We start from the raw sequence: 57,671 nt of genomic DNA on the forward strand, positions 1-57,671 counted from the left end.
AGTAGGGAACTGCCAGGCATCAAACAAGTGAAGAGCCCATCCTGACGGATGGGCTTTTTGCGTTTTTGTCGCCTGAAACTATCAGCAGATGCCTTCAGAAGGCGCGATCATGGCTATATCTCTGCAATAACTATCGGTCCTCGTTAAACCCCGTTAACCACTGCATAATAAAAGCGGCTATTTGCGGGACATCATTTAAATCTAACAATGGAAGCGACGTCTCGACCGGCGTATCGCTGGCTATGGCAATCACATCATCGTCATAAGCTAATTCTTCAATACTATGTCCGCTGTTTTGCCGAAAAAGCAGGATTTTGGGCACAGCTTCATGCTTAAAACCCTCAACCAGGACTAAATCTAACGTTGATGCATCCATTCGGCTAACCAACCATTCCAGATCCAGCGGAGGCTCTTCGGGTGTTTCCGTCATTAATGCCCAACGCTGGGAGCTGGCGACAATCGTCTGAGCCGCTCCGGCTTTACGCAGTTCATAGCTGTCTTTACCGGGCTTATCCACGTCCATATCGTGATGAGTATGTTTAATTAGCCCTGGCCGTAAGCCTTCCGCGCGCAGTGCCGGAATCAGCGACTTCAGTAGGGTGGTTTTACCTGTACCGCTCCAGGCTGCGATGGCTAAAAGCGGGATCATGATGGCACCTGCATACGTTGCAAATCGTCGAGAGTATTGACGTTAATAAATGCTGATTTTACATCGCTAAAATCGACGCTATGACCGCCAATTTTGCGCAGAAATACCATTACCCGTCTTTCTCCTGCCGCCAGATACGTTTCCAGTTCGCCGATCGCCTCGCGATTCACCAGAGCAATGGCCGGATGGTCACGTTCACCATCGTGTACCCAAACGGCTGGAGAGGATTTTCTCTGCTGTGTTAAGCGCGTCGCCAGAAATGATGGGATAAATGGCGTATCACAGGGACAAAACAGAAACCACTCGCCCTCAACCTGATGCATTACGGAAAGCATGCCGGCCAACGGCCCGGGAAAGTCGTTCAGAGAGTCGGTAATAATCGGGTAGCCGCTGCTTCGCCAGCAATCAAGATTGCGGTTAGCGCTAATTACCAGCTTTGTAACCTGCGGCTGCAGCGCATCGGCGACATGACGCCACAGGGCTTTACCTTTCAGCAGCTGTAATCCTTTATCTATTCCTCCCATGCGCGAGCCTCTTCCTCCCGCCAGCACGACGCCGGTTATGACCTTGCCCTGCATATTAATATCGCCTCTTTCATTGTGGGATTGTCCCTGCTAACGTATTCCTATCAAGAGTAAGGAGCATTGCTATGAAATGTAAACGTCTGAATGAAGTCATTGAACTCCTCCAGCCAGCCTGGCAGAAAGAACCCGAGCTGAATTTAATGCAATTTTTGCAAAAACTGGCAAAAGAGGCCGGATACACCGGTGAGTTGAGCGATCTCTCTGACGATATTCTGATTTATCATCTGAAGATGCGCGACTCGGCAAAAGAAGCCGTTATTCCCGGGATTCAGAAAGATTATGAAGAAGATTTTAAAACCGCGCTGCTACGCGCTCGCGGCGTGATTAAAGAGTAAAAGGTTGTAAGCGCTGCCGCGGAATCGGCAATGAGATGATATCCTGTATCATTCGTACGATTATCGGATGTCAGGATGCACGATAAGGCTTTCACTTTTCAGACGCTTCACCCGGATACCATCATTGATGGCTTATTTGATCTGGGAATGCGGGTGGACTCCGGTCTCACTCCGCTTAATAGCTATGAGAACCGGGTTTACCAGTTTCAGGACGAAGATCTTCGCCGCTATGTGGTGAAGTTCTATCGTCCTGAGCGCTGGTCCGCCCAGCAGATCCTCGAAGAACATCAGTTTTCCCTCCAGCTCGTGCAGGACGAAGTCCCTGTAGCGGCGCCGTTGTCGTTTAACAACAGTACCCTTCATCAGCATCAGGGATTCTTTTTCGCCGTATTCCCAAGCCTGGGTGGACGTCAGTTTGAGGCGGATAACCTCGATCAGATGGAATGGGTTGGGCGCTACCTTGGCCGTCTGCATCAAACTGGACGCAAACAGCGTTTTGTCGCGCGTCCGGAGATAGGGACGAATGAGTATCTTCTTGAGCCACGCCAGGTCTTTGAGCTTTCCCCGCTGATACCTGCAGGTCTGAAAGAGGCTTTTCTCAGCGCTACCGATAAGCTGATTGATGCGGTAATGGCGCAATGGCACGGACGCGCCAATATTTTACGGTTACACGGTGATTGCCATGCGGGAAACATCCTCTGGCGCGATGGGCCACTGTTTGTTGATTTAGATGATTCACGTAATGGACCTGCTATCCAGGATCTGTGGATGTTGTTGAACGGCGATAAAGCCGAACAACGGATGCAGCTTGAGATGATCATTGAAGCGTATGAAGAGTTCAGCGCTTTCAATACCGATGAAATTGCCCTCATCGAACCTTTACGTGCAATGCGGTTAGTTTATTATCTGGCGTGGTTATTAAGGCGCTGGGAAGATCCCGCTTTTCCTAAAAACTTCCCGTGGTTAACCGGGGAAGATTACTGGCGCGGGCAGACAACAACTTTTCTTGAGCAGGTAAAGGTTCTGCAGGAACCGCCTCTTCAGTTAACGCCAATGTATTAATGTGATATATCCAGGAGAGAATTAATCATGAAAAAAATTTGGCTGGCGCTGGCTGGTATGATTCTGGCTTTCAGTGCATCCGCTGCCCAGATCACCGACGGTAAGCAGTATATTACCCTCGATAAGCCCGTTGCCGGTGAGCCGCAGGTGCTCGAGTTTTTCTCGTTCTACTGCCCGCATTGCTATCAGTTTGAGGAAGTTCTTCATGTATCAGATAACGTGAAGAAAAAGCTGCCTGAAGGCGTCAAAATGACGAAATACCACGTTGAGTTCCTGGGTCCGTTAGGCAAGGATCTGACTCAGGCGTGGGCCGTTGCGATGGCGCTGGGTGTGGAAGATAAAATTACCGTGCCGATGTTTGAAGCGGTACAGAAAAACCAGACCGTCCAGACCGTGGCCGATATCCGTAAGGTCTTCGTTGACGCCGGCGTTAAAGGTGAAGATTACGATGCAGCCTGGAACAGCTTCGTGGTGAAATCCCTGGTGGCTCAGCAAGAGAAAGCCGCCGCTGATTTCCAGCTGCAGGGCGTGCCGGCTATGTACGTTAACGGTAAATACCAGCTTAACCCGCAGGGTATGGATACCAGCAACATGGACGCATTTGTTGCCCAGTATGCCGATACCGTTAAGCAGCTCGTTGAGAAGAAATAAAAAATAAACGCCGGTTACTGACCGGCGTTTTTCTTTTCTGCGCCCACAATTATTTCTCTGCCTGCTGCATTATTTCCGTTAACTGCCGATCTTTCTCTTCCCAAAGCCTGTTTAGCCAGCGCTGAAAGCGTCGCTTAAAGTTTTTGTCATTTACATAATCGCCGTGCAGCTCTTCCGTCACAGGTTCAAGACTGACTCTCACCACAATCCGCGTCAATCGGCCGCTCAGCATGTCATAAAACGGCTTTTGGTTGTTTTCCGGATAGCATAACGTGACGTTCAAAAGCTTATCAAACTGCGAGCCGAGCACGCTTAATGCCATGGCAATACCCGCAGCCTTTGGCGATAACAGATTCTGGTAAGGCGAACGGGTCTGCTGTTGCTTTTCTTCCGTGAAACGAGAGCCTTCGACAAAGTTAACAATCGTTGTTGGATGCGCGCGGAATTTCTCGCAGGAGCGGCGAGTGGTTTCAACATCTTTGCCCCGGCGTTCTGGATGACGGAGTAAGTAGCCTCGGGAATAGCGGCGCATAAAAGGCATATCCAGCGCCCAGCAGGCCAGCCCAATAAACGGCACCCAGGCGAGCTGTTGCTTGAGGAAATATTTATTCATCGGGATATGTTTGCGAAACAGCACGCAAAGCACCACGATATCTGCCCAGCTATGGTGGTTGCTGATGAGCAGATACCAGTTTTTCTTATTCAGGCCATCCAGGCCCTGTACATCCCATTTAAGCCAGGGATTCAGACGCAGCAGCAGGGCCAGCCCTTCACACCAGCAGTACATCATGAAATTGCAAAAAACGGATATCGAGCGCCAGACCGCAGGAATAGGCACAAGAAGTTTAATCAGCCCGGCGACGATGATTGGCACCGAGCAGATTATGGTGACTATGATAGTCAGGGCGATACTCAGCGGGAGCGTTATCGCGGCGAGTAATCTCGACATAGTTAATTTATTCAGAAAGTTAGGCTGACAAAGAACGCGTTTAAACGGCGCAAGAGGCTGATTTTACCAGAAAATAGCGTAAATAACGGGTCTTACCAGAACAGAAAAATTTTCGGATCTTATATCCACATGGAACATTGAGTCGCCATGGTGTTATTAAAGCAAATTATGCGTGTATAACTTAATGATAAATATGAAATAATTTGTTTATGGATGATTTAATTAACGATTGTTTGGCTGTCGTTATAAAAATATTCACAAAGTTATCCACAGGATAGCCCATAACGCGATCGAAAGGATCGCAGAATCTTTTCGACGAAATGCGGGAAAAATTCAGGATTTAATGCCCGTCTGTGGCATCCTTTACCGATAATCTGATAAACAGGCACGGAAATTATGGTTCAGATCCCAGAAAACCCTCTCATCCTCGTTGACGGCTCCTCTTACCTTTATCGGGCATATCACGCGTTCCCCCCGCTGACGAATAGCGCTGGTGAACCGACAGGCGCAATGTATGGCGTGCTGAATATGCTGCGAAGCCTGATCCTGCAGTATCAACCGACCCACGCTGTCGTCGTGTTTGATGCCAAGGGGAAGACTTTCCGTGATGAACTGTTTGAGCACTATAAATCTCATCGCCCGCCGATGCCGGACGATCTGCGTGCGCAGATCGAGCCGCTGCATGCCATGGTAAAAGCGATGGGCCTGCCGCTAATGGCTGTTCCTGGCGTAGAAGCCGATGATGTCATCGGTACCCTGGCGCGTGAAGCTGAAAAGGTCGGGCGTCCGGTACTGATTAGCACCGGCGATAAAGATATGGCCCAGCTGGTTACGCCGGGTATTACGCTGATTAACACCATGACCAACACTATCCTTGGCCCCGATGAAGTGGTGACGAAATACGGCGTACCACCGGAGCTGATCATCGATTTTCTGGCCCTGATGGGAGATTCATCGGACAATATTCCCGGCGTACCTGGCGTGGGAGAAAAGACTGCGCAGGCGTTACTGCAGGGGCTGGGGGGTCTTGATACGTTATACGCTGAGCCTGAAAAAATCGCCGGGCTGACCTTCCGCGGCGCAAAAACGATGGCCGCAAAGCTGGAACAGAATAAAGAGGTGGCATACCTCTCTTATCAGCTGGCGACGATCAAAACGGACGTTGAGCTGGAGCTGGGCTGCGAAGATTTGCTGGTTGCGCAACCCGTCGCTGATGAACTGCTCACGCTGTTTAAAAAATATGAATTCAAACGCTGGATCACCGATGTAGAGTCCGGCAAGTGGATGCAGGCAAAAGGCGCTAAGCCTGCGGCGAAGGCGGTTGTAGCGGTGGCTGACGTGGCCGATGCGGAGGAGGAAACCGCGACGGCGCTCTCTTCTGAAAATTATGTCACGATCCTTGATGAAGAAACGTTGTTGACCTGGGTTGAGAGCCTGAAGAAAGCGCCGCTTTTTGCCTTTGATACCGAAACTGACAGCCTCGATAACGTATCCGCCAATATGGTTGGCTTATCCTTCGCCATTGAGCCTGGCGTTGCGGCCTATGTACCGGTTGCCCATGATTATCTGGATGCACCGGATCAGATCCCGCGCGACCGTGTCCTTGAGCTGCTGAAACCGCTACTGGAAGATGACAAGGTTCTGAAGGTTGGGCAAAACCTCAAATATGACCGCGGTATCCTGGCTAACTACGGCATTGAACTGCGCGGTATTGCCTTTGATACCATGCTGGAATCCTACATTCTTGACAGCGTGGCGGGCCGCCATGATATGGATAGCCTCTCCGATCGCTGGCTGAAGCACAAAACCATTACCTTTGAAGAGATAGCGGGTAAAGGTAAAAACCAGCTCACCTTCAATCAGATCGCGCTGGAAGAAGCGGGCCGCTACGCGGCGGAAGATGCCGATGTCACGCTGCAGCTGCACCTCAAAATGTGGCCTGAACTTCAGCAAAATGAAGGCCCGCTGAACGTCTTTAAAAATATTGAAATGCCGCTGGTGCCGGTGCTATCCCGCGTGGAGCGTAACGGGGTGAAGATTGATCCGGCCGTGCTGCATGCGCATTCTCAGGAGATAGCCAAACGCCTGATTGAGCTGGAGAAGAAGGCGTATGATATCGCGGGTGAGGAGTTTAACCTCTCTTCGCCGAAGCAGCTGCAAACCATCCTGTTTGAAAAACAAGGTATTAAGCCGCTGAAGAAAACCCCGGGCGGCGCGCCGTCTACCTCGGAAGAGGTGCTGGAAGAGCTGGCGCTGGACTATCCGCTGCCGAAAGTCATCCTCGAGTATCGTGGTCTGGCAAAACTCAAATCCACCTATACCGATAAGCTGCCGCTGATGATCAGCCCGAAAACGGGCCGGGTTCACACCTCTTATCACCAGGCGGTTACGGCAACGGGACGTTTGTCGTCTACAGACCCGAACCTGCAGAACATTCCGGTGCGCAACGAAGAAGGGCGGCGTATCCGTCAGGCGTTTATTGCTCCGGAAGATTATCTCATTGTCTCTGCCGACTACTCGCAAATTGAACTGCGCATCATGGCGCATCTTTCCCGCGACAAGGGCCTGCTGACCGCGTTTGCGGAAGGGAAGGATATCCACCGCGCGACGGCGGCAGAGGTCTTTGGTTTGCCGCTGGAGAGCGTCAGCAGCGAACAGCGCCGCAGCGCGAAGGCGATCAACTTCGGCCTGATTTACGGCATGAGCGCATTCGGCCTTGCGCGCCAGCTCAATATTCCACGCAAAGAAGCGCAAAAGTATATGGATCTCTACTTTGAGCGCTATCCGGGCGTGCTGGAGTATATGGAGCGCACCCGCACCCAGGCCAAAGAGCAGGGGTATGTTGAAACGCTTGATGGCCGTCGTCTCTACCTGCCGGACATCAAATCCAGCAACGGCGCGCGCCGCGCCGGTGCCGAGCGTGCGGCGATCAATGCGCCGATGCAGGGAACCGCTGCCGACATTATTAAGCGCGCGATGATCGCCGTAGATAGCTGGTTATTAAGCGAAAAACCGCGCGTGCGGATGATTATGCAGGTACACGATGAACTGGTCTTTGAAGTGCATAAAGACGACCTTGAGGCGGTTGCGAAAAAGATCCACGAACTGATGGAAAGCAGCACGACGCTGGCGGTTCCGCTGCTGGTGGAAGTGGGTAGTGGAGAAAACTGGGATCAAGCGCACTAAGTATTCGGTAAGGAAGGTCATTTCTTGTAAGTGAGTAACATAACTTATCGCATTTTGTGATGATCATTTGAATTTGCTATGTAAAGAGTGAAAAAAAACTACAAAAAATGCTTTATCCGTAACCGAAAGAAGAGTAGAGTTAAAGACGTAGGGTACAGAGGTAAGATGTTCTATCTTTCAGACCTTTTACTTCACGTAATCGGATTTGGCTGAATATTTTAGCCGCCCCGGTCATTTATGACCGGGGCGTTTTTTATTGCGCGAAAGAAAATTTTTTGCGTATCGATGCTGATGAGGCGGGCTACCCGGATAGAGCCACACGCGCCGCTATCCGGAGAAGTTAGCGAGATTATTCGCCTTCTTCAGAGGCTTCCTGAGGAGGGATATCGTTATACCAGCTATCCAGCTTCTGCCGTAGTTTATCCACGCCCTGCTTCTTCAGGGAAGAAAACGCTTCGACCTGCACATCTCCGTTAAAGGCGGTGACCGCTTCACGAACCATGGCGATCTGCGCTTTTCGCGCGCCGCTGGCCAGCTTATCGGCTTTGGTTAGCAGCACCAGTACCGGGATATCGCTTTCCACCGCCCATTGGATCATCTGCTGATCGAGATCTTTAAGCGGATGACGAATATCCATCAACACAACCAGTCCTTTCAGACAGAGGCGTTTCTCCAGATATTCACCCAGCGCGCGCTGCCACTTGATTTTCATCTCTTCCGGAACCTGGGCATATCCATAGCCCGGCAGGTCGACCAGGCGCTTGCCTTCAGCGACTTCAAACAGGTTAATAAGCTGCGTACGGCCTGGCGTCTTCGAAGTACGCGCGAGGCTTTTCTGGTTAGTCAGCGTGTTCAGCGCGCTGGATTTCCCGGCGTTAGAGCGGCCAGCAAAGGCCACTTCAATACCGGTATCGGCAGGAAGATGGCGGATATCTGGCGCGCTAGTGACAAAATGCGTCAGTTGATAATTCCAGTTGGTCAAGACGGTCGTCTCCGTTAAATCAGGCTTTGACGGGGATTATACCTGAACAACAGAAAAAGGCTGTTTTTACCGCACCTCATCGCTGTAAGTTAAAACCACAGTCTTTGTGAGACATTGGCTATTGGTTATATGAGAAATTCATGAGAAAAATCTGATTAAAAATAATACAAAGTTATATAAATCATTGCGTTAAAATGAAAGAAAATTCTGAAACTCGTTTTTTTTCTGTACAGTCGGTTGTAGGTTTCCCGCAAACCAGTAAAGTAGCGGTCAAGGGCGAGGATGCTAACAGGATTATGACTCAGGATGAGGAGTCAGGAAGCGCCAGGAGGCGAGGACTACGGATTGTCAGGATGACAAACGTCTGGAGACGTTTTAAAAGGAAATGGATGTAACAGGGATCGTTGGTAGCTAAAGGAAAGACAGGGTGTGTCGTTAGCTAACATGGAAAGTAGAAGCCCATTAAGGGTTGTCAGTGCGGAAAAAGGCGACAGAGTAATCTGTCGCCTTTTTTCTTTGCTTGCTTTCTGCTAGATTCCGCCTCAATTCTATACTGAAGAAAACGGCCTGAAGATTACACAACATGAAAAAACCGACATCCGTACCTCGCGGCAAAAAAAATCGCAAAACGCGTGAAGAATTGAACCAGGAAGCCCGCGAGCGCAAGCATCAGAAGAAGCATCGCGGCCACGCGGCAGGAAGTCGTGCGACCGGCGGCGACACCGCTTCAGCAGGTAAAAAACAAGGTCAGCAGCAAGATCCCCGAATTGGCAGTAAAAAACCAATCCCGCTGGGCGTAACTGAGAATGCTCCGGCGATTAAGCAGCATAAACCAAAGAGCGAGAAACCTATGCTTTCACCGCAGGCTGAGCTGGATTTGCTGGAGAACGATGAGCGCCTGGACGCGCTGCTGGAACGTCTGGAAGAGGGCGGTACCCTGAATGCTGAAGAGCAAGCCTGGGTTGACGCTAAGCTGGATCGTATTGATGAGCTGATGCAGCAGTTGGGCCTCTCATACGATGATGACGAAGATGAAGAAGAGGAAGAGCGCAAAGAAGATATGATGCGCCTGCTGAAGGGTGGAAACTAACGTTTGCACCCCATCGGATTCCCGGTCCTGCTTATAACCCTTCTGGTTATATGTTATCTGCTGTGGTTATTCGTTAAACTACGACGGTTGTCGCGGCGTCAGAAATGGCTGCGCAACCGGCTCATTACCCGAGGTGCGGTTGGGCCGGGGCGGCGTACCCGCCGACGGTACCATCGGAAGGAGTGAGCATGTCTGTGCAGTTAATCGACTGGGATCTGGCCCTGATCCAGAAATATAACTATTCCGGGCCGCGTTATACTTCGTATCCCACCGCGCTGGAGTTTTCTCCAGAATTTGGAGCCGCTGAATTTGATGCGGCGGTAGCCCGCTATCCGCAGCGTCCCCTCTCGCTGTACGTGCATATCCCGTTTTGCCATAAACTCTGCTATTTCTGCGGCTGCAACAAAATCGTCACCCGTCAGCAGCATAAGGCCGACCAGTATCTGGATGTGCTTGAGCAGGAGATTATTCATCGCGCGCCGCTTTTTGCTGGCCGCAAAGTTAGTCAGCTGCACTGGGGGGGCGGTACGCCAACCTATTTAAACAAGGCGCAAATTAGTCGTCTGATGGGGCTGCTGCGTACCCATTTTAATTTTAACGCGGATGCAGAGATCTCCATTGAGGTTGATCCGCGCGAAATCGAACTCGATGTCCTGGATCATTTACGCCTCGAAGGCTTTAATCGCCTGAGTATGGGCGTGCAGGACTTCAACAAAGAAGTGCAGCGCCTGGTGAACCGCGAGCAGGATGAAGCGTTTATCTTCGCGCTACTCAACCACGCGCGCGATATCGGCTTTACCTCTACCAATATCGACCTGATTTACGGTCTGCCGAAGCAAACGCCGCAGAGCTTCGCGTATACGCTACAAAAAGTGGCGGAGCTCAACCCCGATCGTCTGAGCGTATTCAACTATGCGCATCTGCCAACGCTCTTTGCTGCGCAGCGCAAAATCAAAGACGCCGATCTGCCTTCTGCAGAACAGAAGCTGGACATTCTTCAGGAGACGATTGTTTCGCTGACGGCCGCGGGATATCAGTTTATCGGCATGGACCACTTTGCCCGTCCGGATGATGAGCTGGCGATAGCCCAGCGTGAAGGTATCCTGCATCGCAACTTCCAGGGGTATACCACCCAGGGAGACACCGATCTGCTGGGGATGGGCGTCTCGGCGATCAGCATGATTGGCGATTGCTATGCGCAGAACCAGAAAGAGCTGAAGCAGTATTATCAGCAGGTTGATGAAACCGGAACGGCGCTCTGGCGCGGTATTGCGTTGACGCGCGATGACTGCATTCGTCGCGACGTGATTAAGGCGCTAATTTGTCACTTCCGTCTCGACTTCGCTGCGGTAGAAGCGCAGTGGGATCTTACCTTCGATAGCTACTTTGCCGACGATATGAAATTGCTGGCACCGCTGGCCAAAGATGGGCTGGTGGAGGTGGATGAGAAGGGCATTCAGGTGACGCCGAAAGGCCGGCTGCTGATACGCAATATCTGCATGTGTTTTGATACGTATCTGCGCCAGAAAGCGCGGATGCAGCAGTTTTCCCGCGTGATATAAAGCATACCCCCACTCCAGGAAGGAGCGGGGGTATTATCAGCTAAACAGCCCAACCATCGCCGCGCACAGAACGGCAGCTACCGCCGTCTGCGGCGTATGACCCGCTGCAACACCGCTCGATATAATATTAATAAATGATTCAAGCATGATTTCTCCCCCGTCTTTCCGGGCAAGATCATACTCAACGCATGGCAACAGTAAAGTACAAAATAGCAGCAGTTTGCGCTGGGTGACTATTTTTTACTCGCCGCCGCGCTGCTACTCCATTCCCAGCTCTTTTAGCTTACGCGTCAGGGTATTACGACCCCAGCCCAGCAGGCGAGCCGCCTCTTGTTTATGCCCCTGAGTATGGCGTAACGCGGTGGTCAGCAGCGTGCGCTCCATCTCCGGCTGCGCTTCCGAGAGCAGGTTTTGATGACCGGAACGCAAAGCGCGATCGGCCCATTGCCCCAGCAGCGTGGCCCAGCTATCCGGCAGCATTTGCGTTGGGTTATCCGGTATCGCCGTTTCAAACAGCTCGCTGGGAAGATCCTGCGTCAGAACCTCCTGACCTGCGGCCATTACCGTCAGCCAGCGGCAGGTGTTTTCCAGCTGACGTACGTTGCCCGGCCATGCCAGCCGGGTTAACGCCATCTCCGTCTCCGGATGCAGCTGTTTGGCCTCCACGCCCAGCTCACGGGCGGCAATTTGCAGGAAATGTCTCGCCAGTCGCGGGATATCTTCACGACGCTCGCGCAGCGGCGGCAGATGGACGCGAATCACGTTCAGGCGGTGGAATAAATCCTCACGGAATTTTCCTTCCTGGACGCGCAGTTCAAGGTTCTGGTGGGTGGCGGCAATAATGCGTACATCCACCTTCACCGGCGCATAGCCCCCCACGCGATAAAACTGGCCATCGGCCAGTACGCGTAGCAGACGAGTCTGTACGTCCAGCGGCATATCGCCGATCTCGTCGAGGAACAGCGTGCCGCCGTCTGCCTGCTCGAATCGCCCCTGGCGCACGGTATTGGCGCCGGTAAAGGCCCCTTTCTCGTGGCCAAACAGCTCTGACTCAATCAGATCTTTCGGAATGGCCGCCATATTTAGCGCGATAAACGGCGCCTTGGCGCGCGGGCTGTGGCGGTGGAGAGCGTGGGCAACCAGCTCTTTACCGGTACCGGACTCGCCGTTGATCAGTACGCTGATTGATGAACGCGACAGGCGGCCGATAATGCGGAAGACGTCCTGCATGGCCGGCGCTTCGCCGATGATATCGGCCGTTGGGCTATTAATCGGCGCATTACGCGGCTGCTGCTGTTCCTGGTAATGGCTAATGGCACGATCAACCAGCGCCACCGCTTCATCGATATCAAACGGTTTCGGCAGATAATCGAAGGCGCCCTGCTGATAGGCGCTGACCGCCGCGTCAAGATCCGAATGCGCCGTCATTATGATGACCGGGAGCATCGGATGGCGCTGTTTAATTTGCTTTAGCAGCGCCAGTCCATCCATTCCCGGCATGCGGATATCAGACAACAGCACATCCGGGGTTTTGGTCGTGAGGGCATCAAGCACCTCGTTGCCGCTTTCAAACGTCGTACAACTTAAGCCTGCCCCGGTGAGCGCGCGTTCAAGCACCCAACGGATGGAGCTATCGTCGTCAACGATCCATGCTATCCCTCGTTGCATAAACACCTCTACTTCCGAATAGGCAGGTACACCGAGAATTCGGTATGCCCTGGCCAACTGGTAAATTCAATTTTGCCGGAGTGCTGATCGATAAGGCTGCGGGCGATAGACAGCCCGAGCCCGGTGCCGCCTTCGCGCCCGCTCACCATCGGATAAAACAGCGTATCCTGTAAGTGAGACGGTATTCCCGGACCGTTATCTTCAACGTCGATACGCGCAGCGAGGCGGTAGCGCACGCCGTGCAGGGTTAACTGAAAGGCCGTACGGGTGCGCAGAGTGATTTCGCCGCCCTCCGGTCCCAGAGCCTGCAGCGCATTACGGACGATATTCAGCAGCACCTGTTCAATTTGGTCCGGGTCGTGCGGCAGTTCTGGCAGGCTGGGGTCATAGTCGCGAACCAGCTTGACGTTATCCGGCAGCTCCATCGACACAAGCTTTACCACCCGCTCAGCGACCTTGTGGATGCTTTCTGTTACGTGCATTCCGGGATGCTGTGGTCCCAGCAGACGGTCAACCAGATTTCTTAACCGATCGGCCTGTTCAATAATGACTTTGGTATATTCCATTAGCGCAGGATCGGGCAGCGCTTTGCTCAGCAGCTGTGCCGCGCCGCGCAGACCGCCCAGCGGATTTTTAATCTCGTGGGCCAGGCCACGCACTAAGTCGCGAGCGGCAATCTGCTGTGCGTGCTGTAGCTGCTCCTGGCTCAGACGGCGCTGATTATCCATCGGCGCCATTTCCAGCAGGATATAGCCTTCAGGCAGGCGTTGCGCCGTCAGGGAAAGGATGTGCGAGCGGCCATCAATGACCAGCGTCACTTCGTTATCGGTAAACCCTTGACCCGCAGCGAGGCTCTCCTGCATGAGGCCGATATTCAGCGAGAAATAGCTCAACAGCTCCGGCAGCGGCGTGCCGAATAATTTACGCGAACTTTGCGCCAGCAGCTGCTGCGCCGCCGGGTTCGCGTAATGCACCGCCAGGTCGTCATCGACCAGTAAGATACTGTTGATTAAAGAGTTAAGGATCTGCCCAGCATCGGGCAGTGTGCCTGTTGCCATTCGACAGTCTCCTGAAAATGAGTGCACTATTTTAGTGCAGTATAGCTTTTTATGTATAAAAAGCTCATGAGATCAGCGTGTTGGTGGAGAAAAAAGCCCATCCTGAGATGGGCTGAAAGTTTCCACGGCAACAAAACATCCTTGGTATCCCACGCCACAACACGGAATACCGCGGATTTACAGCAAAATTAGACGCTGTAGTACAGCTCGAACTCAACCGGGTGCGGAGTCATACGTACGCGGTCGTTTTCTTCAATACGCAGGGCGATGTAAGCATCGATAGCGTCGTTGGTGAATACGCCACCGGCGGTCAGGAATTCACGGTCTGCGTCCAGCGCGTTCAGTGCTTCTTCCAGAGAACCTGCAACCTGTGGGATCTCTTTCGCTTCTTCCGGCGGCAGATCGTACAGGTTTTTATCCATGGCTTCGCCCGGATGGATTTTGTTCTTGATACCGTCAAGGCCAGCCATCAGCAGCGCAGCGAAGCACAGGTACGGGTTAGCCGCCGGGTCCGGGAAGCGAACTTCGATACGGCGCGCTTTCGGAGAGGTGACAACCGGAATACGGATAGACGCGGAACGGTTACGGGCAGAGTAAGCCAGCATAACCGGCGCTTCGTAACCCGGGACCAGACGCTTGTAGGAGTTGGTGGTCGGGTTAGCCAGGGCATTAATCGCTTTAGCGTGTTTGATAACGCCGCCGATGTAGTACAGCGCTTGTTCAGACAGGCCTGCGTATTTGTCGCCAGAGAACAGGTTTACGCCGTTCTTGGAGAGGGACATGTGGCAGTGCATACCGGAACCGTTATCGCCAAACATCGGTTTTGGCATGAAGGTCGCGGTTTTGCCGAAACGGTGTGCGACGTTGTGCACAACGTATTTGTAAATCTGAATTTCGTCCGCTTTTTTGGTCATGGTGTTAAAGCGGGTAGCGATTTCGTTCTGACCCGCAGTCGCCACTTCGTGGTGGTGAGCTTCAACAACCAGGCCCATCTCTTCCATGATCATACACATGGTGGAGCGGATATCCTGAGAGGAGTCTACCGGCGGAACCGGGAAGTAACCGCCTTTCACGCCCGGACGGTGGCCTTTGTTGCCGCCTTCGTATTTGGTGGAGGAGTTCCATGCGCCTTCGATATCATCGATAGCAACGTGGGAACCGGAGATGGACGCACCAAAACGGATGTCGTCGAACAGGAAGAATTCTGGTTCTGGCCCGAACAGTACGGTGTCAGCCAGGCCGGTAGAGCGCAGATACTCTTCAGCGCGCTTAGCAATGGAGCGCGGGTCACGGTCATAGCCTTGCAGCGTGCCGGGTTCCAGGATGTCGCAGCGGATGATCAGCGTCGGTTCTTCATAGAACGGATCGATCAGCGCGGTAGTTGCATCCGGCATCAGGACCATGTCGGATTCGTTAATACCTTTCCAGCCGCCAATCGAGGAGCCATCAAACATTTTGCCTTCTTCGAAGAATTCGGCATTTACCTGATGAGAAGGAATAGTAACGTGCTGTTCTTTACCTTTGGTATCGGTGAAGCGCAGATCGACAAACTTCACTTCATGCTCGTTCAGCATCGTCAAAACGTGTTCAGCGGACATACTTAAACTCTCCCGGATTGGTCATTGTCGTCGTGGAAACGAAAACTTTTTAACTACGAAAAGTGGCGTTGTTGCCTTAAAAAATATAAAGCGAAATCTGTGCCAACTTTTAAATTGCCCCCAAAAGGCGTTATCATGCACATCATCGTGCAAAAGGGCTGCACCAAAATGAATGCATTGCACCAATATAGTGCATTTGTGTGAACATTGGGCACTTATTTGGTGCAATTGACCTTTAATAACCCTTTTAACGCTCCGTGAAAGCGATCACAAAGAATCTCTGCAATACTTGTTTGCGGAGGATGTTTGTGATCCTGTTTTGTACTGCGATTAATCCGTGTACAATAACGCGCTATTTCTAATGCCTGAGGCAAAGTTGTGATCGAAAATTTGCGTAATATCGCCATCATCGCGCACGTTGACCATGGTAAAACTACCTTGGTTGATAAGCTGCTACAGCAATCCGGTACGTTCGACGCGCGTGCCGAAACTCAAGAGCGAGTGATGGACTCCAACGATTTGGAGAAAGAGCGCGGGATTACCATCCTGGCTAAAAACACCGCTATCAAATGGAATGACTACCGTATCAACATCGTTGATACCCCAGGGCACGCCGACTTCGGTGGTGAAGTTGAACGTGTCATGTCCATGGTTGATTCCGTTCTGTTGGTCGTTGATGCAATGGATGGTCCGATGCCGCAAACGCGCTTCGTGACCAAAAAAGCCTTTGCTCATGGCCTGAAGCCAATTGTTGTTATCAACAAAGTTGACCGTCCGGGCGCGCGTCCTGACTGGGTTGTCGATCAGGTATTCGACCTGTTCGTTAACCTCGACGCTACCGACGAGCAGCTGGACTTCCCTATCGTTTACGCTTCTGCGCTGAACGGTATCGCGGGTCTGGATCACGAAGATATGGCTGAAGACATGACGCCGCTGTATCAAACCATCGTCGATCGCGTACCGGCGCCGAACGTTGACCTTGATGGCCCGCTGCAGATGCAAATCTCCCAGCTGGACTACAACAACTACGTTGGCGTCATCGGCATCGGCCGCATCAAGCGCGGTAAAGTGAAGCCGAACCAGCAGGTCACTATCATTGATAGCGAAGGCAAAACCCGTAACGGTAAAGTCGGTAAAGTTCTGACCCATCTGGGCCTTGAGCGTATCGAGAGCGACGTCGCAGAAGCTGGCGATATTATCGCGATCACCGGTCTGGGCGAACTGAACATCTCTGACACCATCTGCGATACGCAGAATGTTGAAGCGCTGCCGGCGCTGTCCGTTGATGAGCCGACCGTCTCTATGTTCTTCTGCGTTAACACCTCGCCGTTCTGTGGTAAAGAAGGTAAGTACGTTACCTCTCGTCAGATCCTTGACCGCCTGAACAAAGAGCTGGTACATAACGTCGCGCTGCGCGTTGAAGAAACGCCGGATGCAGACGCATTCCGCGTTTCTGGCCGTGGTGAACTGCACCTGTCCGTTCTTATCGAGAACATGCGTCGTGAAGGTTTCGAAATGGCGGTTTCCCGTCCGAAAGTTATCTTCCGCGAAATCGATGGCCGTAAGCAAGAGCCGTTCGAAAACGTCACGCTGGACGTTGAAGAGCAGCACCAGGGTTCTGTGATGCAGGCGCTGGGTGAGCGTAAAGGCGATCTGAAAAACATGAATCCAGATGGCAAAGGCCGCGTACGTCTCGACTACGTGATCCCAAGCCGTGGTCTGATCGGCTTCCGTTCAGAATTCATGACCATGACCTCCGGTACCGGTCTGCTGTACTCCACCTTCAGCCACTACGACGACGTTCGTGCGGGTGATGTGGGTCAGCGTCAGAACGGTGTTCTGATCTCCAACGGCCAGGGTAAAGCGGTTGCGTTCGCACTGTTCAGCCTGCAGGATCGCGGTAAGCTGTTCCTGGGCCACGGCGCAGAAGTTTACGAAGGCCAGATTATCGGTATTCACAGTCGTTCTAACGACCTGACGGTAAACTGCCTGACCGGTAAGAAACTGACCAACATGCGTGCGTCCGGTACTGACGAAGCAACGGTTCTGGTTCCGCCGGTTAAGATGACCCTGGAGCAGGCTCTGGAGTTCATCGATGACGACGAACTGGTAGAAGTCACCCCGACTTCTGTCCGTATCCGTAAACGTCACCTGACCGAGAACGACCGTAAACGCGCGATGCGCGGTGCGAAAGAAGATTAATTAACGCTTCTTTCTGCTATCTGAACCCTGCCTCAATGGCAGGGTTTCTTTTTTGTACAAAGCCCTGCCGCCCGTAGTCAAACTCCCCCTTTCCCGCTACAGTTAATTTTCCACGGTGCAAAAGGAGAGGACCATGCTCTATATCTTTGATTTAGGTAATGTGATTGTCGATATTGACTTCAACCGGGTGCTCGGGACGTGGAGTGATTTAACGCGCATTCCCCTTGCGACGCTGCAGCAGCATTTCACCATGGGCGAAGCGTTCCACCAGCATGAGCGCGGTGAAATCAGCGACGAAGATTTTGCGGCGGCGATGTGCCATGAAATGAACATGTCGCTAAGCTACGAGCAGTTCTCCCACGGCTGGCAGGCGGTTTTCGTTGCCCTGCGCCCGGAGGTTATCGCGATTATGCAAAAATTACGCGAGCAGGGGCATCGCGTTGTGGTTCTGTCCAACACGAACCGTTTGCATACGACTTTCTGGCCGGATGAGTACCCTGAGATACGCGCCGTTGCTGATCATATCTATCTTTCTCAAGAGATGGGGATGCGTAAACCGGAAGCGCGGATCTATCAGAGCGTCCTCGACGCTGAAGGTTTCGCCGCTGACGATACGGTCTTCTTCGATGATAACGCGGACAATATCGCCGGGGCTAACCAGCTTGGCATAACCAGTATTCTGGTGACCGGGAAGGAAACCATCCCCAACTACTTTGCTAAACAGCTATGCTAAAAACCGTTCATCAAAAAACAACGCGCCATCTGCGGCCGCTGGTCGCCTGGCTAAAGCTGTTATGGCGGCGTATTGATGAAGATAATATGACGACCCTGGCAGGCAATCTTGCCTACGTGTCGTTACTCTCCCTTGTGCCGCTGATTGCCGTCGTGTTCGCGCTGTTCGCGGCATTTCCGATGTTTTCTGATGTCAGTATTCAGATTCGCCACTTTATTTTCGCCAATTTCATTCCGGCAACCGGAGATGTCATTCAGGGCTATATTGAGCAGTTTGTCGCCAACTCCAGCCGGATGACCGCCGTGGGCGCTTTCGGCCTGATTGTGACATCGCTGCTGCTGATGTATTCGATTGATAGCGCGTTGAACACCATCTGGCGCAGTACCCGAACCCGGCCCAAAACCTACTCCTTTGCGGTTTATTGGATGATCCTTACCCTGGGGCCGCTTCTGGCGGGGGCCAGCCTGGCGATCAGCTCCTATCTCCTGTCGTTACGCTGGGCCAGCGACCTGAATAGCGTGATTGACGATGTGCTGCGTATTTTTCCGCTCATTTTATCCTGGGTGGCATTCTGGCTGCTTTACAGCATTGTGCCGACGGCCGAGGTGCGTAACCGCGATGCGATAATCGGTTCCCTGGTTGCGGCGCTGCTCTTTGAGGCGGGTAAGAAAGCTTTTGCTTTATATATCACCGCGTTCCCGTCATATCAGCTGATTTATGGCGTGCTTGCCGTGGTGCCTATTTTGTTTGTCTGGGTGTACTGGACGTGGTGTATCGTCTTGCTTGGCGCTGAAATTACTGTCACTCTCGGTGAATACCGCAAACTGAAAAAAGAAGAAACAGAACAATCATGATTGCATTAATTCAACGCGTATCCCGAGCTAGCGTTACCGTGGAGGGTGAAGTGACGGGCGAAATCGGCCCCGGGCTTCTGGTGCTGTTAGGCGTCGAGAGAGACGATGATGAGCAAAAGGCGAACCGCCTGTGCGAGCGCGTGCTGGGATACCGTATTTTTAGCGATGCTGAAGGCAAAATGAATCTGAACGTGCAGCAGACTGGCGGCAGCGTGCTGGTGGTTTCGCAGTTTACGCTGGCAGCCGATACCGAACGCGGGATGCGTCCTGGTTTTTCGAAAGGGGCTGCACCGGATAAAGCGGAAGCGCTGTACGAGTATTTCGTTGAGCGCTGCCGCCAGCAGCAAATGAATACGCAGACCGGGAAATTTGCTGCCGATATGCAGGTTTCTCTGGTGAATGATGGTCCCGTGACCTTTTGGTTGCAGGTATGAGCCAGCTTCCGGGCAGGCTGCGGGTAACAAAAGAGAGTACAGCTATGTATCACCTTCGTGTACCGCAAACAGAAGAAGAGTTAGAGAGCTACTACCAGTTCCGCTGGGAGATGCTGCGTAAGCCGCTGCATCAGCCGAAAGGGTCCGAGCGCGATGCGTGGGATGCGATGGCGCACCATCAAATGGTGGTCGATGAAGAGGGCAATCTGGTTGCCGTCGGGCGGCTGTATGTGAATGCGGAAAACGAAGCTTCTATCCGTTTTATGGCCGTCCATCCGTCAGTACAGGATAAAGGGCTGGGAACCCTGATGGCGATGACGCTGGAGTCCGTCGCCCGTCAGGAAGGCGTTAAGCGCGTGACCTGTAGCGCCCGCGAAGATGCAGTGGAGTTCTTCGCTAAGCTCGGTTTTGTGAACCAGGGCGAAATCACGACGCCGACGACCACGCCGATCCGTCATTTTCTGATGATTAAGCCGATAGCCTCGCTGGACGATATTTTACATCGCGGCGACTGGTGCGCTCAGCTGCAGCAGGCCTGGTATCAGCACATCCCTCTCAGCGAGAAAATGGGCGTGCGCATTCAGCAGTATACCGGGCAAAAGTTTATCACCACCATGCCGGAAGCCGGTAACCAGAACCCGCACCATACGCTGTTCGCCGGCAGCCTGTTTTCTCAGGCAACGTTAACCGGCTGGGGGCTTATCTGGCTGATGCTGCGCGAGCGGCATCTTGGCGGCACAATTATTCTTGCCGATGCGCATATCCGCTACAGTCAGCCTATTAGCGGACGCCCCAGCGCCGTTGCCGATCTTGGCTCGTTAAGCGGCGATCTTGACCGGCTGGCGCGAGGCCGCAAAGCGCGCGTTCAGCTGCAGGTTGAGCTATTTGGCGACGAGCGGCTGGGCGCGGTTTTTGAGGGTATCTATATTGTTCTTCCCGCGAAACCGTTCGGCCCCTATGAAGAGGGCGGTAACGAAGAGGAGTAGTCTCCCTTTACGCTTAACTATCGGCCTGGTGTTTTAACCCGCCAGGCGATATCTCTCATCGCGCTGCCGGCCGCCGGGCTGATGCCGCCCAGCTGAAAGAAGCCGTGAATCACCCCGAGATAACGCTGACAGGTGCAGTCAACGCCCTGCTCAAGCAGGCGCTGATAAAGCGCTTCGCCTTCATCACGCAGAGGGTCGTATTCCGCAGTCAGAATATGCACCGGCGGTAAGCCGTGAAAGTCTTTACGCCACAGCGGGCTGGCTTCCGGATGGTGGAGCGCCGTCGCGGAAAGGTACATTTCATAGCCGCTGAGCAGGGTATCTTCGGTGATGATGTAATCTTTACCGTTATCGATATAGCTCTTCATGCTGGCGGTGGCGTCCAGCATCGGGTAAATCAAAACCAGCTGCGCGGGTTGCCAGGCCTGTGCTGTTTTGAGCCGCAGGGCGGTCACTAATACCAGGTGTCCCCCGGCGCTGTCGCCAGCCAGCGTAATACGGGAAGCGTCGATGCCTAACTGCTCCGCGCGGCGGTGAATAATCAGCGCGCCTCTCTCCGCATCGTCATGGGCGGCAGGGAAAGTATGCTCCGGCGCCAGCCGGTATTGCACGGCGATAACGCGGCAGCCGCTGTGGTATGCCAGCTGGCGGAGCTGATGGTCATGCGTGGCGAAACCGCCGCTGATAAAGCAGCCACCGTGGTAATAGATAATGGCAGGCAGTGCTCCGGAAGCGTTAAGGGGAGAGACAACGCGAAATGCCATGCCGTCGAGCTCGATATCTTCTACCTGAACGCGCTTTTCCTGTTCCCCAGCCAGTACCGTACTGGCGAGATAGCCGCGTCTCCGGTCATCAATATTCTGTTCGCGCGATGAGGGGCGGCCCGCATCGATAAATTCCCGCACCAGCTCTGCGATACCCTTTTCAAGCGCCATTTTTCATTCCCTTAAGCTGTTTGGATATACAGTGTTATAGCCTGATTGTGAGCAAAAGAAAACCGGGGATTTTCGTCGGGAAGTGATTCTGGAAAGCGGCTCGCAAAACCAAAGATTTTGCCGGCATACCGGGAGTGTTTACGCCATTATCAATGGTGAGCCGGGCAGCAGGCGCCGCCCGACATGATGCCTGCCGTTATTCCCCTTCGCCAGGGAACAGGAACGGGTTGATGGAGCTGCGGGCGAAGCCCTCTTGTTCCATCCGTGCGTCCAGTACCAGCGAGGCGAGGTCGTCGGCTACGGCCTCCACTTTTGGGTCTTTTTCCTGATAGAGAATCTTCAGGTAGGTACCGCAGTCGCCGCAGGTTTCGGCTTTAATCGCCGACTGCTCGTTATCCAGTGACCAGTAGTGCAGATCGCGCGTCTGTTCGCAGTTGCTGCACTTCACGCGCACCACGTGCCATTCGGTTTCGCACAGGTTGCAGTGCAGATAGCGCAGGCCCTGTGTGGTACCAATTTGCACCATGCTGGAGACCGGCATCGAGCCGCAAACCGGGCAGAACTGACGCTGTTCACCATATTCAGCGCGGGCCTTTCCGGGGATCAGGCTGGCCATCTGCGCCCAATAGAGCGAAAGCGCGGCCCAGATAAACGGCGCTTTATCGCTGCTGACAGAGGCAAAATCGGACGCAAACAGCGCGCTTGCCATCAGTTCCAGCTCCTGCTCGGAGGCTTTTTCCAGATTCTCGATGACCGCCAGCGCCGGGCCGCTCATCTCCGGCTTCAGTTCGGCAATCAGCGAATGCAGCAGCTTGTGCCAGTGCTTATCGCGCGGCAAAACGTGGATATCCAGCGGCGGTTTACCCTGGTCGTTCGCTTCTTTGATGCGCGCGGTGAGATCCATCTGCAGCGGATGGTCGTACAGCACCACTTCCTGCGCGTGGGCGATAAGCGCGGCAAAGCGCAGGTAATCACCCAGCGGGTTATTTTCAGCCAGTTCGCGCAGGCGTTCGGCGCGACGGTTATATAAATTTTTGAGCCGGGGAAACAACAACGGCGGGATCATATCCGTCGCGCGTTTCTCGCTCTTTTCCAGCTCATCTTGCGGGATGATACGAATGCTCATTCAGTCACTTCCTGGTTTCAGCAGATTCGGCGATGGTCGCGTCCGCTCTGCGATTTGGCGGGCATCATGCGCCCGCTCTGGTGATGTCATTAATGATAACCGCAATCGGCATACGGGATATAGCCACGACATCGCAATGTGTGCGCTACGATACCTGATATCGATACCCCCGACTATGCACCGTTAGGATTAGCTGCCCTGCGCCATGGCCTAAGCGAAACGGGAAACGTGCCGCTCCCGCCTGCAGCGCACTCTGGCTAACGTTGTCAAAACAGCGCGTTATCCGCAAAAAAATGGCGTCGATATACGACGCCATTTCAGAGACGAACAACGCGCTCGGGCCTACGACTGGCGCTTATCCTGCTTTTCGCGGACTTCACGATACCAGCGCGGGTGATGTTTCTTCGCCCAGGTCTTCGTGACCCAGCCTTCCACCATCGCGGTAATGGTACCCTTCACCCACAGCGCCGCGTAAATATGCACCATGATCACCACAATCAGCGCCACCGCAGAGAAGGAGTGCAGCATCAGCGCGAAGCGGATAACCGGGATGGAGAAGGCCGGCGCAAAGTACGGACGCCAGATGATCACGCCGCTCACCAGCAGCAGCACCAGGAAGATAATCGCCGCCCAGAACACGCATTTCTGGCCGAAGTTATAGCGCCCGGTGTCGCCCACTTCCTCGTTGACGACAATCTTGCGAATATTTTTCGCCCAGAAAATATCGTCCCGGTTGATCAGGTTGTGGTGCCAGTAGCGGAAGAACATGATGATGAACGAAGCAAACATAATCACGCCCACGAACGGGTGCAGAATACGCGCCAGCTGCGGGGTACCCATGATTTGCATCAGCCAGTTGAAGGACGGGAAGAAAAAGCCCAGCCCGCTCACCGCCGCCAGCACGAAGCAGAAGGCGGTGACCCAGTGGTTGATTCGCTCCGGCGCGGTGTAGCGCACGATGGTGTCACGTCTTTTCATTTGCGCACCTCGTCTTTCTCTTCATCCAGATTGTCCTCTTCCTCTTCCGCGCGGTTCGGACCGACGCCGACGTAGTGGAAGATGCTGGCGGCGAAGGTGGCCGCAAAGCCGACCGCCGCGAGAGGCTTCCAGATCCCTTTCCAGAACTTAACCGTGGCGCTGATTTCCGGGTTCTCCGGCAGGCCGTGGTACAGATTCGGCTTGTCGGCGTGGTGCAGCACGTACATCACGTGCGTGCCGCCAACGCCTGCCGGATCGTACAGGCCCGCGTTGTCGTAACCGCGGGTTTTCAGCTCGGCGACGCGCTCGCCCGCCAGCGTTTTCATATCCTCTTTGGAGCCAAAGTGGATAGCACCGGTCGGGCAGGTTTTCACGCATGCCGGCTCCTGGCCAACGTTAACGCGGTCCACGCACAGCGTACATTTGTAGACGCGGTTATCTTCCGGGTTCAGGCGCGGCACGTTGAACGGGCAGCCGGCGATGCAGTAGCCGCAGCCGATGCACTGCTCGGACTGGAAGTCGACGATGCCGTTGGCGTACTGAATGATTGCCCCTTCCGCCGGGCAGGCCTTCAGGCAGCCCGGGTCGGCGCAGTGCATACAGCCGTCCTTACGGATGAGCCACTCCAGTTTGTCGTTCTGCTCCACTTCCGAGAAGCGCATCACGGTCCAGGATTTGGCGGTCAGGTCGGCGGGGTTATCGTACACCCCGACGTTGTGACCGACTTCATCCCGGATGTCGTTCCACTCGGAACAGGCCACCTGGCAGGCTTTACAGCCGATACAGGTGGTGACGTCGATAAGCTTCGCCACCTCTTCCTGATGGTCCCGCGCGCGGGGCGCGGGGGTGAAGCCGTTAGTCGCGGAACGACGGATAATGTCTTGCGATTGATAAGCCATAATTCGTCTCCGTTACGCCTTTTCCACGTTCACGAGGAAAGCCTTGAACTCCGGCGTCTGCGTGTTCGCATCACCAACAAACGGCGTCAGGATATTGGCGATAAACCCTTTCTTCGCCACGCCTTCGTAGCCCCAGTGAATCGGAATACCGATAGTATCGATATCCTTACCGTCCGCTTTCAGCGTGCGAATACGCTTGGTCACCACCGCCTTGGCTTTGATATAGCCGCGGTTAGAGGAGACCTTCACGGTATCGCCATGGGCGATGCCGAGCTTGTTCGCCAGCTTCTCGCCGATCTCCACGAACTGTTCCGGCTGCGCGATAGCGTTAAGCAGCGCGTGCTTGGTCCAGTAGTGGAAGTGCTCGGTCAGGCGGTAAGTAGTACCGACGTAAGGGAATTTTTCCGCTTTGCCCATCTGCTCAAGGTCGCCTTTAAAGACGCGAGCGGCCGGGTTAGAGACCACGTTCGGGTGCAGCGGGTTGGTGCCCAGCGGCGTTTCAAACGGCTCGTAGTGTTCCGGGAACGGCCCTTCCGCCATCTTATCGATAGCGAACAGACGCCCCATCCCTTCCGGCTGCATGATAAACGGCCCGACATCGCTGTCCGGCGCCGCGGCGCTGTAGTCTGGAATATCCACGCCGCCCCACTTCGCGCCGTCCCATTTCAGGAGCTGGCGCTTCGGATCCCACGGTTTACCCTGCGGGTCCGCGGAGGCGCGGTTATACAGAATGCGGCGGTTAAGCGGCCACGCCCATGCCCAGCCCAGCGTATTGCCGAGGCCCGATGGATCGGCGTTATCGCGACGCGCCATCTGGTTGCCGTCAGGCGTCCAGCTACCGGCGAAGATCCAGCAGCCGCTGGAAGTCGTGCCGTCGTCACGCAGCTGCGCAAATGAGCTGAGCTGCTGGCCTTTCTTGACGATCACCGCCCCGGTTGCCGGGTCGGTAATGTCTGCCAGCGCCTTGCCGTTGCTCTCCATCGCTACTTCTTCCGACGCTGGTTCATGCGGCGTGGCGTAGTTCCACGTCATGTTCAGCACCGGTTCCGGCGCCGGTCCGCCCTGTTCGGCGTACATCTTGCGCAGGCGTAAGAAGATACCGGCGAGGATCTCACCGTCGGTGGTCGCAATCCCCGGGGCGTCCGCGCCTTTCCAGTGCCACTGCAGCCAGCGGCCGGAGTTAACGATAGAACCGTTCTCTTCGGCGAAGCAGGTGGACGGCAGGCGGAACACTTCGGTCTGGATTTTCGCCGGATCGACGTCGTTCGACTCCCCGTGGTTTTGCCAGAAGGTGGAGGTTTCGGTGTTGAGCGGGTCGATGGTCACCAGGAACTTAAGCTTCGACAGCGACGCGACAACCTTGTTTTTGTTCGGGAACGACGCTACCGGGTTGAAGCCCTGGCAGATATAGCCGTTCACTTTGCCCTGGTTCATCATCTCGAAATATTGCAGGACGTCGTAGCCCTTATCCCACTTCGGTAGCCAGTCAAAGCCCCAGCTGTTTTCCGCCGTGGCTTTATCGCCAAAGAAGGCCTTCATCATGGAGACGAAGAATTTCGGGTAATTACCCCAGTAGTTCACCTGGTCCTTCAACAGCGGTTTCGGCGTGTTGGCGGCGAGGTAGGTTTGCAGGTCAGTCTGTTTCTCGCTCGGCAGCGTCATATAGCCAGGCAGGCTCTGCGAAAGCAGTCCCAGGTCGGTAAGACCCTGAATATTGGAGTGGCCGCGCAGGGCGTTTACGCCGCCGCCCGCCATGCCCATATTGCCGAGCAGCAGCTGGATCATCGCCATGGTACGGATGTTCTGCGCGCCGATGGAGTGCTGCGTCCAGCCCAGCGCGTACAGGAACGAGGCGGTTTTATCGTGCGCGCTGGTTTCCGCGATGTACTCGCAGACTTTGAGGAAGTCGGCTTTTGGCGTTCCGCAGATGTTTTCGACAACTTCTGGCGTATAGCGGGAAACGTGCTGCTTCAGCAGGTTCCAGACGCAGCGCGGATGCTGCAGCGTGGTATCGCGTTTGGCAAAGCCGTTTTCATCCAGCTCATAGTTCCAGGACGTTTTATCGTACTTGCGGGCTTCGGCGTCGTAGCCGCTGAACAGACCGTCTTCAAAGCTGTAATCCTCACGCACGATCAGGCTGGCGTTGGTGTAAGCCTCGGTATATTCACGGTTAATTTTTTCGTTGTTCAACAGGTACAGGATGACGCCTGACAGGAAGGTAATGTCAGTACCGGAACGAATTGGGGTATAGAAATCAGCTACCGCCGCGGTACGCGTAAAGCGCGGATCGATCACAATCAGCTTCGCGCCGTTGCGAATCTTGGCTTCCATCGCCCAGCGGAATCCAACCGGGTGAGCTTCAGCGGCGTTGCCGCCCATCACCACGACGAGATTGGCGTTCTTGATGTCGACCCAGTGGTTGGTCATCGCACCGCGACCAAATGTTGGAGCAAGACTTGCTACCGTTGGTCCGTGTCAGACGCGCGCCTGGTTGTCGACCGCGAGCATACCGAGCGCGCGGGTAAATTTCTGGGTTAAATAACCGGTTTCGTTACTGGAGGCGGAGGCGCACAGCATACCGGTGGTCAGCCAGCGGTTGACGGTGGTGCCTTCGCTATTCTGCGCGACAAAGTTGGCGTCGCGGTCCTCTTTCATCAGCTTAGCGATGCGATCGAACGCTTCATCCCAGCTGATTTTCTGCCATTTATCAGAGCCTGGCGCACGGTATTCCGGAAATTTCAGGCGACTTTCGGAATGGATAAAGTCCACCAGACCGGCCCCTTTAGGGCAGAGCGCGCCACGGTTGACCGGATGGTCCGGGTCACCTTCGATATGGAAGATAGACGCTTTGGCATTTTTTGCGCCGTCGCCGAGGCTGTACATTAACAGCCCGCAGCCAACGGAACAGTAAGTGCAGGTGTTACGGGTTTCGCGGGTGCGCAGCAGCTTGTACTGCCGTGTTTCCGCGAGTGCTAAACCGGGCGCAAAGCCCAGCGCCGCTGCCGTGGTTCCTGCCATACCGCCAGCGCAGATCTTAAAGAACTGCCTTCTGCTGACCTGCATGGTTCGCTCCTTGTTTCGACATTGTCACGTATAGTTATTTGCTTTGCGGTAAGGGCCGCAAAGGTTCAGAATTGGGGGTAATTTCCCTCGTTCCCGAAGGGATATAAACAGAATACCACATTGTGTGTATGCCTGTTCCAATACGGTTAAGACAAAGTGAACAAGAAGCCTCTTGAACAAATCGAAAATGTGACAGATATCACAGGTTATCGCCAGGTGTCGCTCTGGAAGCGCCAAAATTTGCAACATCCTCAGCCAGACGAGTTAGCTGAAGAGGTACCCGTTGCGCTGGTTTATAACGGCATCTCGCACGTGGTGATGATGGCGACGCCGAAAGACCTGGCGCAGTTCGCCGTCGGCTTTTCCTTATCCGAAGGGATTATCGAAAACCGGGGCGAGATTTATGGTATGGACGTCGTTCAGGCCTGTAACGGCCTGGAAGTGCAAATCGAACTCTCCAGCCGCCGCTTTATGGGGCTGAAAGAGCGCCGTCGCGCGCTGGCCGGACGCACCGGATGCGGAGTATGCGGCGTTGAGCAGCTCAACGATATCGGGAAGCCCGTGCAGCCGCTGCCCTTTACCCAGACGTTCGATCTGGCGAATCTCGATCGCGCGCTGGCTCACCTGCATGATTTTCAGCCGATAGGCCGCCTTACCGGCTGTACTCACGCCGCGGCCTGGGTAAGTCCTTCCGGCGAGCTCGCGGGCGGCCATGAAGACGTGGGTCGCCACGTGGCGCTGGACAAGCTCCTGGGACACCGCGCGGAATCAGAAGGCGCCTGGCAGAACGGCGCGGCGCTGGTCTCCAGCCGCGCCAGCTATGAAATGGTGCAGAAGGCGGCCATGTGCGGGGTGGAAATCCTCTTTGCGGTCTCTGCCGCGACCACGCTGGCGGTTGACGTCGCCGAGCGCTGCAACCTGACGCTGGTGGGATTCTGCAAGCCGGGCAGGGCTACCGTTTACACGCATCCGCAGCGGTTAATTGCGGGTTAAATTTAAGTCAGTTTTTTTGAATGATGACAACAAATCCTTCCGCTTTTTGTTTGGCGATGTGAGGGCTACTATTTATCACATCAAGGCACGGCGCCTTATTCAAACAACTAACGTAAAGGGTTTATATCATGAAAAGCATCAAAACTTTTGTCGCAGTTATCGCTCTGGCCGCTTCTTTTGGTTCTTTCGCTGCGGAAACCGTGACCGCGACCGCCGCAACGATGGACGGTGCGGAAGCGAAAATCGCCGCTCAGGCCCAGGCCGCTGGCGCTTCGTCTTACAAAATTACCGAAGCGTTTACCGGTAACCGCGTGCACATGACTGCGGAACTGAATAAATAAGCGTAAAGCTACTGTCGAAAGAGCGCCCTGGGGGCGCTTTTTTTGTGTCTGAGATTTATTCCCAGGGGGCTTAACGCAGGTGCCTTTGCCGTGAGGGGCGGCGATATCAGAATCAAAACAGGCTGAATGCAGCTTTACGTGTTGGTCCCTGCAAGAAGGCAGACAACAGATGAGAAAGCCGTGAACCTTCCTGACGCAAAAAAATGCGCTATTTATCACATTTCTGTCTTTTCATCATCGCTGGGTTTATGGGAGAAAACAGGCAGCCCACCCGCGCAATTATCGCTTCAAGCAACTTAATGATCTTAAAGAAAATAAAAAGATAATTGTTAAGGCGATCTCATTTTATAAAAGAGATATGCATCACAAAAAATGAGTAAATAAACCCACTGTCAATATTAGGCTCGGAGGAATTTATCAGCATATTGTGATCTCTATTGCAAATAACGGTCTTGAACTCAGGGAAAAATGTGGGCAAGCAAAGCAACGGAGACAGGCAATGAAAATTGGCATGGTTATTAGCGGCGGCGATGTTTCTGGAATTAATAATTTTATATTCCAGATAGCCAGACTGGCGAGTGCCGATATCACCCTTTTTAATGGCGGAATACCCGGACTGCTGGATAAAAATCATCACGAAGTCGCCTGGCGCGATCTGGTTGATTTCTCCATTGCCTCTATTCCGATCATCACCTCCGGGCGAACCAGTCGCAGGCTGCTGCGCAGTGAATATGAAACCATAGCCAAAAAAATTAAATCACTGCGCATTGATGTGCTGATTATGGCCGGCGGCGACGGCAGCCTGCAGTTTCTCAATACGCTGAGCGAATTTGATATTAACTGCTTTGGCGTCGGGATGACTATCGATAATGATGTGTACGGCAGCGATTATACCATTGGTTTTTCCACCGCCTGCGAGCAGATTATTAAGGAAGTTTCCCGGTTAAGAAATACCGGAAGAGCATTACCGGGCCGCGTCTTTATGGTCGAAATATTAGGAGGCTATTGTGGAGAGTTAACGCTGCAATCCGCGATTAAATCGAATGCTGATATCGCCCTGATTCCGGAATCGCAGATGCCGTTAGAAACGCTGGCCGAGCGGGTGAAGCATAAGCTGACACAGCAGAACAGCGTGGTGATCCTGTGCTCTGAAGGCTACACCAGGGAGTACTCCCCCGGCTTTCAGGGGGCCATTGATACCATGATTAAGCAGCTTGAACCGCAAATTGGCGTGCGTATTCGTAAAACCATCGTAGGCTACGGTTTGCGCAATGGCGATCCGACCTGCGAAGAAATTTACCAGGGCACGATTATGGCCAGTGAAGTGGTTCGCTGTATTCAGTCAGGGATGAAAAATAAAGCCATCATAATTAATTCAAGCAACAAACCTATTCCGATTGATTTAGTTAGTATGAAAAAACGTCTGGTCGACACTGAAGGACATCATTATAAACTTGCCAAACAACTCAATATTATTTGAGGAGACCCTACATGCTGAAAATTCTATGCGTATGTGGCTGCGGCCTCGGTTCAAGCTTTGCCATTGAAATGACGGCGAAGGCAGTTTTAAAGAAGCTGGAGATTCCCGCACAGATTGAACATACCACTATTTCCGAAGCCGGGGCGTTTAAATCAGATATGATTCTGACGCAAAAAACCTTCGCCGATATATTAACGGCGGATGCCAGTGCGGAAGAAATTAAACGCGTGGTGGTACTGCATAAGCTCACCGATAAAGATGAAATTGAAGCTAAGATCGTCGCATTCTTAAAAGAGCGTAACCTGAAGGTAGCGGACTATGAATAGCTTTGTAGAGTTTATCGTTAAAGATTTACTCGGCCAGGCTTCAATATTAATTGCATTTATTGCGATGCTGGGCCTGATTCTGCAAAAAAAATCAGCGGGCAAAACGGCGGAGGGGACGTTTAAAACGCTGCTCGGTTTCTTAATTATGATGGCCGGCATCAACATTATTGTCGCCACGCTAACGTTCCTTAACGATATCTTCACGCAGGGATTCGGCATGAAAGGCTACATTACCGATGTCGCCGCCATCGCCGGATTAGCCAACCGTGAATTAGGTTCCGAAGTCGCGCTGACCCTGATGGTGATTTTTGCCGTCAACATCATTATCGCCCGCCTGACGCCGCTGAAATATATCTTTCTGACCGGCCAGGCGCTGTTGTGGATGGCAACCATCGGCGCGGTGATTGGCTATAAAGCCGGGCTGACCGGACTGCCGTTGATTTTAACCGGCGGTATTTTCGGCGGCGTGATGGCGGTACTGATGCCCGCGCTGGCGCAGCCGGTCGTCAGGCGCATCACCGGTTCCGATGACGTGGCGCTGGGGCATTTCTGCACTATCGGCTATCTGGTGCAGGCGGCGGTGGCTAAAGTGGTGGGTAAAGGTTCCCGCTCAACGGAAGATCTTGAATTACCGGATAACTTTAAGTTCCTCCAGGACACCTATCTCGCGATGGCGGTGGTGATGGTGCCGATGTATCTCATTCCCGCGATTGCGGCGGGCCCGGAATATATCGCTCAGTTCTCCAACGGCATTAACTACCTGATGTACGCCTTTATGCAGTCCATTCAGTTTGTGGCGGGGGTATTCGTTCTTTACAGCGGCGTGCGCCTGTTGCTCAACGAGCTGGTGCCGGCATTTCGCGGGATTGCGATGCGCATTGTCCCGGACGCTAAGCCTGCGCTCGATTGCCCGGTGCTGTTCCCGTATGCGCCCAATGCGGTGATCGTCGGCTTCCTGGCGACGACCGTCGGCTCCATCATCGGCATGCTGGTGTTCCCGATGTTTGGCCTGGCGATGATCCTGCCCGGTCTGTTAACCAACTTTTTTGCCGGCGGTACGGCGGGCGTCTTCGGTAACGCGCTGGGCGGCCGCCGCGGGGCGATGATTGGCGGCGTCATTCACGGCCTGTTTATCACCTTCCTGCCCGCCATTTTGGTACCGATGCTGGAAAGCTACGGTTTTACCGGCGTCACCTTCAGCGATTCGGACGTGATTAGTTCCGGTCTGGTATTAGGCCACGCCTTCCAGAACAACTGGCTTTTTGTCGCCTTGTTCATTGTTTTTGTTGCCGCACTGGCATGGTTCGTAAACGGTAAATCAGCGAAGCCGAAAGGGGAAAATGTTCATGAGTCTGTATAACTTCAACGCTATTCTGAAAATTGCGCAGGAAAGAGATTTTAAAGCCATTGGCTCATTTAATTTGCACTGTATTGAAATGCTGCCCGCCTTTTTTAAAGCGGCGCAACAAAGCGATAGCCCATTAATGATTCAAATCTCTACCGGGACGGCGGAATATCTCGGCTATCGTTTACTGGTGGATGCGGTTCGTTCATTAGCGGAAAGTGAAAACGTGCCGACCTGCCTGCACCTGGATCACTGCTCTGATATCAGCGCCATTGAAACGGCCATGGATGCCGGATTTTCATCGGTGATGTACGACGGCTCCCATCTGGATCTGGAAGAGAATATTGGCAATACCCGCATCGTGGTGGAAATGGCGCGCCCGCGGAATATCACGGTAGAAGGCGAGCTGGGGGCGATCGGCGGATCGGAAGATGGCAAAGCCGTGGCCGCGGAGGATATCTGCTTCACCACGGTGGAGGACGCCAAACGCTTTGTGGAGGAGACGCAGGTGGATATGCTGGCGGTCTCCGTGGGCACGGTGCACGGCCTGTATACCGGTAAGGCGCAAATTCAGCACCAGCGGCTGAAAGAGATTAGCGCCGCGACCGGCGTGCCGTTAGTGCTGCACGGCGGCACCGGCGTCAGCGATGAAGATATGCGCCTGGCCGTCACTGAAGGTATCAACAAGGTGAATGTCGGCACTGAAATGAATGTGCAGTGGGTCGATCAATGTAAAAGCACGTTTGAAAAAGGCAAAGTGAACGACAGCGTGCGCAAATTTTTAATTCCGGCGAATAACGCGGTCACCCATGTATTAATGGAAAAAATCGCTCTGTTTAAATAAACGCATATTTTTAAACCGTATTCCGTTGCCCTGCTGTCCGTCGGGGAGGAGCTCGCTATGTTTGAATCTTTGAAAACGCTGTGGAAAAAAGAGAATCAACCCCCGCAGGATTATGACGAACAGTCTCGCCAGCTGGCGGGGGAAATTGCCAGGCTGGAAGGCGAGTTACGGGGCAACCCGGCTAATGGCGAAGTGCAGAAAGCATTAATGCTGATATATAACCGGGCGCTGTCGGTCTATGCCAAAAGTCATACGCATCGCGAGGAAATCGATGCGCTTTTTATGCGCATTGATGAGTTACGTAACATTATTCGCCATAATATATAGGAAGTGATAATGACGATAAAAGAACTGCTGATTGAGGCCGATGCGATTCAGGTCGGCGTCACGGAGTCCGACTGGCAGAAGGTGATCCAGCTGGCGGCCAGCCCGCTGGTTGCAAAAGGCTATATCTCGGCAGATTACGGCCAGGCGGTGATCGATAATACCCTGCATCATGGCGCCTATTACGTGTTTGATGAAGGTGTCGCCATCCCTCACGCCAGGCCGGAATGTGGCGTCAAACGCAACTGCTTCAGCCTTGTGGTGTTGAATAAGCCGATTCAATTTGCCGATAGCGAGAAGGCGGATATCGTCATTATGTTCGGCGCGCAGGACAGCAATGCTCATATTGAAGAGGGGATTCGGGCGATTGTCGCTCTGCTTGATAATAACGAGACCATGGCGAAGCTGCGGGCCGCCAGCAGCAGAGAGGAGGTCGTCGCGTTGTTATGAACAGACATCTCACACCCGGCTGCAAAACGGTGATTTTAATTAACGGTATTCCCGCATCGGGTAAAAGCACCGTCACCCGGCAGCTATCGGCAGCGTTTAATCTGCCGCAGCTGACCATCGACGGTATTAAAGAGCCGTTTATGGCGTGCTTTACCGGGATCGACCGGACCTTCAACCGGCAGCTGGGCTGCGCCGCGTATGAAGTCATCTGGTCGATCGTCGGCCAGTCGCCGGCAGGCTGTATCTGGCTTATTGACGCCTGGTTTGGCTTTCAACCGCGCGACACGCTACAGCAGCTGCTGCAACACGCGGGCGTTGAAAAAGTGCTGGAGGTCTGGAACCACATCTCGCCTGAGCTTGCGGTGTCGCGCTATGCCAGCCGGTTGCAGGATCGTAAGCCGGGGCATCCGGGCGAGGAGTATCTTCCGGAACTGGCGCAGCTGGCGCAGCAGGCGGAACCGATGCGGCTGGGGCCGGTGTTCACCGTGGATCAGCACAAGCCGCTGGATATGGCGTCCGCTACCCGTTGGATCGAAGCACAAATAGCGTAAGCCCTTAAGGGCAGCTGCCCGGCGGCGCTTTGCTGGCACGGCCTATAAAAATTGCATAACAACATGATGTTTCGCGTTTCGTAGGTCGGATCAGGCGACGCCCGCCATCCGCAGCAGCGCCGTCGCCACGGCGGCGGCGATAATCACCACGATCAGCGGCATCTTACGCCAGGCGAGGAACACCGCCAGGCCCACGCCCAGCACCCGCGCCATCCCGGCAGAATGTTCGCCTTCGTAAAAGGTGGTCGCCAGCGCCACGGAAAAGAGCAGCACCGTCGCCGCATCGGAGAGCAGCGCCTGGGCGCGCTCGGAAAACGCCAGCCGGCTGCCGAGCTTCGCCCCGCCTAAACGCATTAAGTAGGTGCCCAGCGACAGAATCGCAATACCGGCGATAAATAGCGTCATATTGCCCATTATTTTTTCCTCGTCAGCAGGCCAAACAGCGACAGCAAAACCGGCAGGCCAACCGGTGCGAAAGGAACGGCGGCCAGCGACAGGGCCGCTCCGCTGCAGGCGCGGATCAGGGTGGTGCGGTTTTTAAAGGCCGGCACCACCAGCGCCAGCAGAATCGCCGGGAATACCGCATCGAGGCCAATGGTTTCCGGGGCCGGGAGCAGTTTGCCGACCCCCGCGCCCAGGAGCGCCCCCAACGGCCAGATCAGCGCCACGCCCAGACCGCACAGCCAGTAGGCGGCCCGCCGCTGCTCGGGGGTTTTCTGCGACAGACCAAACACCACGCTTTCATCGTTCATAATATGGCAGCCGAGGAAGCTGGCGGCGCGCTGGCCGACCAGGTCGCGAACCGTCACGCCGAAGGGAATATGCCGCGCGTTGACCAGCAAACCGGCCGCCGCTGCCGCCAGCGGGTTGCCGCCGCTGGCGACAATGCCGATAAACATAAACTCTGAGGCCCCCGCCAGGACGCAAACCGAAAGCACAAAGGGGACCCAAATCGGGAAGCCGTAGGCGACGGCCAGCGAGCCGTAGGACATCCCGACGATGCCTACCGCGAGGCAGACTAAAACAATTGCTCTGAGGGTGTCGCCTTTAAGCGTAGCGAAGTGTTGTTTCATACTCTTTAGCCATATCGAACGAATTTCCATTATAATGAACGTAACAGAATCGCATTTCAAGGCGAACGAAACGTTCGTTATAAAAAACACGGAGGGCTGTATGACTCAGCCAATTAGCCTGATTGCCAAAAGCCTGGTGCGGGAACGCGCGCGCACCGGTCTTTCCCTTGCCGAAGTTGCGCGACGGGCGGGAATCGCCAAATCAACGTTATCGCAGCTGGAGTCCGGCAACGGTAACCCGAGCCTGGAAACCCTCTGGGCGCTGTGCGTGGCCCTCGATATCCCCTTTGCCCGGCTGCTGGAGCCGCAGGTGAATACCACCCAGGTGATCCGCCGCGGCGAGGGAACGAAAGTGATCGCCGAGCAGGCAAACTATCAGGCGATTTTACTGGCCGCCTGCCCGCCGGGCGCGCGGCGCGATATTTATCTCCTGCTGACCCAGCCGGGCGCGGACCGCATTTCCCACCCTCATCCGCCGGGTTCGGTGGAGCATATTATTGTCACCCAGGGGCGCGCGCGGGTCGGCCTGACGGAAGCGCCGGAAGAGCTGGGGGAGGGAGATTACATCTGCTATCCCGCCGATCGGGAGCACGTTTTCCAGGCGCTGGAGCCGGATACCCAGGCGCTGCTGGTCGCCGAGCAGAACTAGTCAGGCCCGACACTGGGCCTTCGGTGTGCCAAAAACAGGCGTCAGATAAAAGGGATTGTCAGGCGCGCGCGTTATGATTGATATCGCCATCGGCCGTTTTCTGCAGGGCAATAGCGATAGGGCAGGAGAGGTCGAGCTGCCGGGGATGATAGCCGCGCTGCAGCAGCCAGAACCACTCTCCTCCGGCCGCTGGCTCCAGCCCCATATCGGTAAAACCTGCTCGCCGCAGCCTGGGTCGTAGCGACATCAGCGCGCCATCCACGCGCGCCCGGATATAAATCAGTTTACGGGCCGGCAGTCGGGAAATCTCGTCGACCATCTGTTGCGTTGATATATTCATCGTGACGTCCACCCGATCATCACAAAGGGCAATTTCAACGGGGGCTGCACAAGTTTCCCTGGCGGGCGGGATCTGCGCCGCGCCAAATTTTTCCTTTAGCAAGTTTATCCAACCATCATCACGGCTATCATCCGCGGTGAGCGGGACGGGGCGTGGCTGCAAGGGTAATACGCCGAGGATAATGCTTTCACGCAGGCCGGATTGAAAGGGGGAGGGGACGTAATCTCTGAGCAACCCCGTTGAGTAAAAGCCCAGCCTCTGCGCCAGGCGCTGCGAGTGTGGATGGCTGGATACCATTTTGATGGTTAGCGTGCCCAGGCCAAGCCTGCTTGCGGCAAGACGCAAATATTCCCCCAGTTGGGTGGCTACGCCCCGGTTTCTGAAGGCGGGGTGCACCGCGAACATGGCCAGTTCGGCCGTCTGCTTATCCGCGTGGTGCCGCCATAAGGCGGCATGCCCGATGATGATGCCATTCTGTTCGGCTATCGCGCTGTGCCATTCGTCCCGGGCGTTGCGCCAGCCAATCAGGCTGGGCATATAGATATCAGGATAGACATAGCGATCGCCATAAACCGTGCGAAATAAGGCGCTGATGCCTTCGCCGTCTTGTCGCTGGAACGCTCTGATTTCAATCATTTCACCGCCTCCTGCGCGAGGTAGGCGCGTTTGTCGATCACCCGCTGCAGCTTACCTGTTCGGGTATTGCGGATAAGTTCCGCCTGGCTGCACCAGTGAACCTGAACGCACAGCTGGCCGGCAGCCTGTAGTTCTGCGAGAGCGTGATCCCTGGCGAGTAATTGACCGCAGAGCCTGTCGGCCTGCTGCCGGGTACCGGAAAAGGCGATACGTAAGCTCAAACGATCCCGGTTATCGGCGTGCTCCAGCATCAGCTGCCACTGCTGATGCCCCATCTCTTCCGTAATAAGGGCCGCTATTTCATCAGGAAATAGCGAGGCGTAACCTACCCGCAAGCGGTGCCCGAGGCTACTGCGTCCCTGCAAAATAAACTTGCGATGTTTGCTTCCCGGAGGTTCACGCCAGGCGGCCAAATCGCCTACCGGATAGCGAATCAGCGGCATCAGCGTGCGCGTAAGGCTGGTGACCACCAGCATTCCGGAACGATTGATTTCGTCGATCGGCTCGCCCGTCGCTTCATCAATAATTTCCACGATAGTTTCGGGTTCAAAGACCCGATGCTCGTCCGCCAGGCAATCCGGCGTGCTGAGTCCGATAAGCCCGGCATCCACGCAGGCGCAGCCGATAGAAGCAATACGGGCGTTGGGAAAGGCGGATTTCAGCAGCTGTAGCTGTTCAGTAAAAAGACTCTCGCTGCCGTAAAGGATGGTCTCGATACCGGGCAGACGGCGGTTTTTTCCAGCGAGCTCTGCCGCATATTGCAGCAGCATCGCCGGGACGCCCACCAGTACGTTGATATCGTGCTGGACGATCTGTTCGGTGAGGGTGTGCGGTTCAAGCGATCCGGTGAAAGGGTACTCGCATACCGGTATCGACATGTGCGAAAGCGCGCCGTGGATAAATAAGAAGCTCGCGTACAAATCACCGGCGAAAAATAAATTTGCCACGCGCGCGCCTGGCTTGAGCTGGCTGGAGAGGCTGCGGCCAAAACTGGTGACGAACGCACGCCACTCCTGGCGGGAAAAAACCGACAGCTTGCCGCCGCCGGTGGTACCGCCGGTCTTAAAGACAATACCGTCCTCCACCGGCCCGGTGAGGACGGGCCAGTTTTTCAGGCCCTGGCTCCCCTCCCAGTAGCGTTCGGGATTAATAAGCGGCAGGTCCTTCAGCTGCCAGCCGCGGGTGGCGAGATGGCGATAGTGTTCGGCATAGAAAGGCGAGCGGCAGCGAACCCTCTCGACAAGCTGTTCGAGGCCCGGTGGGCTTACGGCCACTTCTTCCGTTTGGGTGGATTGCGGCTCAAGGCGACCCATCATCTTTGCTGTTGTCATATTCAAATATCCTTATTGTGAGCCGATCGGCGGGAGTGCGCTCAACGGCGTTTATCAATGACCAGCGGCGTCTTGCCGCTTTGCGGATGCCGTTCAAATTCGCTGAACAGGCGGCTGGTCACGGCTAACTCCAGCAAATGGGCGTCCAATGCCATTTTGAGCTCAGGGTCGGTGCAGACCCGCTGTTTGACGCTATCAATATTGCCGTCGGTGAAGATGTTGATGCATTCGAGCCCGCTGCGCGGGTTATGTTGAAGAATCAATTGAACAGGGGCATCGGCGAGCGTTGCCAGCCGCTGGGGTTGAATAAACATCGTGCCGATACGCACCAGGCTGCCGTGGCGGCCTAAAAGTTCAAAGCGGGGGCTGGGGGCGCCGCAGGGGCATTCGCCCGGCAGCCAACGGCCCATATCGCCGATGTCATAACGAATCACCTTCTGACCTTCGCGGGCCGTCGAGGTAAAGAGCAGGCGGCCGGCATCGCCGGGCGCGACGGGCCGATCGTCGAGCGGGTCGACAATCTCCAGCCATTGAATATCCGTCATCAGGTGAAACACGCCATCCGGGCAATGCGTACAGGCATGTCCCAGCGGCCCGGCATCAACCGAACCATACAGCGCCGAGCGAATGGTTTTCACCCCGAAACCGTGAATATAGTCACGCTGGGCGACGCCCATATGTTCGCCGCCCAGCAGCAGTTTCTGAATACCGCCGTAGTCGCGCAGAATGGCCTCTTCTCGCGTAAAGAGCTGATACAGCGTGCTTGGCATACCAATGAGCGTGGTAACGCCCTGATTCACAATGGTTCGGGCGATCTCGTGATAGTCATCATCATGGGGGCCGCCCATGGGAAGATGGGTCACTTCAAGCATTTCCAGTAGGGTGAAAAAGCTGAGTAAACCACCGTAGAGATTGCCCGCGTACATCAGATTGAGCACTTTGTCGTGGGCGGGATCTAGCCCGGCGGCGAACATGCCTGCGGCGGCGGCCTGCATCTGGCGGCGATAGTCGCGATAGGTAAACCCGGCGAGTTTAGGCACGCCGCTGCTGCCGCCGCTGCGAAAGAAAAGCTGGGCGCTGGGCCGCATTGCGTGCTGTAAGAATGCCGTTTTATCCATAATCGGCTGCTGCGCCGTCAGCATCGGCGGCGGCGGGTTCGGATCGAGCGTAGCCTGCTGCGGCAGGACATCGGCATCCAGCGTCACGGTGACGCGGCGAGCCAGCTGACTTAAGGCGTAAACGCCGTCATGCGGTTCGCCGTGATAGCCGTCATGCATTTTACCGACGGGGGTAATTCGATTGACGCCGGCTGCCAGCAGCAGTTGGCTGAGGGGGATTCTGTCCCGATCGGCGGCAACCAGCCCGCAGGTTTGCAGGTGGGTTCGCCAGGGGCGCAGCGTTTGCATCACTTTATTTTGCGGTAGCGGCCGCAGCAGGACGGTTCGGAACAGCGGTGAAGGCGTTATGGCCGAGGTGTGTTGCTGAATGATGCGCCAGCCGTCTCCTGCCAGCAGAGCGTTGTCAGCCCCGGCAAATACGGCGTCCAGCTGCGCGAAGGCGACGGCGCGGGTGATATCCGCCGCCGCCTTTTCATCGGGCATTAACGGTTGCCACCGTGCGTGACGGCGCCGCATGGCCTCCGCCAGTCTTTCGCCAATATCCTGCAATACCACCGAATCATCGCTATCAACAAAAACGATTTGCGGGCTGGAACAGGCCTGCTGGTCAAAACAGCAAACGTCATCCGCCAGCGCGAGAAGGCTTTCTTCATTAACGGCATCCGGTTGTAGCCAGGCAAAGCTGATTTTATGTCCCCATGGGATCCAGCGACACCCGCCAGGGAGCTGTTGACGAATCGCCTCGAGGGCGGTATCGCCACCCCAGGCCGATATACCATCGGCGTGGGTAAGCAGTAGGGAAAGGCGCGTGGTTTCGACGGGAACCACGGCGACGAAGTTAGCCAGCTGGTCCGTTAAATCGCAGCGAATAAACGCCCGTAGCAGATCGATTGTCATTCCTTGTTCGCTGGCGCTTGGGCGCAGCCAGTTAATATTCCCGACCAGCAGGCTCTCTATTATTGCGAAGAAGGGAAGCAGTTGCGCATTGGCTGGGGTGACATGCACCACGACGCCCAAAGGACGCCAGCCTTCAAACTGCGGTTCACGGTAGTTAATGCGGCGCACGGAAAAGGGGGTATCGCCCAGCTCATGCTCGAGTTTTTGGCGCAGCGCGTCCGGTTGGCAAAACTTTTTGACCTCTTCCCGATAAGCCGGGCCCAGTTGAGGAAGGAAAGCGTGGTCTTTTAGCTGTTCGATAAAACGCCCGGCGCAGGCAAGCACGGTTTCCGGACGCGGCGGTTGGCTCAGCGCGCTATCCAGCCCGCTCGTCAACATGGTGATGGCCTCTTCTGGCGTGAGCGAGGGATAGTTTTTTCCCTGAATGAGATACATATTAATTTCCCTTAATCAGTTCTGACGCCGCCAGTGCGCAGCTACGTGCTTTGCTATGGCTGGCCCGGCCCAGCAGCTCAAACCAATCGGTTGTCACACCGCATCCGCACTCTTCAGCGCGGTGCAATTGTGCAAGATCGCTCATGACCACGCTGTGCGCAGGGCAGGAGGTGATATAAGGCGACACAAACTGTATAAAACCGCGCTGCCCATAATCTTTCACCGCCAGAGAGGCGGTATCGCGGATCCAGGCGCGGGAATAAACGGGAATATGGAAATGGTGATGCGCGCATTCAATGTAGGGCACGCAGTGCTCCACGGAACCATAGCCGTCGCGGCATCGGCTATCGGGGATCCCGAGCTGTTGGGTCAGCCGCGCATAGAACGCGGATTTAGGGATTTCACGGTCGGCATGCGTTTTCCAGCCGCCGCCGAAAAAGGCCAGCGATTGATGATGAAGCTGGAGCGGCGGTAGCTGCATTTCTCGCATCCGTTCAAGTATGAACCACATAAATGCCGGGAAACCCAGGATTCGTACCGGTAACCCCTCTTCAGCAAACTCTTGTAAAGCGCGAATCACGCCGAAAGGGTCGAACTCATGCCCGCTCCCGGTGTGACGCAGCGCGTAAACGGCGCGTTTGACCGGCGCGTATTTACACAAGAACTGGTCGGTAAAAGAGGTGCCAAGCGTGATGATATCGGCGGGTTCGTAGCTGAGGAGCAGGTAGTTGCAGGGCGCATCGGGCGTTTCCCAGCCATAATGGCGGAAAATGCGATCGACCATTCCCTGGGCGGCTCCGATACTGCGCGCATCATAGCGCATTCGACTTTTCTGCCCGCTGGTACCGGAAGAGGTGAGTTCAAGCGCATCCTCACCGGAGCGGCCGATCGGCAGATTCTGTTTGAAATAGTCGGCAAAGATCGGCGGCAGCTGCGACCACGAATCTATATTGGCCGCATCTGCCGGAATATTGTGGCGGGCCAGCCACTGGCGGTAGCCCGGCGTATTCATAACATGAAATGCAACGATTTCACGCATGGCTTCATCAAAGAGCCGTTGTGAATCGCTATCTTCATGATAAGGGCTGTCGAGTGCGCAGAGGGCATCGACGCAGGATAAAGTGTCCATTTTATTCATCCTTAATAAAAAGTCGTCCGTGAGTGATTAATGGCCTGAAGCTGTTATTTTCGTTTTACTCCTCTTCTGCCTGGTGAATATATTAACGATAATGAATAATGCTGCCAGCATCGGAATAGTGGCCGCGATAATATATGCGCTGAGGCTGTCGCCGGCGCCCAATCCGGCCATTAATGCCCCCCCGAGGCTAAAAATAGCGACGGAAATCATGCCTATCATTGCCGATACTGAACCTTTTCCATGCTCGCTGGAAAATAGCGTGAGGCGATACAGCGTGGCGTTGCAAATGCCCAAGCCAAAAGCATAAATAGCCATGCCGATAATCAGCGCAATAATATTTTGCCATATTAGCGTCATGACCAGCGCCAGCATTATGCCGATAAATATGGGAGAGAGTGAAAAGTATAATAACTGCTCCGGCTTAAATTTTTCAGCGGTAACGTTAAGGACGATATTCCCCGCAATCAACGCCGCAAAAACAGGTAATTGCCATAGCGCGTACTCCAGCATACTCATTTGCAGATGATGCACCAGCAGCAGCGGGGAGAGCGCGATCCACGCCATCAGCGGCAGCCCGACGAGGCCAAGCGCAACGCTGCCGGATATACAGCGTGGGTTCGTAAGCAAATCGCCATAAGCGCGCGCGAGGGTTTTTACCTCGAGCGGCTGACATTCAATTTTACTGCCATCCTCGCGTACGACGCCGATCGTCTCCGGCATCCAGCGTAGCAAACCGAACCAGGTGAGCGCCGCCATCAACGCGATAGCAATAAAAAGCGTGCGCCATGACAGGTAAGCAAGCACAACGCTACCGACCAAAGGGCCAAACAGCGGCGACAGCAGCGCGATATTGGCAAACAGGGCAATTAAGCGGATCGCATCCGATTCGTTGAATGCTTCCTGCAGGGCCGGATAGCTCACCACCACCACAAACCCCAAACCTATTCCCTGAATAAACCGCAGGAGAGTAAAAACCTGGATATTGTCTACCCATGGCGTGGCCAGGCAGGAAACAGAAAAAAGCGCACAGCCGATGAGTAATAAAGGCCTGCGGCCAAATCTATCCGACGCCGGTCCAATAAGCCACTGAAAGCTGACGCCGCCAAGTAAATAGGCATTAAGTGACCACGGTACGTAATGCGGTTGAGCATTTAAATCTTTAATAACCGTTAGCATTCCCGGCATTACTACATCGCTGGCGACATAAGTTAACAGCTCGAATGTTGAAAGAAATAAACAAAAAAATAAAGCGTGCCGTGAAGAAACAGGCAGTAGTGAGTTATACATAAAACCCTGTTATTAACATATTCCATTATTTTGCTTTTATATCACTCCCTCTTTTTAAAAACTTTTATCAAGTGATTCTTAGTTGATAAATATCAATGAACAGACCGTGTTCATGTTTGTTTAAACTGCGAATTATAATTCCGATACATACTTCATATTTTAATTAAAAATAAATCGAATGATTTATGGGGATTAAATGTGCGTTTTCCAGACGCTGCGTTATTTTTCCAGGGGTGAGCGATTAAGTCATTCATCTATCAACCATATGATTTGTATAGGGTAAACCTGTCGGATTCAAATATATTCAGCTTGGTGAATCACAGCGTATCTTCGTCTCTTTCTTATGAGGAAGGGGGCGTTTAATTTACCGCCACATTGAATAAACGGTCTTGCTGCCTCTCATTTCTTTGTGACGTATCATCAGGCGCCGAGGGCCGCGGTGTTCAGGTATTGCCGCGCGGCGTCGCTCTTGCTGGACGCCATGCCCGTATTGCGGGACACTAGCCGCATTCTCCCGCGAAGACAGGGATACTTATGTCGCTGAAAGCCATTGCTAAAGAACTTGGGATCTCGGTAACGACCGTCAGCCGTGCGCTAAACGGCTATGATGACGTGTCGCAGGAGACGCGCGCCCGCGTGGAGGCCGAAGCCCAGCGCCGTGGATATCGGCCAAATACCTTCGCCCGCCGCCTGAAAATGGGCAAAATTGACGCCGTTGGCCTCGTTTTTCCCGTGCGTCCCGCGCCGTTGAATAACAACGTCTTTCTCGAAATGGTGGGAGAAATCAGTCACGAGCTGGCGCGCTATGAGATTGATTTACTGCTGATTGCCGACGATGAACAGGCCGATAAGCACGGCTATATGCGTATGGTGCAGAGTCGTCGCGTCGATGCGCTGATCGTAGCCCATACCCTGGACGACGACCCGCGCCTGATTCAGCTGCTCTCTTCCGGCTTTCCTTTTCTCGCCCTGGGGCGCAGCCGCCTGCCGCAGCCCTACGCCTGGTTTGATTTCGATAACCAGGCGGGAACGTACCGCGCCACCCGTCATCTGATTCGCCAGGGGCATCAGCGCATTGCGCTGCTGAGCGAAAATAACAATCAGGCGTTTATTACCCAGCGCCGCAACGGTTACCTGCAGGCGCTGCGCGAAGCGGGCCTGGCGGAAACCTGGCTGCGCAGCGTGCCGCCCACCCGCCGCGGCGGGTTTCAGGCAACGATGGAGCTGCTGCGCTTGCCTGAACCGCCAACGGCGATTGTCACCGATTGCAACACCCACGGCGACGGCGCGGCGATGGCCCTGGCTCAGCTCGGACGCCTCACCGGCGCCGATCGCGTCTCGCTGGTGGTTTACGACGGCTTGCCGCAGGACAGCATCATCGAAACCCCGGTGGGCGCGGTGGTTCAGTCCACCCGGCAGGGCGTGGGCCGCCAGATTGCCACCATGGTCCGCCGCTTAATCGCCGGCGAGGATCTCGCCTCTCTCCAGGTGCTCTGGCAGCCTGAATTTATTCCCGGCGAAACCGCCTGATTCTCCTCCCGTCAGATTAATTTCCTGAACTCGATCACGGATCCGAAACGTTTTGGTTGGCACCCGAAACGTTTCGGATCAACAGTAAGGCATTCCTTGTTGTGGAGATGTCTCATGTCTGATTCGATTTTACGCCTGCAAAGCGCAGCGGCCGATGTGGTGATCAAAACCCGTCCATTCGCCGAAATTATCTACTGGGGGCCGCATTTAAGCCACTTTTCGCCGCAGGATGCGGCCAGCATCGCCCGCCCGGTGGCCAATGGCCGCCTCGACGTCGATTCCCCGGTAACCTTAATGGCCGAACTGGGCCACGGTCTGTTTGGCGCGCCGGGCATTGAAGGTCACCGCCAGGGGCTGGACGCCTCACCGATGTTTACCACGACCGAGGTGGTGCAGGATGGGCAGAATTTAACCCTTCTCAGCGAAGACGCGCAGGCGGGCCTGCGGCTGTGCAGTGAAATTCAGCTTGATAGCAGCGGCGTGCTCAGCGTTCGTCATGGTTTAACCAACCTGCGCCCGCAGCCGTGGCAGGTGGACCGCCTGGCGGTCACGCTGCCGGTCGCCGAGCGCGCCCGCGAAGTCATGGCCTTTCATGGCCGCTGGATCCGCGAATTCCAGCCCCATCGTCTGACCCTTGAACACGACAGCTTTGTGCTGGAAAACCGTCGTGGACGCACTTCTCACGAACATTTTCCAGCGCTGATTACCGGCAGTCGCGCTTTTAGCGAGATGCAGGGCGAAGTGTGGGGCGTGCATTTGGGCTGGAGCGGTAACCACCGCCTGCGGGCGGAAGTGAAAACCGACGGTCGCCGCTACCTGCAGGCGGAAGCGCTCTATCTGGCGGGCGAAATGGCGCTGGCGGAAGGGGAAACGCTGTGGACGCCGAACCTCTACGCCAGCTATTCGGCGCAGGGGCTGAACGGCATGAGCCAGCAGTTCCACCGCTATCTGCGCGAACAGATTATTCGCTTCCCGGACAACAAGCCGCGCCCGGTGCATCTCAATACCTGGGAAGGGATCTATTTCGACCACGACCCGCAGTACATCATGCGCATGGCGGATGAGGCGGCGGAGCTGGGCGTGGAGCGCTTTATCATTGATGACGGCTGGTTTAAAGGGCGCAACGACGATTGGGCGGCGCTCGGCGACTGGTATCTTGATGAGGAAAAATACCCTGACGGTCTGGCCCCGGTTATCGACCATGTGAAGTCGCTGGGGATGGAGTTCGGCATCTGGGTTGAGCCAGAGATGATTAACCCGAACTCCGATTTATACCGCGCCCATCCCGACTGGCTGCTGGCGCTGCCGGGCTATACGCCGATCCCCGGGCGTCATCAGTTTGTCCTGAACCTGAATATCCCTGAAGCCTTTGATTATCTGCTGGAACGGATGAGCTGGCTGCTGGGCGAACACGCGGTGGACTATGTGAAGTGGGATATGAATCGCGAGCTGGTGCAGCCTGCCCATAACGGCAAAGCCGCCGCCGATGCGCAAACTCGCCAGTTCTATCGTCTGCTGGATACGCTGGTGGCCCGCTTCCCGCATATTGAATTTGAATCCTGCTCCTCCGGCGGCGGGCGTATCGATTATGAAGTGCTGAAGCGCAGCCATCGTTTCTGGGCTTCCGACAATAACGATGCCCTTGAGCGCAGCACCATCCAGCGCGGCATGAGCTACTTCTTCCCGCCGGAAGTGATGGGCGCGCACATCGGCAACCGCCGCTGCCACGCCACCTTCCGCCAGCACAGCATTGCGTTTCGTGGCCTGACGGCGCTGTTCGGTCATATGGGGCTTGAGCTGGACCCGGTGACCGCCGATGAGCAGGAGCGCGCGGGCTATCGCAAATACGCGGCGCTGCATAAGCAGTGGCGCGATGTCATTCATCACGGCGTGCAGTGGCGTATCGATATGCCGGACGCTACAACCCTTGCGCACGGCGTGGTGAGCGAGGATCGGCATCGGGCGATTTTCCTCGTCAGCCAGCTGGCGATGCCGGACTACACCCTGATGGCGCCGCTGCGCGTGGCGGGGCTGGACGCGGGCGCCCGTTACGAGGTGACGCTGCTCGACCATCCCGATATTCAGATTACGGGAGAGGGCGGCCATACCATGCGTAAGCTGCCGGAATGGATGACGACGCCGCAGACCGTCAGCGGTGAGTGGTTGCAACAGGCGGGGCTGGCGCTGCCAGTCCTCGATCCGGAAAGCGCCATTTTGATTGGCCTGCAACGCGTGTAATGACGACGGGCCGCGCGTCGGCCCTTTTTGAGGAATACACCATGAACCCGACCGTCTGTACCCATAAAAACAACCCCAATTTCTGGATTTTCGGGCTGTTCTTCTTTCTCTACTTTTTCATCATGGCCACCTGCTTTCCGTTTTTGCCGATCTGGCTATCGGACGTCATCGGCCTGAATAAAACCGAGACCGGCATTGTTTTCTCCAGCCTGTCGCTGTTTGCCATCTGTTTTCAGCCGATACTGGGCGTGATCTCCGATAAGCTGGGGCTGAAAAAGCATCTGATGTGGATCGTGACGGTGCTGCTGGTGCTGATCGCGCCCTTTTTCCTTTACGTTTTTGCGCCGCTGCTGAAAACCAATATCTGGCTCGGGGCGCTGAGCGGCGGGGCCTACATCGGCTTTGTGTTCTCCGCCGGCGCCGGGGCGATGGAAGCCTATATCGAACGCGTGAGCCGCAATAGCGGGTTTGAGTACGGCAAAGCGCGGACTTTTGGCTGCCTCGGCTGGGCGCTGTGCGCCACCACGGCGGGGATGCTGTTCAGCGTTAACCCCGAGTGGGTGTTCTGGATGGGGTCGGCCGCCGCGCTGGTACTGGTCGTGCTGGTGGCCATCGCGAAACCGCAGGCCAGCCAGAGCGCACAGGTGATGGACTCGCTGGGCGCTAACCGCTCATCGGTGGATTTAAAAACCGCCGTACGCATGTTCCGTCAGCGCAAAATGTGGATGTTTATTCTCTACGTCATCGGCGTCGCCTGCGTCTATGACGTTTTCGATCAGCAGTTCGCCACCTTCTTTAAATCCTTCTTTGCCACCCCGGAATCGGGCACCCGCGCCTTTGGTTTTGCGACCACCGCCGGGGAAATATGCAACGCGATTATTATGTTCAGCTCGCCGTGGATTATTAACCGCATTGGCGCGAAGAATACCCTGCTGATTGCCGGCATGGTGATGGCGGCAAGGATGATCGGATCATCGTTCGCCACGACGGCCGCTGAAGTGGTGGCGCTGAAAATGCTTCATGCGCTGGAAGTCCCGTTCCTGCTGGTAGGCGCGTTTAAATATATTACCGGCGTGTTTGACGTCCGCCTGTCGGCGACGATTTACCTGGTTGGTTTCCAGTTTTCCAAACAGGTGGCGGCGATCTTTCTCTCCGCTTTTGCCGGGAATATGTATGACCGTATCGGTTTCCAGGATACCTATATGATCCTTGGCGGCATCGCCCTGAGCGTCACGTTAATCTCCGCCTTTACCTTATCGGGTAAGGCCACGTCGGAAAAGATGAGCGATAGCGCGATGACGGTGTAGAAAACAGTCCGATAATTCACAAGGATGTGATTGATAAATGAGGAAATATTGACCATGGATATGAAGGAAAGAATGAACAGCGGCGAGCTTTATCTTGATTCAGGATATGGGTTACCGCAGCAGCGGCTGATGGGCAAGGCGCGAGCTTACGAATACAACCACTCGCACCCCTTTAATCAGGAATTAAGAAACGACATTATTCAGCGGATGTTCGCCGCCGTGGGCGAGCAGTGCTGGATAGAGCCTCCGATTCATGTGGCCTACGGCACCCACACCACCATTGGCGATAATTTTTACGCGAACTTCAACCTGACGCTGGTCGATGATGCCGACATTATCATCGGCAATAACGTGATGTTTGCGCCCAACGTGACCATTTCCACCGCCGGCCATCCGATTCATCCGGATCTGCGGCACACCCAGCAGCAGTTCTCTCAGCCGGTGGTGATTGAAGACGGCGTCTGGCTGGGCACCGGGGTGATTATCAACCCAGGCGTCACCATCGGAAAAAACTCGGTCATTGGCGCTGGCAGCGTGGTGAACCGTTCCATACCGGCGAACGTGGTCGCCGCTGGGGTCCCCTGCCGGGTATTAAGAGCGATCGCCGATAGCGATAAAGAGAAATTTCAGCTGTTTACAGCGTAAATTGTCGCGGCGCCGGGCGGGCGCTTCATGCCCCCTCCCGGGTAGACGTCGCGCAATCTGCCTGCGGGGACGCATTTCCGCCGGGACATCATGATGCTTTTGCCTGACTATTCATTGCCAGGGTACTGCGCGCGTTACGCAGAATGCTTATTTCCCGTGAAAGTTAGCCCCTTCCACTATAATCAGACAAACGTTTGCCATCGTTATTTTTCGATTTTTTATTCATTTTTTGCGTCTTTTTTGGCGGAGGAGAGCACGCGTTAATATGGTTATTTACTGGCTTATTAATTATCATTTTAGCCATTATTTTTTATGATAATGTGATTTTTTATAGCATTTTTATGTGGTTTTTATGTGAATGAATTTATAGCTTATGGATGGCGAAAGGAATGGATTTCTCCCCGGTGAGCGTATTTTTTGCATGCAAAAAAAGAGAAATGCTTTTGTCGATATATCACCAGGGGGAGCGGCAACTTAAAAATAGAATGATGATGTTAAACTATTGAACTTAAAGGGTGTTTTAATTTTTTTATTTCCTTTAAATTTGGTGCTAGTATTTTAATTGAGTAATGTCGCAGGCCAAAAATGAGAAAAAAATGTTTATTATCGACGAAGATTTTGACCGTGGTGCCTTACGCTCCTTTGCGTTTGGCCGTAATACTCGGCCTTTGTTGGCGATCCAGCGTATTATGCAGGCGCTGCTGCCGGTTAGCACGCCGTTTGAGCTGCAGCCGGACGAGCGATTTGAATTTTGCGATACTGAAAATAACGCGAATATATTACTCCTGCTTGAGGGGACCGGCGTGGTTTGCCATAGTGAAAATAATATGGCGATAACCACGCTATTTTCCCCCTCGGTACTGGGGCTGATTGATGGATATAGTACCTTTTACGACGTAGAGGCCAGGCCGAAGCACTTTTTCTCTGCGGAAACATCTTGCTCTGGTCAATTGGTTCCGCTTGCTAAGTTTGTGGAGATTATGGACGAGCAAAATCTCTGGCATGATATCGCCCGGATTCTGGCCCATCGGTTATTGGTTATGGCCATCCGCGAGAAGGAGTTTATTGGCGTGGAATCATTCATCATGATCCGGACGTTGATCCTGGAACTCGGCTCCTATCCTGAGGAATATCGCGAGCAGATTAACGTGCTCAATTTTATCCAGCGGCGCACCAATCTTTCCCGCAGCGGAATACTGTACGTCCTGTCTGAACTGCGCAAGGGGGAGTATATCAGCGTCCATCGAGGCGTGCTGAAGGGAATTAATAAACGAATTCCTATCGATTTTTAAATAAGTTCATAACAGAATGCTAACAACAACGCCTGTTTTTTAGACGCACCAGCTCTTTGAATTATTAACATCATGATTTTTATACGTAATTATCATTATTGACTTGCATCATTTTCGAATGTCCAGTTTTGGACGAAAAAATTGATTTAGATTAATAAAATTCTCTGTAAGAATTATTCCCAGGACAACACGGAGTGTCTTCTTATATTTAAACCGTCTTTTTTATCGCCGCGGGGAACGTTCCCTGGTAATTGCTTCGGCCATAAAAAAGTAAACGGTAATTAATGAGGGAATACAAAATCAATTTAATGTGTATGGATTAAAAATGAAAAAAGCATTTATGGTAAAAAGCGTCGTTCTGGCAATGGTTATGGCTGGCGGTATTTCTTCTGCGATGGCTGCTTTACCGACCAGCGGGTCTTCTTCCACCGTTCAGGGCGGCACCGTTGAGTTTAAAGGCTCTGTTGTCGATGCAGCCTGTGCGGTAACCGCAGACACCAGCAACCAGATTGTGAACATGGGTCAGGTTCGTCTGGCTGCCCTCACCGGTAAAGACTCCGTTGCTAACCAGAAAACCCCGTTCAGCATCAAGCTGGCTGACTGCGATACCACCGTCGCTTCTCAGGCATCTGTGACCTTCGACGGCAACGCGGCGGCGGGCGAAGCTGGCGTGCTGGACAACACCTCTGGCGCGGGTAGCGCGGCAGGCGTGGGCATCCAGATTTATGACAAAGACGGCTCTGCGCTGGATCTGGGTACCGCGTCTCAGGCAGTTACGCTGATCGACGGCGACAACACCCTGAACTTCTCCGCTGACTACTACCAGACTGCGGATACCGCGACTGCCGGTAGCGTGGACACCACCGCTACGTTCAACGTGACTTACCAGTAAGGTTACGCCAGTCATTTTCATTTAGGGATCCTGTGCCAGGGACGGCGGCTGTGTCATTGAAAGGAGTAGATATGAATTTCACTACACAACGGCTGAAGGCGTTTTCCCTCGCGGGGGCGTTTTTGTTTCCCGCTCTGGCACAGGCGGGCAACCACCACGTGGTAACGGTAAAGGGCGGCGACGTTGAGTTTCAGGGCGCCGTGGTCAATGCCGCCTGCGCGGTGGATGCCGGTAGCGAGGATTTAACCGTTGAGATGGGGCAGGTGCGCTCCAATGAATTTCATGGGCTGGGAAGCTGGACAGATCCGCAGGCGTTTACCATTACGCTGAAGGATTGCGATACCACGGTGAGCCAGCAAGTTAGCGTGGCCTTTCGCGGCCTGACGGATGGCAAAGATCCGGGGGTACTGGCGGTGACCGACGGTGCGCAGAGCGCGCAGGGCGTCGGGTTAGGCATTTTTGATAATCAGGGAAATCAAATTATCCCGAACACGCAGCCGATGAATTTTACCGCTATTCAGGACAATACGACCGTACTCAATTTTGTCGCCAAATATCGCGCGACCTCGAGAACCGTCGTGGCAGGGGATGCAAACGCACAAACCTGGTTCACGTTAACCTATTTGTAATTTCCTGATGCCGTCCGCGGCAAATCTTTATTGTGAAAGGCACTTTATGTCCGTTATTTCTTTTTCCCGCCTGTCTCTGGTTGCGCTGGCGTTAGCCGGTGCCGGTCTGGCCGCGCCCGCGGCGCAGGCGCAAACCGAAACCCAGGCGCACGCCGCGGCGAACGGCGGGGTATCATTAGGTTCCACCCGCGTCATCTATCCGCAGGGCAATAATCAGGTCTCACTGGCGGTGAATAATACCGACCCGAAGGCCACCTTTTTAATTCAGTCATGGGTGGAAAACGCCAGCGAAAGTAAAAGCAGCGATTTTGTCATCACCCCGCCGCTGTTTGTGATGAAGCCGCAGAAAGAAAATACGCTGCGCATTATGTACGTCGGGCCGAATAATCTGCCGGCGGATCGCGAAAGCCTCTATTGGGTGAACGTTAAAGCGATTCCCTCGGCGGCAAAAGACACCAAAGGGAAAAATACCCTGCAGATCGCGGTGCTGAGCCGGATTAAACTTTTTGTCCGCCCGAAAAATCTGCCGATGGCCTCGATCGATGCGCCGGCGAAGCTGCGCTTCCACGAAAGCGGTAATACCCTGACGGTGAAAAATCCCACGCCCTATTATATGACGCTGGTACAGATTCACGCCGGTACCGCAACGTTACCGACGACAATGGTGGCGCCGATGTCGCAAGCGGATTTAAAACTGCCGGCGAACGCGCAGGGAAATATCACCTTCCAGACCATTAATGATTACGGGGCAAACTCGCCCGAACAGAAAGCCATAATAGAATAATAAACAGGTCGGCAAAATAATGACGTTAAAAATAAAATATATCACCCTCGCGGTGATGCAGGTTCTATTTGCCCGGCGTCGGGTATACCGTATTATTTTGCCGGCAACCTTATCGGCATTACCGTTATCCGCGCTGGCGGATAACTATTTTAACCCCGCATTCTTATCGGACGACCCTAACGCGGTGGCCGATCTTTCGCATTTTGAAAAGGGCGATAGCCAGGCCCCGGGTAAATATCACGTTGATATTTATCTGAATAAGCAGCTGGTCTCCACCGAAGACGTAAACTTTAAAGCGGCAAAAGGCGGCCAGGATGATACCGGGCTGGCGCCGTGCTTTACCACCGCGCGTCTGGAACAGATGGGGGTCAATACCAAAGCCTTCCCGGACCTGGCGAAGCTGGCGCCGGAGCAGTGCGTGCCCTTTGCCGCCATACCGGAATCCTCCACCGAGTTCGACTTTGAGCATCAGCAGCTGAACATCAGCGTGCCGCAGGCGGCGCTGAAGCAGAGCGCGCGCGGGTATATCCCCCCGGAAGAGTGGGACCAGGGGATCAACGCGCTGCTGCTGAACTATGACTTCACCGGCGGCAACAGCGGGGGTGATACCAAAGAAGACAGCTACTATCTCAACCTGCAAAGCGGCCTGAACCTCGGCGCCTGGCGCCTGCGCGACTACTCCACCTGGAACTACACCAGCGGCGAGGGTGAAACGGAGAATAAGTGGGAGCATATCAGCACCTACGTCGAGCGTACGATTGCGCCGCTGAAGGCGGAGCTTACGCTCGGGGAAAGCTACACCCCGTCGGACGTTTTCGACAGCCTCGGCTTTCGCGGCGTCCAGATTGCCTCCGATGACAACATGCTGCCGGACAGCCTGAAGGGCTTTGCGCCGACGGTCCGCGGTATCGCGAAGAGCAACGCCAGGGTCACCATTAAGCAGAACGGCTACGTTATCTACCAGACCTACGTCTCGCCGGGCGCCTTCGCCATCAACGATCTCTACCCGACCTCGTCGAGCGGCGACCTGCAGGTGACGGTAAAAGAGAGCGACGGCAGCGAAAATACCTTTACCGTGCCGTACTCCGCGGTGCCGCTGCTGCAGCGCGAAGGACGACTGAAATACGCCCTGACCGCCGGTAAATACCGCAGCACCAACGATGATCAGGATGAGGTCAATTTTGCCCAGGGAACGGCAATCTACGGCTTGCCGCATGGCTTCACGCTGTACGGCGGTTCGCAGGTCAGCAACGACTACCACGCCTTCGCGCTGGGCGCCGGGCTGAACATGGGGGATTTCGGCGCGATCTCCGCCGATATTACCCAGGCAAACAGCACCCTCGCCGACGGCAGCCAGCACGACGGTCAGTCGGTACGCTTCCTCTACGCCAAGGCGCTGAACGATCTCGGCACCAACTTCCAGCTGCTGGGCTACCGCTACTCGACGGAGGGGTTCTACACCCTCGACGAGACGACGTATAAAAACATGAGCGGCTATACCGGTGACAATGAGTGGAAAGATGAGGATCACGACGGTAAGCAGGATAAGCCGGTGTGGACCGATTACTACGATCTCTACTACACCAAAAAAGGCAAAGCGCAGCTTAATATTTCGCAGCAGGTCGGCAAAATCGGCTCGATTTTTGTCACCGGCTCCGAACAGACCTACTGGCACACCGATGAGAAAGATCGCATGTTGCAGGTGGGCTATAACGGCAGCTGGAACGGCATCTCCTATAGCCTGACGTGGAACTATGACAAGTCGCCGGGGGAAGAGGAGGCGGACCAGATCTACGCCTTTAATATTTCGCTGCCGATTGGCCAGTGGCTCTCCAGCAACCATAGCGCGGATATCTACCGTTCGGCCAACACCACCAATATGAGCTTTGGCACCACCACCGATCAGCACGGTAAGACCACGGGTACTACCGGCATCAACGGGACGCTGCTGGCGGATAACAACCTGAGCTATAACGTGCAGGAGAGTGACGGCAACCACGGCACCAGCAACAGCGGCAACGCCAACATGAGCTATCAGGGCACCTACGGTAACCTGCAGGCGGGCTACAACTACAGCGACGGCTACCACCAGGTGAACTACGGGGTCAGCGGCGGCGTGGTGGTTCACCGCAACGGCGTTACCCTTAGCCAGCCGCTCGGCGACACCAACATTCTGGTGAAAGCGCCGGGGGCGGCCGGCGTCGAGCTGGAAAACGCCACCGGGGTGAAAACCGACTGGCGCGGCTACGCGGTGATCCCGTACGCCACCACCTATCGCCAGAACCGCGTGGCGCTCAATACCAACTCCATGGGACAGAACGTCGATATTGAAGACGCGGTCACCAACGTGGTGCCGACCCAGGGGGCGCTGGTGCGCGCCGAATTTAACGCCCACGTCGGGGTGCGTGCGCTGATGACCCTGATGCATAACGGCAAGCCGGTGCCGTTCGGCGCCACGGTCAGCCAGAAGGCGGGCAATAGCACCATCGTCGGCGACGACGGCCAGGTGTACCTCGCCGGGCTGCCGCTGAACGGCATGCTGGAAGTGCAGTGGGGCGAGAGCGCCGGACAGCACTGCAGGGTGAAATATCAACTTCCGGAAAGCGCGAAGCAGCAGCCGGTGAATAAAGTCAGTGAACGGTGCCAGTAATGAAACGTATTATCACACTCTCAATCGCGCTAATGGCCTTGATAAAAATAATTAGCCTTCCAGCATATGCTACAACTTATCCTTCGGGCTCATGCTACGTTCCTGATGGACATGCAGCAGAAAACTATGATTTTAATATCAGTGAGGTCGTACCCGATCCTACGCAAAATACAGCTGGAGAAGTTTTACCCGCTATAGTTTCTACCAGTAGTGGAACATTCTCGCTTGAGTGTTCTTGCCAGGAAGGTTCAACCTTTTATACACATCAGTGGACAACAACGGATCTTGTTTCAACAGGAAACTCCGGGAGTTTAACCTTTTATAAGGTTAATGACTATATTTCTGTTGCGTCTGAAATAAAAGACATGTCTGATGGAAAATATTATCCTTTACCGTGGACTAACCATTATAAACCTGCAGGTGCAGCAATGCCGTGTAACGAGGTTAGATCAGATTTCAACACCGGTGATAATATTAGAGTTACGTTCAGAATAGATCGGAAATTTGTTGGGGTGATGAATTTCCCCCATGTAAAAATATTTGATTTATGGTACACCGTCGGCAGTGATTTTATAAAAGGTGCACCCGTAGCTTCAGCCTATATTGATGGTCAAATATCGGTGCCCCAAACCTGCTCCGTTAACGCCGGGCAAATCGTGACCGTCGATTTTGGCTCATTTATGTCGGGCGAATTTAAAAATAAGGGCCAGATGCCCGTCGGCTATACGCCAAAAACGATTTCGGTACCGATTAAATGTAACGGCATAGAGGCTAATGCTAATTTGACGGTCCGTTTCCAGGCGGACGCTTCGGCGGATGAACCGGCGGCGATTAAGACCAGCAACAACGATGTCGGGGTGCAGATCACCGATAGCAGCGGCAAGGTGATTGAGCCGAACAGCGGTCTGATCCCGTTCCAGCTGGATGATAACCTGCAGGCGACGGTGACCTTCCACGCCGCGCCGATTAGCACCACCGGAAACGCCCCGGCAGAGGGGACCTTTTCGGCGACGGCCTATATTCGCGTTGACTTTGCCTGAAGCGTAAAAAACGCTAAACGGCATATTGGTGGTATGGCAAATCGCGAGCAGGCAATAACGTCAGATGCAATATTAACGATCTGAAAGACAGAAGCAGTAGCCGAACAGTATATTTAGTAAAAGGTCTAGTAATGAAAAAATGTGTCACTCTATCAATAGTACTTATGGCCTTGATAAAATTAATCAGCGTTCCTGTATATGCTACCGATTATCCTTCAGGCTCATGCTATATTCCTGATGGTTCTACAAAAGGAACGTATGATTTTAATATCAATACGGTTGTATCCGATCCTACGCAAAACGTCCCCGGGGAGATTTTACCCGCCGTGAACTCGAGTAGTAGCGGTTCATTCTCTGTTGAGTGTTCTTGCCAGAGTGATTCGGTTTTTTATACGCATCAATGGACAACAACGGATCTGGTTTCGTCGGGAGCCTCCGGTGGTTTAAATTTTTATAAAGCCAACGACTATCTTTCAGTGGCAGGAGAAATTAAAAACCCCGGTGACGGCACATATTATCCTTTGCCTTTGGTTGACTTATATAAGCCCGTTGGGAATGGCATGTTATGTAATAGTGTGACTTCAGGCTTTCATTTTGGCAATGATGTTAGAGTTACGTTCAGAGTAGATCGCAAATTTGTTGGAGTGGTAAGTTTCCCACATATAAAATTATTTGATTTATGGTACACCGTCGGCAGTGATTTTGTGGAAGGCTCGCCAGTGGCTACCGCTTATATTGATGGTCAACTATCGGTCCCCCAAACCTGCTCCGTTAACGCCGGGCAAATCGTGACCGTTGATTTTGGCTCATTTATGTCGGGCGAGTTTAAAAACAAGGGCCAGATGCCCGTCGGCTACACGCCAAAAACGATTTCGGTACCCATTAAATGTAATGGCATAGAGGCCAATGCTAATTTGACGGTTCGCTTCCTGGCGGAAGCCTCGGCGGATGAACCGGCGGCGGTTAAAACCAGCAACGATGATGTCGGGGTGCAGATCACCGATAGCAGCGGCAAGGTGATTGAGCCGAACAGCGGTCTGATCCCGTTCCAGCTGGACGACAACCTGCAGGCGACGGTGACTTTCCATGCCGCGCCGATTAGCACCACCGGAAATGCCCCGGCAGAGGGGACCTTTTCGGCGACGGCCTATATTCGCGTTGACTTCGCCTGAGGAAAAAAGATGAAAGCGGCAAAAACACTCTTTCCCCTGTTGCTGGCGTTTGCGGGCGTTCATAGCGCTATCGCCGATGATATTAATACTGGCCAGGTTGAGCTGGATATGACCGGTACAATCGTCGCGGAAAGCTGCGATATCGATACCGCCAGCCAGAACCAGACTATCCATATCGGCGATTTCAGCGCTGGGATATTTAAAAACGTCGGCGATACCTCGGAGTGGAAGCAGTTTGATATCAAATTAAATAACTGCACCTCGGCGATCAGCCAGTCGACGGTGGCCTTTAGCGGCACGTCGGACGGCTCCGACCCATCGCTGTTAGCCCTCTCCGATACCTCCGGCGG

General features: G+C 54.4%; 53 protein-coding genes (1 of these 53 running past the window's edge). 33 read left to right on the forward strand and 20 right to left on the reverse strand.

Annotation, left to right across the window (positions count from 1 at the left end; translation table 11 throughout):
• Positions 1–130: 130 nt before the first annotated feature.
• The gene (gene mobB, locus ABLU88_RS16315) at positions 131–649 is read right to left on the reverse strand and encodes a molybdopterin-guanine dinucleotide biosynthesis protein MobB (RefSeq protein WP_032751769.1); all 519 of its coding nucleotides are present in this window, start codon (positions 647–649) and stop codon (positions 131–133) included.
• On the reverse strand, positions 646–1,227 hold the full coding sequence (gene mobA, locus ABLU88_RS16320) for a molybdenum cofactor guanylyltransferase MobA (protein ID WP_049084533.1): 582 nt from the start codon (positions 1,225–1,227) through the stop codon (positions 646–648). Before mobA ends, mobB begins: the two co-directional genes overlap by 4 nt.
• A gap of 71 nt (positions 1,228–1,298) precedes the next feature.
• Between mobA and ABLU88_RS16325 the strand changes: the two genes are divergently transcribed.
• From ABLU88_RS16325 to dsbA, 3 genes are all read left to right on the forward strand, one after another.
• The gene (locus ABLU88_RS16325; RefSeq protein WP_025106520.1) at positions 1,299–1,568 is read left to right on the forward strand and encodes a YihD family protein; all 270 of its coding nucleotides are present in this window, start codon (positions 1,299–1,301) and stop codon (positions 1,566–1,568) included.
• Positions 1,569–1,643: 75 nt separating this feature from the next.
• Positions 1,644–2,630, forward strand: a complete 987-nt coding sequence (locus ABLU88_RS16330) for a serine/threonine protein kinase (protein WP_025106521.1) — start codon at positions 1,644–1,646, stop codon at positions 2,628–2,630.
• A 27-nt stretch (positions 2,631–2,657) separates the two neighbouring features.
• Positions 2,658–3,281 (forward strand): thiol:disulfide interchange protein DsbA, encoded by a 624-nt coding sequence (gene dsbA, locus ABLU88_RS16335; protein ID WP_004855816.1) that lies wholly within the window; start codon positions 2,658–2,660, stop codon positions 3,279–3,281.
• Positions 3,282–3,330: 49 nt separating this feature from the next.
• Here the strand turns inward: dsbA and ABLU88_RS16340 are convergent, their stop codons facing one another.
• Positions 3,331–4,230 carry an acyltransferase gene (locus tag ABLU88_RS16340; protein WP_048263212.1) on the reverse strand — a complete coding sequence of 300 codons (900 nt, stop codon included), beginning with the start codon at positions 4,228–4,230 and terminating at the stop codon, positions 3,331–3,333.
• Between the two features lie 396 nt (positions 4,231–4,626).
• Here ABLU88_RS16340 and polA point away from each other — a divergent pair, with 396 nt between their 5' ends.
• Complete coding sequence (gene polA / locus ABLU88_RS16345; protein WP_025106523.1) at positions 4,627–7,416, forward strand: DNA polymerase I; 2,790 nt, start codon at positions 4,627–4,629, stop codon at positions 7,414–7,416.
• Between the two features lie 349 nt (positions 7,417–7,765).
• Here the strand turns inward: polA and yihA are convergent, their stop codons facing one another.
• A complete protein-coding gene (gene yihA / locus ABLU88_RS16350; protein WP_025106524.1) occupies positions 7,766–8,398 on the reverse strand; it encodes a ribosome biogenesis GTP-binding protein YihA/YsxC in 633 nt (210 codons plus the stop codon).
• Positions 8,399–8,981: 583 nt separating this feature from the next.
• On the opposite strand from yihA, the gene yihI reads away from it, so the two are divergent.
• Together yihI and hemN are read left to right on the forward strand one after the other, a co-directional pair.
• A complete protein-coding gene (gene yihI, locus ABLU88_RS16355) occupies positions 8,982–9,488 on the forward strand; it encodes a Der GTPase-activating protein YihI (RefSeq protein ID WP_014227367.1) in 507 nt (168 codons plus the stop codon).
• Positions 9,489–9,676: 188 nt separating this feature from the next.
• Complete coding sequence (gene hemN, locus ABLU88_RS16360) at positions 9,677–11,050, forward strand: oxygen-independent coproporphyrinogen III oxidase (RefSeq protein WP_088168151.1); 1,374 nt, start codon at positions 9,677–9,679, stop codon at positions 11,048–11,050.
• A gap of 36 nt (positions 11,051–11,086) precedes the next feature.
• Here the strand turns inward: hemN and ABLU88_RS16365 are convergent, their stop codons facing one another.
• From ABLU88_RS16365 to glnA, 4 genes are all read right to left on the reverse strand, one after another.
• Entirely contained in the window at positions 11,087–11,197 is a 111-nt protein-coding gene (locus ABLU88_RS16365; RefSeq protein WP_004855828.1) for a YshB family small membrane protein, read from the reverse strand.
• Between the two features lie 111 nt (positions 11,198–11,308).
• A complete protein-coding gene (gene glnG, locus ABLU88_RS16370; RefSeq protein ID WP_004107350.1) occupies positions 11,309–12,718 on the reverse strand; it encodes a nitrogen regulation protein NR(I) in 1,410 nt (469 codons plus the stop codon).
• Positions 12,719–12,726: 8 nt separating this feature from the next.
• Positions 12,727–13,776 carry a nitrogen regulation protein NR(II) gene (gene glnL, locus ABLU88_RS16375; protein ID WP_004127098.1) on the reverse strand — a complete coding sequence of 350 codons (1,050 nt, stop codon included), beginning with the start codon at positions 13,774–13,776 and terminating at the stop codon, positions 12,727–12,729.
• Positions 13,777–13,964: 188 nt separating this feature from the next.
• Positions 13,965–15,374, reverse strand: a complete 1,410-nt coding sequence (gene glnA / locus ABLU88_RS16380) for a glutamate--ammonia ligase (RefSeq protein WP_004127100.1) — start codon at positions 15,372–15,374, stop codon at positions 13,965–13,967.
• A 378-nt stretch (positions 15,375–15,752) separates the two neighbouring features.
• Here glnA and typA point away from each other — a divergent pair, with 378 nt between their 5' ends.
• From typA to fabY, 5 genes are all read left to right on the forward strand, one after another.
• Entirely contained in the window at positions 15,753–17,576 is a 1,824-nt protein-coding gene (gene typA, locus ABLU88_RS16385; protein ID WP_004127103.1) for a ribosome-dependent GTPase TypA, read from the forward strand.
• A gap of 133 nt (positions 17,577–17,709) precedes the next feature.
• On the forward strand, positions 17,710–18,309 hold the full coding sequence (yihX, locus tag ABLU88_RS16390) for a glucose-1-phosphatase (RefSeq protein WP_004127106.1): 600 nt from the start codon (positions 17,710–17,712) through the stop codon (positions 18,307–18,309).
• The gene (locus tag ABLU88_RS16395) at positions 18,303–19,163 is read left to right on the forward strand and encodes a virulence factor BrkB family protein (protein ID WP_004127107.1); all 861 of its coding nucleotides are present in this window, start codon (positions 18,303–18,305) and stop codon (positions 19,161–19,163) included. The genes yihX and ABLU88_RS16395 overlap by 7 nt, the downstream gene beginning before the upstream one ends.
• Positions 19,160–19,597 (forward strand): D-aminoacyl-tRNA deacylase, encoded by a 438-nt coding sequence (gene dtd, locus ABLU88_RS16400; protein ID WP_348837146.1) that lies wholly within the window; start codon positions 19,160–19,162, stop codon positions 19,595–19,597. Before ABLU88_RS16395 ends, dtd begins: the two co-directional genes overlap by 4 nt.
• A gap of 44 nt (positions 19,598–19,641) precedes the next feature.
• Entirely contained in the window at positions 19,642–20,583 is a 942-nt protein-coding gene (gene fabY, locus ABLU88_RS16405; RefSeq protein ID WP_009652900.1) for a fatty acid biosynthesis protein FabY, read from the forward strand.
• A gap of 17 nt (positions 20,584–20,600) precedes the next feature.
• On the opposite strand, the gene ABLU88_RS16410 is transcribed toward fabY, so the two are convergent.
• From ABLU88_RS16410 to fdnG, 5 genes are all read right to left on the reverse strand, one after another.
• The gene (locus tag ABLU88_RS16410; RefSeq protein ID WP_046877900.1) at positions 20,601–21,518 is read right to left on the reverse strand and encodes an alpha/beta hydrolase; all 918 of its coding nucleotides are present in this window, start codon (positions 21,516–21,518) and stop codon (positions 20,601–20,603) included.
• A 196-nt stretch (positions 21,519–21,714) separates the two neighbouring features.
• A complete protein-coding gene (gene fdhE / locus ABLU88_RS16415) occupies positions 21,715–22,644 on the reverse strand; it encodes a formate dehydrogenase accessory protein FdhE (protein WP_004132861.1) in 930 nt (309 codons plus the stop codon).
• A gap of 342 nt (positions 22,645–22,986) precedes the next feature.
• The gene (gene fdoI / locus ABLU88_RS16420; RefSeq protein WP_004107380.1) at positions 22,987–23,622 is read right to left on the reverse strand and encodes a formate dehydrogenase cytochrome b556 subunit; all 636 of its coding nucleotides are present in this window, start codon (positions 23,620–23,622) and stop codon (positions 22,987–22,989) included.
• Positions 23,619–24,521 carry a formate dehydrogenase subunit beta gene (gene fdxH, locus ABLU88_RS16425; protein WP_014227375.1) on the reverse strand — a complete coding sequence of 301 codons (903 nt, stop codon included), beginning with the start codon at positions 24,519–24,521 and terminating at the stop codon, positions 23,619–23,621. Before fdxH ends, fdoI begins: the two co-directional genes overlap by 4 nt.
• Before the next feature lie 12 nt (positions 24,522–24,533).
• Entirely contained in the window at positions 24,534–27,584 is a 3,051-nt protein-coding gene (gene fdnG / locus ABLU88_RS16430) for a formate dehydrogenase-N subunit alpha (RefSeq protein WP_108703559.1), read from the reverse strand.
• Between the two features lie 156 nt (positions 27,585–27,740).
• Here fdnG and fdhD point away from each other — a divergent pair, with 156 nt between their 5' ends.
• From fdhD to ABLU88_RS16475, 9 genes are all read left to right on the forward strand, one after another.
• Complete coding sequence (gene fdhD, locus ABLU88_RS16435; protein WP_025106528.1) at positions 27,741–28,577, forward strand: formate dehydrogenase accessory sulfurtransferase FdhD; 837 nt, start codon at positions 27,741–27,743, stop codon at positions 28,575–28,577.
• A gap of 128 nt (positions 28,578–28,705) precedes the next feature.
• Entirely contained in the window at positions 28,706–28,918 is a 213-nt protein-coding gene (locus ABLU88_RS16440) for a YdgH/BhsA/McbA-like domain containing protein (RefSeq protein ID WP_004127125.1), read from the forward strand.
• 499 nt (positions 28,919–29,417) lie between these two features.
• Positions 29,418–30,398: a 6-phosphofructokinase gene (locus tag ABLU88_RS16445; protein ID WP_004855882.1), complete on the forward strand. Its 981-nt coding sequence runs from the start codon at positions 29,418–29,420 to the stop codon at positions 30,396–30,398.
• 11 nt (positions 30,399–30,409) lie between these two features.
• The gene (locus ABLU88_RS16450; protein WP_004855885.1) at positions 30,410–30,724 is read left to right on the forward strand and encodes a PTS sugar transporter subunit IIB; all 315 of its coding nucleotides are present in this window, start codon (positions 30,410–30,412) and stop codon (positions 30,722–30,724) included.
• Positions 30,717–32,084, forward strand: a complete 1,368-nt coding sequence (locus ABLU88_RS16455) for a PTS sugar transporter subunit IIC (protein WP_004855887.1) — start codon at positions 30,717–30,719, stop codon at positions 32,082–32,084. Before ABLU88_RS16450 ends, ABLU88_RS16455 begins: the two co-directional genes overlap by 8 nt.
• Positions 32,071–32,913 (forward strand): class II fructose-bisphosphate aldolase, encoded by an 843-nt coding sequence (locus tag ABLU88_RS16460; protein WP_014227379.1) that lies wholly within the window; start codon positions 32,071–32,073, stop codon positions 32,911–32,913. The genes ABLU88_RS16455 and ABLU88_RS16460 overlap by 14 nt, the downstream gene beginning before the upstream one ends.
• 57 nt (positions 32,914–32,970) lie before the next feature.
• On the forward strand, positions 32,971–33,240 hold the full coding sequence (locus ABLU88_RS16465; protein WP_014227380.1) for a hypothetical protein: 270 nt from the start codon (positions 32,971–32,973) through the stop codon (positions 33,238–33,240).
• 9 nt (positions 33,241–33,249) lie between these two features.
• On the forward strand, positions 33,250–33,687 hold the full coding sequence (locus ABLU88_RS16470; protein WP_014227381.1) for a PTS sugar transporter subunit IIA: 438 nt from the start codon (positions 33,250–33,252) through the stop codon (positions 33,685–33,687).
• Positions 33,684–34,238 (forward strand): ATPase AAA, encoded by a 555-nt coding sequence (locus ABLU88_RS16475; RefSeq protein WP_025106530.1) that lies wholly within the window; start codon positions 33,684–33,686, stop codon positions 34,236–34,238. The genes ABLU88_RS16470 and ABLU88_RS16475 overlap by 4 nt, the downstream gene beginning before the upstream one ends.
• A gap of 90 nt (positions 34,239–34,328) precedes the next feature.
• On the opposite strand, the gene ABLU88_RS16480 is transcribed toward ABLU88_RS16475, so the two are convergent.
• The gene (locus ABLU88_RS16480; protein ID WP_348837154.1) at positions 34,329–34,652 is read right to left on the reverse strand and encodes an AzlD domain-containing protein; all 324 of its coding nucleotides are present in this window, start codon (positions 34,650–34,652) and stop codon (positions 34,329–34,331) included.
• On the reverse strand, positions 34,652–35,311 hold the full coding sequence (locus ABLU88_RS16485; protein WP_009653646.1) for an AzlC family ABC transporter permease: 660 nt from the start codon (positions 35,309–35,311) through the stop codon (positions 34,652–34,654). Before ABLU88_RS16485 ends, ABLU88_RS16480 begins: the two co-directional genes overlap by 1 nt.
• A 100-nt stretch (positions 35,312–35,411) precedes the next feature.
• On the opposite strand from ABLU88_RS16485, the gene ABLU88_RS16490 reads away from it, so the two are divergent.
• Entirely contained in the window at positions 35,412–35,960 is a 549-nt protein-coding gene (locus ABLU88_RS16490; protein WP_004855902.1) for an XRE family transcriptional regulator, read from the forward strand.
• 58 nt (positions 35,961–36,018) lie between these two features.
• On the opposite strand, the gene ABLU88_RS16495 is transcribed toward ABLU88_RS16490, so the two are convergent.
• Genes ABLU88_RS16495 through ABLU88_RS16515 form a run of 5 tightly spaced genes read right to left on the reverse strand, consistent with a single transcriptional unit; the run spans position 36,019 to position 43,142 of the window.
• A complete protein-coding gene (locus ABLU88_RS16495; protein WP_032693306.1) occupies positions 36,019–36,936 on the reverse strand; it encodes a GNAT family N-acetyltransferase in 918 nt (305 codons plus the stop codon).
• Positions 36,933–38,267: an AMP-binding protein gene (locus ABLU88_RS16500; protein WP_109241097.1), complete on the reverse strand. Its 1,335-nt coding sequence runs from the start codon at positions 38,265–38,267 to the stop codon at positions 36,933–36,935. The genes ABLU88_RS16495 and ABLU88_RS16500 overlap by 4 nt, the downstream gene beginning before the upstream one ends.
• 41 nt (positions 38,268–38,308) lie before the next feature.
• Entirely contained in the window at positions 38,309–40,717 is a 2,409-nt protein-coding gene (locus ABLU88_RS16505) for an acyl-CoA reductase (RefSeq protein ID WP_348837158.1), read from the reverse strand.
• A gap of 1 nt (position 40,718) precedes the next feature.
• A complete protein-coding gene (locus ABLU88_RS16510) occupies positions 40,719–41,846 on the reverse strand; it encodes an acyl-protein synthase (RefSeq protein WP_014837014.1) in 1,128 nt (375 codons plus the stop codon).
• A gap of 36 nt (positions 41,847–41,882) precedes the next feature.
• On the reverse strand, positions 41,883–43,142 hold the full coding sequence (locus tag ABLU88_RS16515) for an MFS transporter (RefSeq protein WP_048263228.1): 1,260 nt from the start codon (positions 43,140–43,142) through the stop codon (positions 41,883–41,885).
• Positions 43,143–43,676: 534 nt separating this feature from the next.
• Between ABLU88_RS16515 and ABLU88_RS16520 the strand changes: the two genes are divergently transcribed.
• The 12 genes from ABLU88_RS16520 to ABLU88_RS16575 all read left to right on the forward strand — a co-directional run.
• Positions 43,677–44,672 carry a substrate-binding domain-containing protein gene (locus ABLU88_RS16520; RefSeq protein WP_025106535.1) on the forward strand — a complete coding sequence of 332 codons (996 nt, stop codon included), beginning with the start codon at positions 43,677–43,679 and terminating at the stop codon, positions 44,670–44,672.
• 114 nt (positions 44,673–44,786) lie between these two features.
• Positions 44,787–46,910 (forward strand): alpha-galactosidase, encoded by a 2,124-nt coding sequence (locus ABLU88_RS16525; RefSeq protein ID WP_224266524.1) that lies wholly within the window; start codon positions 44,787–44,789, stop codon positions 46,908–46,910.
• Positions 46,911–46,951: 41 nt separating this feature from the next.
• Positions 46,952–48,217, forward strand: a complete 1,266-nt coding sequence (locus ABLU88_RS16530; protein WP_064380949.1) for an MFS transporter — start codon at positions 46,952–46,954, stop codon at positions 48,215–48,217.
• A gap of 54 nt (positions 48,218–48,271) precedes the next feature.
• Positions 48,272–48,862 carry a maltose acetyltransferase domain-containing protein gene (locus ABLU88_RS16535; RefSeq protein WP_032751746.1) on the forward strand — a complete coding sequence of 197 codons (591 nt, stop codon included), beginning with the start codon at positions 48,272–48,274 and terminating at the stop codon, positions 48,860–48,862.
• 596 nt (positions 48,863–49,458) lie between these two features.
• Positions 49,459–50,154 (forward strand): winged helix-turn-helix transcriptional regulator, encoded by a 696-nt coding sequence (locus tag ABLU88_RS16540; RefSeq protein ID WP_029946898.1) that lies wholly within the window; start codon positions 49,459–49,461, stop codon positions 50,152–50,154.
• 325 nt (positions 50,155–50,479) lie between these two features.
• Complete coding sequence (locus tag ABLU88_RS16545; RefSeq protein ID WP_025106540.1) at positions 50,480–51,046, forward strand: fimbrial protein; 567 nt, start codon at positions 50,480–50,482, stop codon at positions 51,044–51,046.
• Positions 51,047–51,117: 71 nt separating this feature from the next.
• Entirely contained in the window at positions 51,118–51,675 is a 558-nt protein-coding gene (locus tag ABLU88_RS16550; RefSeq protein ID WP_014227395.1) for a fimbrial protein, read from the forward strand.
• 46 nt (positions 51,676–51,721) lie between these two features.
• Entirely contained in the window at positions 51,722–52,459 is a 738-nt protein-coding gene (locus ABLU88_RS16555; RefSeq protein WP_025106542.1) for a fimbria/pilus periplasmic chaperone, read from the forward strand.
• A gap of 19 nt (positions 52,460–52,478) precedes the next feature.
• A complete protein-coding gene (locus tag ABLU88_RS16560; RefSeq protein WP_224266288.1) occupies positions 52,479–55,109 on the forward strand; it encodes a fimbrial biogenesis usher protein in 2,631 nt (876 codons plus the stop codon).
• Positions 55,109–56,149 carry a fimbrial protein gene (locus tag ABLU88_RS16565; RefSeq protein ID WP_177954339.1) on the forward strand — a complete coding sequence of 347 codons (1,041 nt, stop codon included), beginning with the start codon at positions 55,109–55,111 and terminating at the stop codon, positions 56,147–56,149. Before ABLU88_RS16560 ends, ABLU88_RS16565 begins: the two co-directional genes overlap by 1 nt.
• 131 nt (positions 56,150–56,280) lie before the next feature.
• A complete protein-coding gene (locus ABLU88_RS16570) occupies positions 56,281–57,321 on the forward strand; it encodes a fimbrial protein (protein WP_177954340.1) in 1,041 nt (346 codons plus the stop codon).
• A gap of 9 nt (positions 57,322–57,330) precedes the next feature.
• Positions 57,331–57,671 carry the 5' portion of a fimbrial protein gene (locus ABLU88_RS16575; RefSeq protein ID WP_032751744.1) on the forward strand. It continues 202 nt past the right edge of the window, so only the first 341 of its 543 coding nucleotides appear in the window; it begins with the start codon at positions 57,331–57,333; its stop codon lies off the right edge, out of view.

Source organism: Klebsiella sp. GW_Kp182 (assembly GCF_040062275.1).
GTDB classification, from domain to species: Bacteria; Pseudomonadota; Gammaproteobacteria; order Enterobacterales; family Enterobacteriaceae; genus Klebsiella; species Klebsiella michiganensis.

What these genes read in the sequence shown, in the direction of transcription:
- dtd (WP_348837146.1), top strand. Translation starts at nt 19,160, where the DNA reads ATGATTGCATTAATTCAACGCGTATCCCGAGCTAGCGTTACCGTGGAG.
- ABLU88_RS16410 (WP_046877900.1), bottom strand. Translation starts at nt 21,518, where the DNA reads ATGGCGCTTGAAAAGGGTATCGCAGAGCTGGTGCGGGAATTTATCGAT.
- fabY (WP_009652900.1), top strand. Translation starts at nt 19,642, where the DNA reads ATGTATCACCTTCGTGTACCGCAAACAGAAGAAGAGTTAGAGAGCTAC.
- ABLU88_RS16510 (WP_014837014.1), bottom strand. Translation starts at nt 41,846, where the DNA reads ATGGACACTTTATCCTGCGTCGATGCCCTCTGCGCACTCGACAGCCCT.
- glnL (WP_004127098.1), bottom strand. Translation starts at nt 13,776, where the DNA reads ATGGCAACAGGCACACTGCCCGATGCTGGGCAGATCCTTAACTCTTTA.
- ABLU88_RS16550 (WP_014227395.1), top strand. Translation starts at nt 51,118, where the DNA reads ATGAATTTCACTACACAACGGCTGAAGGCGTTTTCCCTCGCGGGGGCG.
- yihI (WP_014227367.1), top strand. Translation starts at nt 8,982, where the DNA reads ATGAAAAAACCGACATCCGTACCTCGCGGCAAAAAAAATCGCAAAACG.
- ABLU88_RS16365 (WP_004855828.1), bottom strand. Translation starts at nt 11,197, where the DNA reads ATGCTTGAATCATTTATTAATATTATATCGAGCGGTGTTGCAGCGGGT.
- ABLU88_RS16515 (WP_048263228.1), bottom strand. Translation starts at nt 43,142, where the DNA reads ATGTATAACTCACTACTGCCTGTTTCTTCACGGCACGCTTTATTTTTT.
- fdoI (WP_004107380.1), bottom strand. Translation starts at nt 23,622, where the DNA reads ATGAAAAGACGTGACACCATCGTGCGCTACACCGCGCCGGAGCGAATC.
- ABLU88_RS16340 (WP_048263212.1), bottom strand. Translation starts at nt 4,230, where the DNA reads ATGTCGAGATTACTCGCCGCGATAACGCTCCCGCTGAGTATCGCCCTG.
- ABLU88_RS16565 (WP_177954339.1), top strand. Translation starts at nt 55,109, where the DNA reads ATGAAACGTATTATCACACTCTCAATCGCGCTAATGGCCTTGATAAAA.
- polA (WP_025106523.1), top strand. Translation starts at nt 4,627, where the DNA reads ATGGTTCAGATCCCAGAAAACCCTCTCATCCTCGTTGACGGCTCCTCT.
- ABLU88_RS16480 (WP_348837154.1), bottom strand. Translation starts at nt 34,652, where the DNA reads ATGGGCAATATGACGCTATTTATCGCCGGTATTGCGATTCTGTCGCTG.
- glnA (WP_004127100.1), bottom strand. Translation starts at nt 15,374, where the DNA reads ATGTCCGCTGAACACGTTTTGACGATGCTGAACGAGCATGAAGTGAAG.
- ABLU88_RS16500 (WP_109241097.1), bottom strand. Translation starts at nt 38,267, where the DNA reads ATGACAACAGCAAAGATGATGGGTCGCCTTGAGCCGCAATCCACCCAA.
- ABLU88_RS16475 (WP_025106530.1), top strand. Translation starts at nt 33,684, where the DNA reads ATGAACAGACATCTCACACCCGGCTGCAAAACGGTGATTTTAATTAAC.
- glnG (WP_004107350.1), bottom strand. Translation starts at nt 12,718, where the DNA reads ATGCAACGAGGGATAGCATGGATCGTTGACGACGATAGCTCCATCCGT.
- hemN (WP_088168151.1), top strand. Translation starts at nt 9,677, where the DNA reads ATGTCTGTGCAGTTAATCGACTGGGATCTGGCCCTGATCCAGAAATAT.
- ABLU88_RS16470 (WP_014227381.1), top strand. Translation starts at nt 33,250, where the DNA reads ATGACGATAAAAGAACTGCTGATTGAGGCCGATGCGATTCAGGTCGGC.
- dsbA (WP_004855816.1), top strand. Translation starts at nt 2,658, where the DNA reads ATGAAAAAAATTTGGCTGGCGCTGGCTGGTATGATTCTGGCTTTCAGT.
- ABLU88_RS16520 (WP_025106535.1), top strand. Translation starts at nt 43,677, where the DNA reads ATGTCGCTGAAAGCCATTGCTAAAGAACTTGGGATCTCGGTAACGACC.
- mobA (WP_049084533.1), bottom strand. Translation starts at nt 1,227, where the DNA reads ATGCAGGGCAAGGTCATAACCGGCGTCGTGCTGGCGGGAGGAAGAGGC.
- ABLU88_RS16395 (WP_004127107.1), top strand. Translation starts at nt 18,303, where the DNA reads ATGCTAAAAACCGTTCATCAAAAAACAACGCGCCATCTGCGGCCGCTG.
- ABLU88_RS16540 (WP_029946898.1), top strand. Translation starts at nt 49,459, where the DNA reads ATGTTTATTATCGACGAAGATTTTGACCGTGGTGCCTTACGCTCCTTT.
- yihX (WP_004127106.1), top strand. Translation starts at nt 17,710, where the DNA reads ATGCTCTATATCTTTGATTTAGGTAATGTGATTGTCGATATTGACTTC.
- ABLU88_RS16545 (WP_025106540.1), top strand. Translation starts at nt 50,480, where the DNA reads ATGAAAAAAGCATTTATGGTAAAAAGCGTCGTTCTGGCAATGGTTATG.
- ABLU88_RS16455 (WP_004855887.1), top strand. Translation starts at nt 30,717, where the DNA reads ATGAATAGCTTTGTAGAGTTTATCGTTAAAGATTTACTCGGCCAGGCT.
- ABLU88_RS16570 (WP_177954340.1), top strand. Translation starts at nt 56,281, where the DNA reads ATGAAAAAATGTGTCACTCTATCAATAGTACTTATGGCCTTGATAAAA.
- ABLU88_RS16445 (WP_004855882.1), top strand. Translation starts at nt 29,418, where the DNA reads ATGAAAATTGGCATGGTTATTAGCGGCGGCGATGTTTCTGGAATTAAT.
- ABLU88_RS16330 (WP_025106521.1), top strand. Translation starts at nt 1,644, where the DNA reads ATGCACGATAAGGCTTTCACTTTTCAGACGCTTCACCCGGATACCATC.
- ABLU88_RS16460 (WP_014227379.1), top strand. Translation starts at nt 32,071, where the DNA reads ATGAGTCTGTATAACTTCAACGCTATTCTGAAAATTGCGCAGGAAAGA.
- fdxH (WP_014227375.1), bottom strand. Translation starts at nt 24,521, where the DNA reads ATGGCTTATCAATCGCAAGACATTATCCGTCGTTCCGCGACTAACGGC.
- ABLU88_RS16525 (WP_224266524.1), top strand. Translation starts at nt 44,787, where the DNA reads ATGTCTGATTCGATTTTACGCCTGCAAAGCGCAGCGGCCGATGTGGTG.
- ABLU88_RS16450 (WP_004855885.1), top strand. Translation starts at nt 30,410, where the DNA reads ATGCTGAAAATTCTATGCGTATGTGGCTGCGGCCTCGGTTCAAGCTTT.
- ABLU88_RS16440 (WP_004127125.1), top strand. Translation starts at nt 28,706, where the DNA reads ATGAAAAGCATCAAAACTTTTGTCGCAGTTATCGCTCTGGCCGCTTCT.
- ABLU88_RS16505 (WP_348837158.1), bottom strand. Translation starts at nt 40,717, where the DNA reads ATGTATCTCATTCAGGGAAAAAACTATCCCTCGCTCACGCCAGAAGAG.
- ABLU88_RS16490 (WP_004855902.1), top strand. Translation starts at nt 35,412, where the DNA reads ATGACTCAGCCAATTAGCCTGATTGCCAAAAGCCTGGTGCGGGAACGC.
- ABLU88_RS16530 (WP_064380949.1), top strand. Translation starts at nt 46,952, where the DNA reads ATGAACCCGACCGTCTGTACCCATAAAAACAACCCCAATTTCTGGATT.
- ABLU88_RS16325 (WP_025106520.1), top strand. Translation starts at nt 1,299, where the DNA reads ATGAAATGTAAACGTCTGAATGAAGTCATTGAACTCCTCCAGCCAGCC.
- ABLU88_RS16465 (WP_014227380.1), top strand. Translation starts at nt 32,971, where the DNA reads ATGTTTGAATCTTTGAAAACGCTGTGGAAAAAAGAGAATCAACCCCCG.
- ABLU88_RS16535 (WP_032751746.1), top strand. Translation starts at nt 48,272, where the DNA reads ATGGATATGAAGGAAAGAATGAACAGCGGCGAGCTTTATCTTGATTCA.
- mobB (WP_032751769.1), bottom strand. Translation starts at nt 649, where the DNA reads ATGATCCCGCTTTTAGCCATCGCAGCCTGGAGCGGTACAGGTAAAACC.
- ABLU88_RS16485 (WP_009653646.1), bottom strand. Translation starts at nt 35,311, where the DNA reads ATGAAACAACACTTCGCTACGCTTAAAGGCGACACCCTCAGAGCAATT.
- ABLU88_RS16495 (WP_032693306.1), bottom strand. Translation starts at nt 36,936, where the DNA reads ATGATTGAAATCAGAGCGTTCCAGCGACAAGACGGCGAAGGCATCAGC.
- fdhE (WP_004132861.1), bottom strand. Translation starts at nt 22,644, where the DNA reads ATGAGCATTCGTATCATCCCGCAAGATGAGCTGGAAAAGAGCGAGAAA.
- ABLU88_RS16555 (WP_025106542.1), top strand. Translation starts at nt 51,722, where the DNA reads ATGTCCGTTATTTCTTTTTCCCGCCTGTCTCTGGTTGCGCTGGCGTTA.
- ABLU88_RS16560 (WP_224266288.1), top strand. Translation starts at nt 52,479, where the DNA reads ATGACGTTAAAAATAAAATATATCACCCTCGCGGTGATGCAGGTTCTA.